The sequence below is a fragment of the Stenotrophomonas sp. RS-48 genome (genome assembly GCF_030053245.1).
GTDB classification, from domain to species: Bacteria; Pseudomonadota; Gammaproteobacteria; order Xanthomonadales; family Xanthomonadaceae; genus Stenotrophomonas; species Stenotrophomonas maltophilia_P.
Window position 1 is genome coordinate 1 of sequence record NZ_JASGBV010000065.1, and the last position, 52,343, is coordinate 52,343.

Annotated in this window: 45 protein-coding genes, 1 tRNA gene and 1 pseudogene; 20 read left to right on the forward strand and 27 right to left on the reverse strand. The window is 66.6% G+C overall.

Annotation, left to right across the window (positions count from 1 at the left end):
• Positions 1-184 precede the first annotated feature (184 nt).
• The 3 genes from QMZ25_RS12490 to QMZ25_RS12500 form a co-directional block, all read right to left on the reverse strand.
• A complete protein-coding gene (locus tag QMZ25_RS12490; RefSeq protein ID WP_128988421.1) occupies positions 185-1,903 on the reverse strand; it encodes a thiamine pyrophosphate-dependent enzyme in 1,719 nt (572 codons plus the stop codon).
• A gap of 109 nt (positions 1,904-2,012) precedes the next feature.
• Positions 2,013-2,864: a hypothetical protein gene (locus tag QMZ25_RS12495; RefSeq protein WP_065181635.1), complete on the reverse strand. Its 852-nt coding sequence runs from the start codon at positions 2,862-2,864 to the stop codon at positions 2,013-2,015.
• Positions 2,865-2,900: 36 nt separating this feature from the next.
• Positions 2,901-3,383, reverse strand: a complete 483-nt coding sequence (locus QMZ25_RS12500; RefSeq protein WP_283219712.1) for a DUF3574 domain-containing protein — start codon at positions 3,381-3,383, stop codon at positions 2,901-2,903.
• Positions 3,384-3,597: 214 nt separating this feature from the next.
• Here QMZ25_RS12500 and QMZ25_RS12505 point away from each other — a divergent pair, with 214 nt between their 5' ends.
• The 5 genes from QMZ25_RS12505 (at position 3,598) to QMZ25_RS12525 (ending at position 11,763) form a co-directional block, all read left to right on the forward strand.
• On the forward strand, positions 3,598-6,030 hold the full coding sequence (locus QMZ25_RS12505) for a TonB-dependent receptor (protein ID WP_283219713.1): 2,433 nt from the start codon (positions 3,598-3,600) through the stop codon (positions 6,028-6,030).
• Positions 6,031-6,188: 158 nt separating this feature from the next.
• Positions 6,189-6,947: a trehalose-phosphatase gene (gene otsB / locus QMZ25_RS12510; protein ID WP_065181638.1), complete on the forward strand. Its 759-nt coding sequence runs from the start codon at positions 6,189-6,191 to the stop codon at positions 6,945-6,947.
• A 40-nt stretch (positions 6,948-6,987) separates the two neighbouring features.
• Positions 6,988-8,769 carry a glycoside hydrolase family 15 protein gene (locus QMZ25_RS12515; protein WP_053517094.1) on the forward strand — a complete coding sequence of 594 codons (1,782 nt, stop codon included), beginning with the start codon at positions 6,988-6,990 and terminating at the stop codon, positions 8,767-8,769.
• On the forward strand, positions 8,766-10,130 hold the full coding sequence (gene otsA, locus QMZ25_RS12520) for an alpha,alpha-trehalose-phosphate synthase (UDP-forming) (protein WP_053517011.1): 1,365 nt from the start codon (positions 8,766-8,768) through the stop codon (positions 10,128-10,130). The genes QMZ25_RS12515 and otsA overlap by 4 nt, the downstream gene beginning before the upstream one ends.
• Before the next feature lie 322 nt (positions 10,131-10,452).
• On the forward strand, positions 10,453-11,763 hold the full coding sequence (locus tag QMZ25_RS12525) for an OmpA family protein (protein ID WP_283219714.1): 1,311 nt from the start codon (positions 10,453-10,455) through the stop codon (positions 11,761-11,763).
• Between the two features lie 25 nt (positions 11,764-11,788).
• Here QMZ25_RS12525 and QMZ25_RS12530 read toward each other — a convergent pair whose 3' ends face one another.
• The 4 genes from QMZ25_RS12530 to rluD are packed head-to-tail and all read right to left on the reverse strand — an operon-like array spanning position 11,789 to position 14,466.
• A complete protein-coding gene (locus QMZ25_RS12530) occupies positions 11,789-12,205 on the reverse strand; it encodes a thiol-disulfide oxidoreductase DCC family protein (protein WP_253120073.1) in 417 nt (138 codons plus the stop codon).
• Entirely contained in the window at positions 12,180-12,704 is a 525-nt protein-coding gene (locus tag QMZ25_RS12535) for a DUF4166 domain-containing protein (protein ID WP_283219715.1), read from the reverse strand. The genes QMZ25_RS12530 and QMZ25_RS12535 overlap by 26 nt, the downstream gene beginning before the upstream one ends.
• Positions 12,705-12,706: 2 nt before the next feature.
• Positions 12,707-13,477: a peptidoglycan editing factor PgeF gene (gene pgeF / locus QMZ25_RS12540; protein WP_065175783.1), complete on the reverse strand. Its 771-nt coding sequence runs from the start codon at positions 13,475-13,477 to the stop codon at positions 12,707-12,709.
• A complete protein-coding gene (gene rluD, locus QMZ25_RS12545; RefSeq protein WP_053517019.1) occupies positions 13,477-14,466 on the reverse strand; it encodes a 23S rRNA pseudouridine(1911/1915/1917) synthase RluD in 990 nt (329 codons plus the stop codon). Before rluD ends, pgeF begins: the two co-directional genes overlap by 1 nt.
• A gap of 113 nt (positions 14,467-14,579) precedes the next feature.
• Between rluD and QMZ25_RS12550 the strand changes: the two genes are divergently transcribed.
• Complete coding sequence (locus QMZ25_RS12550; protein ID WP_053517021.1) at positions 14,580-15,467, forward strand: outer membrane protein assembly factor BamD; 888 nt, start codon at positions 14,580-14,582, stop codon at positions 15,465-15,467.
• A 72-nt stretch (positions 15,468-15,539) separates the two neighbouring features.
• Here the strand turns inward: QMZ25_RS12550 and QMZ25_RS12555 are convergent, their stop codons facing one another.
• From QMZ25_RS12555 to sucC, 3 genes are all read right to left on the reverse strand, one after another.
• The gene (locus tag QMZ25_RS12555; protein WP_065181642.1) at positions 15,540-17,174 is read right to left on the reverse strand and encodes an NAD+ synthase; all 1,635 of its coding nucleotides are present in this window, start codon (positions 17,172-17,174) and stop codon (positions 15,540-15,542) included.
• Between the two features lie 208 nt (positions 17,175-17,382).
• Positions 17,383-18,258, reverse strand: a complete 876-nt coding sequence (sucD, locus tag QMZ25_RS12560; protein WP_005418610.1) for a succinate--CoA ligase subunit alpha — start codon at positions 18,256-18,258, stop codon at positions 17,383-17,385.
• A gap of 24 nt (positions 18,259-18,282) precedes the next feature.
• Positions 18,283-19,452: an ADP-forming succinate--CoA ligase subunit beta gene (gene sucC / locus QMZ25_RS12565; RefSeq protein ID WP_005418614.1), complete on the reverse strand. Its 1,170-nt coding sequence runs from the start codon at positions 19,450-19,452 to the stop codon at positions 18,283-18,285.
• 330 nt (positions 19,453-19,782) lie between these two features.
• Between sucC and QMZ25_RS12570 the strand changes: the two genes are divergently transcribed.
• Together QMZ25_RS12570 and QMZ25_RS12575 are read left to right on the forward strand one after the other, a co-directional pair.
• Entirely contained in the window at positions 19,783-21,402 is a 1,620-nt protein-coding gene (locus QMZ25_RS12570) for an ATP-binding protein (RefSeq protein ID WP_053517024.1), read from the forward strand.
• A gap of 54 nt (positions 21,403-21,456) precedes the next feature.
• Positions 21,457-22,830: a sigma-54 dependent transcriptional regulator gene (locus QMZ25_RS12575; protein ID WP_053517026.1), complete on the forward strand. Its 1,374-nt coding sequence runs from the start codon at positions 21,457-21,459 to the stop codon at positions 22,828-22,830.
• Positions 22,831-22,899: 69 nt separating this feature from the next.
• Here the strand turns inward: QMZ25_RS12575 and pilB are convergent, their stop codons facing one another.
• The 3 genes from pilB to QMZ25_RS12590 all read right to left on the reverse strand — a co-directional run bounded on the left by pilB (position 22,900) and on the right by QMZ25_RS12590 (position 28,285).
• Complete coding sequence (pilB, locus tag QMZ25_RS12580; RefSeq protein ID WP_053517028.1) at positions 22,900-24,627, reverse strand: type IV-A pilus assembly ATPase PilB; 1,728 nt, start codon at positions 24,625-24,627, stop codon at positions 22,900-22,902.
• Positions 24,628-24,638: 11 nt separating this feature from the next.
• Positions 24,639-27,686 carry a fused MFS/spermidine synthase gene (locus QMZ25_RS12585; RefSeq protein WP_283219716.1) on the reverse strand — a complete coding sequence of 1,016 codons (3,048 nt, stop codon included), beginning with the start codon at positions 27,684-27,686 and terminating at the stop codon, positions 24,639-24,641.
• A 158-nt stretch (positions 27,687-27,844) separates the two neighbouring features.
• A complete protein-coding gene (locus QMZ25_RS12590) occupies positions 27,845-28,285 on the reverse strand; it encodes a pilin (RefSeq protein ID WP_111186751.1) in 441 nt (146 codons plus the stop codon).
• A 361-nt stretch (positions 28,286-28,646) separates the two neighbouring features.
• Between QMZ25_RS12590 and QMZ25_RS12595 the strand changes: the two genes are divergently transcribed.
• The 3 genes from QMZ25_RS12595 to coaE are packed head-to-tail and all read left to right on the forward strand — an operon-like array spanning position 28,647 to position 31,398.
• Positions 28,647-29,906, forward strand: coding sequence for a type II secretion system F family protein (locus tag QMZ25_RS12595; protein WP_283219717.1), 1,260 nt, complete (start codon positions 28,647-28,649; stop codon positions 29,904-29,906).
• Positions 29,907-29,912: 6 nt separating this feature from the next.
• Positions 29,913-30,776: an A24 family peptidase gene (locus QMZ25_RS12600; RefSeq protein ID WP_053517036.1), complete on the forward strand. Its 864-nt coding sequence runs from the start codon at positions 29,913-29,915 to the stop codon at positions 30,774-30,776.
• Positions 30,777-30,786: 10 nt separating this feature from the next.
• Complete coding sequence (gene coaE / locus QMZ25_RS12605) at positions 30,787-31,398, forward strand: dephospho-CoA kinase (RefSeq protein ID WP_283219718.1); 612 nt, start codon at positions 30,787-30,789, stop codon at positions 31,396-31,398.
• A 54-nt stretch (positions 31,399-31,452) separates the two neighbouring features.
• Here coaE and QMZ25_RS12610 read toward each other — a convergent pair whose 3' ends face one another.
• From QMZ25_RS12610 to QMZ25_RS12650, 9 genes are all read right to left on the reverse strand, one after another.
• Positions 31,453-31,836: a hypothetical protein gene (locus QMZ25_RS12610; protein ID WP_193396507.1), complete on the reverse strand. Its 384-nt coding sequence runs from the start codon at positions 31,834-31,836 to the stop codon at positions 31,453-31,455.
• Between the two features lie 259 nt (positions 31,837-32,095).
• A complete protein-coding gene (locus QMZ25_RS12615) occupies positions 32,096-33,463 on the reverse strand; it encodes a HAMP domain-containing sensor histidine kinase (protein ID WP_111186754.1) in 1,368 nt (455 codons plus the stop codon).
• Positions 33,426-34,103, reverse strand: coding sequence for a response regulator transcription factor (locus tag QMZ25_RS12620; RefSeq protein WP_053517044.1), 678 nt, complete (start codon positions 34,101-34,103; stop codon positions 33,426-33,428). Before QMZ25_RS12620 ends, QMZ25_RS12615 begins: the two co-directional genes overlap by 38 nt.
• Positions 34,104-34,111: 8 nt before the next feature.
• Entirely contained in the window at positions 34,112-34,585 is a 474-nt protein-coding gene (locus tag QMZ25_RS12625; protein ID WP_065175768.1) for a hypothetical protein, read from the reverse strand.
• Positions 34,586-34,674: 89 nt separating this feature from the next.
• Positions 34,675-35,151 carry a hypothetical protein gene (locus QMZ25_RS12630; protein WP_283219719.1) on the reverse strand — a complete coding sequence of 159 codons (477 nt, stop codon included), beginning with the start codon at positions 35,149-35,151 and terminating at the stop codon, positions 34,675-34,677.
• 253 nt (positions 35,152-35,404) lie between these two features.
• Positions 35,405-36,283 (reverse strand): 30S ribosomal protein S6--L-glutamate ligase, encoded by an 879-nt coding sequence (gene rimK, locus QMZ25_RS12635; protein ID WP_283219720.1) that lies wholly within the window; start codon positions 36,281-36,283, stop codon positions 35,405-35,407.
• A gap of 142 nt (positions 36,284-36,425) precedes the next feature.
• Positions 36,426-36,902, reverse strand: coding sequence for a hypothetical protein (locus QMZ25_RS12640; RefSeq protein ID WP_283219721.1), 477 nt, complete (start codon positions 36,900-36,902; stop codon positions 36,426-36,428).
• Between the two features lie 188 nt (positions 36,903-37,090).
• Positions 37,091-37,164: transfer RNA gene (locus tag QMZ25_RS12645), tRNA-Gly, on the reverse strand.
• 128 nt (positions 37,165-37,292) lie between these two features.
• Positions 37,293-39,128 carry an autotransporter domain-containing protein gene (locus QMZ25_RS12650; protein WP_283219722.1) on the reverse strand — a complete coding sequence of 612 codons (1,836 nt, stop codon included), beginning with the start codon at positions 39,126-39,128 and terminating at the stop codon, positions 37,293-37,295.
• Positions 39,129-39,335: 207 nt separating this feature from the next.
• Between QMZ25_RS12650 and thiS the strand changes: the two genes are divergently transcribed.
• The 4 genes from thiS to QMZ25_RS12670 all read left to right on the forward strand — a co-directional run bounded on the left by thiS (position 39,336) and on the right by QMZ25_RS12670 (position 43,056).
• Entirely contained in the window at positions 39,336-39,536 is a 201-nt protein-coding gene (thiS, locus tag QMZ25_RS12655; RefSeq protein WP_053517056.1) for a sulfur carrier protein ThiS, read from the forward strand.
• Positions 39,537-39,652: 116 nt separating this feature from the next.
• Entirely contained in the window at positions 39,653-40,447 is a 795-nt protein-coding gene (locus tag QMZ25_RS12660; protein WP_053517058.1) for a thiazole synthase, read from the forward strand.
• Positions 40,447-41,181, forward strand: coding sequence for a tRNA (guanosine(46)-N7)-methyltransferase TrmB (gene trmB / locus QMZ25_RS12665; protein WP_053517060.1), 735 nt, complete (start codon positions 40,447-40,449; stop codon positions 41,179-41,181). Before QMZ25_RS12660 ends, trmB begins: the two co-directional genes overlap by 1 nt.
• A 27-nt stretch (positions 41,182-41,208) precedes the next feature.
• Positions 41,209-43,056, forward strand: a complete 1,848-nt coding sequence (locus QMZ25_RS12670; RefSeq protein ID WP_053517063.1) for an SLC13 family permease — start codon at positions 41,209-41,211, stop codon at positions 43,054-43,056.
• Between the two features lie 293 nt (positions 43,057-43,349).
• Here QMZ25_RS12670 and QMZ25_RS12675 read toward each other — a convergent pair whose 3' ends face one another.
• On the reverse strand, positions 43,350-43,685 hold the full coding sequence (locus QMZ25_RS12675) for a Rieske (2Fe-2S) protein (protein WP_053517065.1): 336 nt from the start codon (positions 43,683-43,685) through the stop codon (positions 43,350-43,352).
• A gap of 180 nt (positions 43,686-43,865) precedes the next feature.
• On the opposite strand from QMZ25_RS12675, the gene QMZ25_RS12680 reads away from it, so the two are divergent.
• The 4 genes from QMZ25_RS12680 to QMZ25_RS12695 all read left to right on the forward strand — a co-directional run bounded on the left by QMZ25_RS12680 (position 43,866) and on the right by QMZ25_RS12695 (position 46,999).
• Positions 43,866-44,147 carry a hypothetical protein gene (locus QMZ25_RS12680; RefSeq protein WP_128988456.1) on the forward strand — a complete coding sequence of 94 codons (282 nt, stop codon included), beginning with the start codon at positions 43,866-43,868 and terminating at the stop codon, positions 44,145-44,147.
• A 78-nt stretch (positions 44,148-44,225) separates the two neighbouring features.
• Positions 44,226-44,942, forward strand: coding sequence for a fumarylacetoacetate hydrolase family protein (locus tag QMZ25_RS12685; RefSeq protein ID WP_065181655.1), 717 nt, complete (start codon positions 44,226-44,228; stop codon positions 44,940-44,942).
• Positions 44,943-44,994: 52 nt separating this feature from the next.
• Positions 44,995-45,399: a large-conductance mechanosensitive channel protein MscL gene (mscL, locus tag QMZ25_RS12690; RefSeq protein ID WP_053517072.1), complete on the forward strand. Its 405-nt coding sequence runs from the start codon at positions 44,995-44,997 to the stop codon at positions 45,397-45,399.
• A 178-nt stretch (positions 45,400-45,577) separates the two neighbouring features.
• Positions 45,578-46,999: a M28 family peptidase gene (locus QMZ25_RS12695; protein WP_283219723.1), complete on the forward strand. Its 1,422-nt coding sequence runs from the start codon at positions 45,578-45,580 to the stop codon at positions 46,997-46,999.
• Between the two features lie 118 nt (positions 47,000-47,117).
• On the opposite strand, the gene QMZ25_RS12700 is transcribed toward QMZ25_RS12695, so the two are convergent.
• The 4 genes from QMZ25_RS12700 to QMZ25_RS12715 form a co-directional block, all read right to left on the reverse strand.
• Entirely contained in the window at positions 47,118-48,569 is a 1,452-nt protein-coding gene (locus QMZ25_RS12700; protein WP_262219122.1) for an alanine/glycine:cation symporter family protein, read from the reverse strand.
• A 9-nt stretch (positions 48,570-48,578) separates the two neighbouring features.
• Positions 48,579-49,568, reverse strand: coding sequence for a hypothetical protein (locus QMZ25_RS12705; RefSeq protein ID WP_164150937.1), 990 nt, complete (start codon positions 49,566-49,568; stop codon positions 48,579-48,581).
• Between the two features lie 246 nt (positions 49,569-49,814).
• Positions 49,815-50,651, reverse strand: a complete 837-nt coding sequence (locus tag QMZ25_RS12710) for a TrmH family RNA methyltransferase (protein ID WP_164150935.1) — start codon at positions 50,649-50,651, stop codon at positions 49,815-49,817.
• Positions 50,652-52,160 (reverse strand): alanine/glycine:cation symporter family protein, encoded by a 1,509-nt coding sequence (locus QMZ25_RS12715; protein ID WP_283219724.1) that lies wholly within the window; start codon positions 52,158-52,160, stop codon positions 50,652-50,654.
• 109 nt (positions 52,161-52,269) lie between these two features.
• Here QMZ25_RS12715 and QMZ25_RS19210 point away from each other — a divergent pair.
• Positions 52,270-52,343 (forward strand): annotated as a pseudogene (locus tag QMZ25_RS19210) (NAD(+)--rifampin ADP-ribosyltransferase); the annotation flags it as partial.

A 52,343-nucleotide genomic window follows, 5' to 3' on the forward strand; every position in this document is an offset into this window, starting at 1 on the left:
TGTCGAAGGCGGGGTGGGTCCGGTTGCGGGGGCGTGAGCGCCATGGATGGCGCGACCGAGCCTCCAGGGACGGATTCACGGCGTCCCCCGCAACCGGACCCACCCCGCCATCCCTCAGGAAACCAGCTTCTGCTCTGGCTCTGGCGCGTAGCGGGTGCAGGGCGCAGCCTTGCATCGCCCCCCCTCACTTCTTCAGGAAGTTGTCCACCAGCAGATGCTTCACGTCGTCGAAGCGGCCATTCAACACCGCCTTGGCCGCATACAGGGCCGTACCCGCCACCTGTTTGGCCTCGATCTGCGGCGGCATCACCAGCTCCGCCCGGCTGGTATGCACGTCCAGCAATGCCGGACCGCGCTGGGCGAGGAAGTCCTGTACGGCCTCCTCCAGGTCCTCGCTGCGGGTGACCGTGCGGCCATGGAAACCGATCACCTCGGCCAGACGGCCGAAATCCGGATTCTTCAGATCGGTGTAGTTGTCCAGCAGCCCTTCCACCTTCTGCTCCAGCTCCACGAAGTTCAACGAACCGTTGTTGAACACCACCACCTTGATCGGCAGCTTCTCCTGCACGGCGGTCAGCAGATCGCCCAGCAGCATCGCCAGGCCGCCATCGCCCGACAGCGAGATCACCTGCCGGCCCGGGAACGCCTTCTGCAGGCCCAGCGCCTGCGGCATCGCATTGGCCATCGTCCCGTGCAGGAGACTGGTAAGCGTGCGGCGACGGCCATTGACGCGGATATGCCGCAGCACCCACACCATCGGCGAGCCACCGTCGGCGGTGAACAAGGCATCGTCGCTGGCGTATTTCGACAGCAGCGCGGTCAGGTGCTGCGGATGGATCAGTTCGCCTTCGCCCGGCTGCTCCTCCTGCTCACGCTTGGCCAGCGCCTTGTCGCGACGCTCGATGCACTCGTCGAGGAACGTGCTGTCCTCGCGGGGTGGCAGCATCGGCAGCAGTGCATCCAGCGTCGGTGCGATGTCACCCACCACGCCCAGGTTCACCGGATGGCGGCGACCGAGATGGCTGCCATCGCGATCGACCTGGATGATCGTCGCCTTGTCCGGATAGAACTGCCCCCAGGCAAAATCGGCGCCGAGCAGCAGCAGCGTGTCGCACTCCATCAGGGTGTGGAACCCGGATTCGATGCCGAAGATGCCGGTCATGCCCATGTTGTACGGGTTGTCCGGCTCGACGAAGTCCTTGGCACGCGAGGTGTGCGCGATCGGGGCCTGCAGGCGCCGGGCCAGTTCCAGAAGCTGCGCATGGGCGCCCTGGCAACCGGCACCGGCATAGATGCCGATGCGCTTGCCCTGCCCCAGCAACCCGGCGATGCGCTGCAGCTCGCCATCCGACGGGCGCAGCACCGGCTGGGCGTAGTGCACCGAGAACGGCACATCGTGCTTCACCTCGGCCTGGCTGATGTCGGCCGGCAGGATCACCACCGCCACGCCGCGGCGGCTGATCGCCGCCTGGCAGGCCAGGGCGACCACGCGTCGTGCCTGCGCCGGGCTGTGCACCTGTTCGCAGAACACCGTGCAGCTGCCATAGACCGCCTTGAAATCCACTTCCTGGGGGAATTCCATGCCCAGTTCGCTGGTCACCACCTGGCTGGCGATCAGCACCATCGGTGCGCGGTTGCGGTTGCTTTCAAAGATGCCATTGATGAAATGCAGGCCGCCGGGACCGCAGGAGCCGGCACAGGCCGTCAGCTCGCCGCTCACCAGCGAGTCGGCGCCGGCGGCGAAGGCGGCCACCTCTTCGTGGCGCACATGTACCCATTCGATTTCGCTGCGATGCAGTGCATCGGTGACGTGGTTCAACGTGTCGCCGACGATGCCATAACAGCGGCGGACACCCGCCTGCTGCAGGGTATCGACAACGATCTCGGCAACGCGCTTGCTCATCGGATGCATCCTCGAACGGGGGAACGTCCGAGGCTAGACCCGACGAAGTGATGCCTCCGTGGGCAAGGCATGCATCGCCTCGACAGGCAAAGTACAGAGCGATATCGGGTCAATCGTTGACGTTGATCCAGCCCACCACCGCGCCGCTCTTCGGGTTGCGATACCGCACCTTCAGCCAACCCTCGTGTTCATCCAGCAGTTCCACGCGGTCGCCCTGCAGCAGGTAACGCTGGGTGCTGGGCGCACCGGGCCGGTCGAACAGGAACAGGCGCGCCGGCACCACGGTGGCCTGCTGGCTGCGCAGCGGGCCGTCGGGCGGTGCGCCCAGGCCATCAGCGATCGCGCTCTCCAGCACACGACCGGTGGGATCAAAGGTGCGCCAGACCGCCGACGGGCCCTGCTCGTCGGCCTGCACCCAACGCAGTGCGGCGTTCAGGGTATCGCCCAGCATCAAGACGCGCTCGGCGCGGTACAGATAGAGTTTCGCGCCTGCAAACCGGTACTGGTCCGTGTACCACATCGGGCCGCTGCGGCAGCTGCTGGTCAACGTGCGCGTGGCGGCATCAATGGTGAGCCCCATCAGGCCGCCGCAGTTGTCACGCCCATGGGTTTCGGCCTGCAGCGCGCGGAAACCACCGCTGGCCGGATCGTAGCGATACACCGCCACCGCTTCATTGACCATGCCGACCGACGCCCGCGCAACCAGCTCCGGGCGCCCATCGAAATCAACATCCTCGGCTGACAACCGCGAATTGCCGTCGACGTCCGGGGCACCCGGCAGGCTCAGCCGCTTGCCAGAGGGCAGCAGCTGCACGGCAATGCTGCCGTCCTCCGCCACCTCAGCCTGCACGCGAACGCCAGGTGCCGCCTCGAAGCGCAGCGACGCATCGCTGTCAGCAGCGTGCGCCAGCGGTACCAGCAGGCCCGCCAGCAGGCCAATCACGGTGTCCCTGTGTCTCATCGTCGTTGCCTGCGGCGCCAGGGCGGCGCCTCCCGGTCAGAACGATACGTCAACGGCCTGCCGCGACCACAGCACCGACTGGTGACCGGTCTGCTGCTTCCACACCAGGCGGATGGCTTCGATGTCGGCACGACGCTGCGGGCTGTCTTCGTGCAGCACCACCAGTACCTTGGTGCGCAGGCGGTTCGGTGCAGCGTCACCCCGGAACAGCCACTGGCCGTAGGCATCGAACACGGTCAGGCCATCGGGGAAGCGCGGGGTCACTTCCTTGTCCAGGAACGTCCGCCACTGCGCCTCGCTGATGGTGTCGGCCTGCGGTCGGTTGCCGGCGCCCTGCTCCTCGCCCACCCCGAAGTACAGCTCGCTGCGCACCCAGCCCTGGCCAGCGGACGGGCGTGCGGCATCCCCCTTCAGTTCAGCGGTCGTGGCCGTAGCGTAGGCGCTGGGCGCCTGCGAGGAGAGGCTGGCGCAGCCACTGGCGGCGAGCAGAACGGCGAAGGCAAGGCCAAGGTGTTTCATCGGTACAGCTCCGGGGAAGGGGGACAGTGCGAGCCGGCAGCGTACAGCGCCACCGGCCCGGCGTGCTGATGCCAACAGGGCATCAGCTCATGCCGGACCGGCAGGGGCTTGCATCAGCACCGGTCATCACGCGAAGATAATATATCGCTTCATCCGGATGGATGTAAGTGAAACTATCTCCCCCTTCCCCGTCGTCGTTGTTGCTGGAGCCCCCATGTCCGCCCGCCTGCCCGCGTCGCCGCTCGGCCTCGCCATTGCCCTTGCGCTCTCCCCCATCGCCCCGGCCCTGGCCCAGGACGCCACCAACCTCGACACCGTGATCGTCACCGGCACCCGTGCCGCCGACCGCACGGTGCTCGAATCCACCTCGCCGGTGGATGTGCTTACCGCCGAGGACATCCGCAAGGCCGGCGTGGTCAACGGCGAACTCGGCAGTGCGCTGCAGGCGCTGTTGCCGTCGTTCAACTTCCCGCGCCAGTCCAATTCCGGTGGCGCCGACCACGTCCGCGCCGCGCAGCTGCGCGGCCTGTCGCCGGATCAGGTACTGGTGCTGATCAACGGCAAGCGCCGCCACCACACCGCCCTGGTCAACACCGACAGCAAGATCGGCAAGGGCACCACGCCGGTCGACTTCAATGCCATCCCTGTCAGCGCGATCAAGCGCATCGAAGTGCTTCGCGACGGTGCCGGCGCGCTGTATGGCTCCGACGCCGTGGCAGGTGTCATCAATGTGATCCTCGACAATGGTGGCGACGGCGGCGAGATCGAAGCCAGCTACGGTGCAAATCACACCGATCTGAAGCCGATCGGCCGCACCCTTACCGATGGGCAGGCCGGCAACATCAGCGCCAAAGTGGGCACCTCGCTGGGTGAGGACGGTGGCTTCCTGCGCGTCGGCCTGGAGTACAAGCACCGCAACGGGACCAACCGCGCCGGCTTCGACCAGATTCCACCGTGGGACCAGACCCCGGACAACCTGGCACTGCAGGGCAAGCGCAACTACGTGCTGGGCGATGGTGAGAGCAAGGACATCAACCTGTGGCTCAACACTGAAATCCCGGTCGGCCAGACCTCCACCTTCTATGCGTTCGGCACCTTCAACCAGCGCGATACCGAAGGCGCGAACTATTTCCGCTACCCGGACGGCGAGGCCAACTGGAAGGAGGTCTATCCGAACGGTTACCGGCCGGTCTCCGAAGGCGAGAACCGCGACGTGCAGGCGGTCGCCGGTGTGCGCGGCCAATGGGGTGAGTGGAGCTACGACGGCAGCCTGGACCATGGCCAGAACGATTTCACCTATCGCCTGCGTGATTCGCTCAACGCCTCATTGGGCCCGGCCAGCCCGACACGCTTCAAGACGGCTGATTATGAGTACGCTCAGACCGTCGGCAACCTGGACCTGAGCCGTGTATTCACCCAGAGCGACAGCATCAGCCATACGCTGGGCCTGGGCGCGGAAGCGCGCCATGAGCACTACCAGACCCGCCCCGGCGACCCCGCCAGCTATGCGGCCGGCCCGTTTACCGACCGTCCCACCGGCTCGCAGGCCGGCGGCGGCCTCACGCCGCAGGATGCCGCCACCCTGTCGCGCGATGTGGCCAGCGCCTATGCCAGCCTGTCCAGCCAGTTCGGCGATCACTTCTCCAGCGACCTGGCTGCGCGCTACGAGCACAGCGATGATTTCGGCGGCGAACTGACCGGCAAGCTCGGCCTGCGTTACCAGTTCACCCCGGCCTTCGCCCTGCGTGGCGCGATCTCCAACAACTTCCGCGCCCCGTCGCTGGCACAGATCGGCTACGAGTCGACCTCCACTGGCTACAACGCCGGCGGCCAGCTGGTGCAGGGCCGGCTGCTGTCGGTCAACAATCCGATTGCCCGGGGCCTGGGTGCGCAGGACCTCAAGCCCGAAAAGTCGATCAACACGTCGCTGGGCTTCACCAGCCGCATCGGCGAGCACTTCGACCTGTCGCTGGACTTCTTCCAGATCGACATCGATGACCGCATCGCGCTGTCCGAAAGCATCACCGGCGATGCGCTGACCGATTATGTCGCCGCCAACTACGGCGTCAGTGGCCTGCAGAGCGCCAGCTTCTTCGTCAATGCCGCCGATACACGTACCCGTGGCGCCGAACTGGTCAGCAACTGGCGGCAGGCGCTGGGCAACGGCCAACTGCTGCTGACCGGCACTTACGCCTACACCAAGACCACGCTGAAGAACGTGCTGGCCACCCCTGCACAACTGCAGGCGCTCGATCCGGACTATGTGCTGTTCGGCATCGAAGAGACCAACACGCTGACCGACGCCACCCCGCGCACGCGCGGCAGCGTCTCTGCAGCATGGAGCAATGACCGCTGGTCACTCAGCAGCCGGGTGAACCGTTATGGCAGCGTCACCCGTGTCTTCAACTTCGGTGACGGTTACATTCCGCGCCAGACCTACCAGGCCGAATGGCAGCTGGATGCAGAAGTGGAGTATCGCATCAGCGCCCGATGGAGCGTGGCCATCGGCGGACAGAATCTGACCGACAACTACCCGGATCGATCCAATGAGGACATCCATTACTTCGGCAATCTGCCCTACGACGTGCTTTCGCCGATCGGCAGCAACGGCGCCTACTACTACGGCCGCGTCCGTTACACGTTCTGACCGCGGCTGACGCGTGTCTGCGGTGGTGCGGACCACGGGTCCGCACTGCCCCGCTCCGGTACCGCTCCCTCGTGCCGGCAACCGGCAGACAGCGCCGACGCACTGTCGTCGCCTGCTCTCGACCCCACGTACACGCCCACGCTGGCAGGCTGGGCGTCATGGCTGAACCGCTCCCCCTGCGTCCGCCACCTCCATTGCTGGACGATGCCTGCGCGTTGTTCCTCGATGTCGATGGCACCCTGATTGAATTCGCTGCACGACCGGACGCCGTGCAGCTGCTGCCCGATGTGCGTGAGGCCATCGGTCGTATCAGCGACCGCCTGGAAGGTGCCGTAGCACTGGTCAGTGGCCGTCCTCTGGCACAGCTTGACCAGTTGTTCGCGCCTCTGCAGCTGCCTGCGGCCGGCCTGCACGGCCATGAACTGCGTGGCCAGGACGGACGCGTGCTGCGCGACGAACATGACGATGACACCGCCGAATGGCTGCATGCCCTGCATCAGCAGGCGATGCGTTTTGCCCATGGCCATCCCGGGGTACTGGTAGAAGACAAGGGTGTGGGCCTGGCCCTGCACTGGCGCGAGGCGCCGCACGCTGGAAGCGCGGTGCGGGCGTTCGCTGACCGCCATGTGCGCGGTCGCTCCAGCTACCGCCTGCAACCCGGCGATCACGTGGTCGAGTTCGTGCCCGTCGGCACCGACAAGGGCCGCGCGATCCGGCGGATGATGCAGTACCTGCCGTTCCGGGGCCGCCTGCCCGTGTTCCTCGGCGATGACCTGACGGATGAATTCGGATTCGACGCCGCCAACGGCCAGCATGGCTGGAGCGTGCTGATCGGCGAGCGTGAACCCAGCGCCGCCGTGTTCGCGCTGCCTGACATACGCAGCGTGCACGCCTGGCTGCGCGAGAATGCCTATTGACCCGGCCACCCCCACGGCCGCAACCGAGATGTACCGCGTGATGACCCAACCCGATCTTGATCTGGGCGTGGTCGGCAACGGCAGCTTCGGCGCCCTGGTCGACAAACATGCCCGTGTCGTCTGGAGCTGCCTGCCCACCTTTGACGGCGACCCCACCTTCTGTGCGCTGCTGGGCCCGAACCAGCAGACAGGCGGCGACTTCGCCGTCGAGCTGGAGGACTTCGCCGACAGCGAGCAGGAATATCTCACCAACACCGCCATCCTGCGCACGGTGCTGCGCGACACGCATGGAGGTGCGCTGGAGATCCTCGATTTCGCGCCACGCTGGCGGCAGAACGACCGCTTCTACCGGCCGGTCAGCCTGATCCGCCAGGTGCGGCCATTGGCCGGCAGCCCACGTATCGTCATCCGCGCACGGCCGCTGGCCGACTGGGGCGCACGTGTTCCCGAATCCACGTGGGGCAGCAACCATGTGCGCTGGATCCTGCCCGACCACGTGCTGCGGCTGACCACCGATGTGCCGGTCCGAATGGTCCGTGATGGCCTGCCGTTCGTCCTCAACCACCCTGTGCACCTGATCCTGGGCGTGGATGAATCGCTCAACCGCTCGATCAGCGGCTATGTGCAGGAAGCGTTCCAGCGCACGCGTGACTACTGGCGCGAATGGGTGCGCTATCTGTCGATTCCGCTGGAATGGCAGGACGCGGTGATCCGCAGCGCGATCACTCTCAAGCTGTGCCAGTACGAGGACAGTGGGGCGATCATCGCGGCGATGACCACCTCCATTCCCGAAGCTCCCGGCAGCGTGCGCAACTGGGACTACCGCTACTGCTGGCTGCGCGATGCTGCGTTCGTGGTGCGTTCGCTGAACCGGCTTGGCGCCACCCGTACGATGGAGCAGTTCCTCGGCTACATCTTCAACCTCGCCACCACCGACGGCACGCTGCAGCCGCTGTACGGCATCGGATTCGAGGCCAAGCTGGACGAGGATGAAGTTCCCAGCCTGTCCGGCTACCGCGGGATGGGCCCGGTGCGCCGCGGCAACCTGGCCTGGGTGCAGCGCCAGCACGACGTGTATGGCAGCGTGGTGCTGGCCTCCACCCAGTTGTTCTTCGATCGTCGCCTGCAGGACCCCGGGGATGCCCATACCTTTGCCCGGCTGGAACCGCTGGGCGAACAGGCCTTTGCCCTGCACGACGTCCCCGACGCAGGCCTGTGGGAGTTCCGCGGCCGCACCGAGGTGCACACCTACACCAGCGCGATGTGCTGGGCCGCCTGCGATCGCCTGTGCAAGATCGCCGTGAGGCTCAAGCGCGATGACCGTGCACGCTACTGGCGCGAGCGCGCCGACATCATCCACGCGCGCATCATGCAGCGGTCCTGGAGCGAATCGCTGGGCCACTTCACCGACACCTTCGACGGCCATCGCCTGGACGCGTCGCTGCTGCTGCTGGCCGACATCGGCTTCATCGATGCACTCGACGCACGTTTCATCGCCACCGTCGAGGCCATCGGCCGCGACCTCAAGCATGGCAATTCGCTGTACCGCTACATCGCACCGGACGATTTCGGCGAGCCGGAAACCAGCTTCACCATCTGCACCTTCTGGTACATCGATGCGCTGGCGGCGATCGGGCGCATGGATGAGGCACGCGAGATGTTCGAGACGCTGTTGAAGCAGCGCAACCATCTTGGCCTGCTGTCAGAGGACCTGGCCTTCGACAGCGGCGAAGCGTGGGGCAACTTCCCGCAGACGTATTCGCATGTGGGTCTGATCACGGCAGCGATGCGCCTGTCGCGTTCGTGGCAGGAGGCATCATGAGTCGTCTGGTGGTGGTCTCCAACCGCGTTGCCGTGCCCGGCGAGAACCGCGCCGGGGGCCTTGCGGTGGGCCTGCTGGCTGCGCTCAAGGAGCGCGGCGGCATGTGGTTCGGCTGGAGTGGCAAGACCGTGCGTGATGGCAGCGGCGCGCTGCATGAACAGCAGGACGGCGACATCCGCTTCGTCACCATGGACCTGAACAAGCGCGAGGTGGACGGCTACTACAACGGCTTCGCCAACCGCACGCTGTGGCCGCTGCTGCATTTCCGCCTGGACCTGGTCGACTATGACCGCGGCACGCGCGAGACGTATCACAAGGTCAATGCGATGTTCGCGGACAAGCTCGCGCCGTTGCTGCGCGAGGACGATATCGTCTGGATCCACGACTACCATCTGATCCCGCTGGGTGCCCTGCTGCGCGAGCGCGGCATCGGCTGCCGCATCGGCTTCTTCCTGCACATCCCGATGCCCTCGGCGGACCTGCTGCAGGCCATGCCCGACCACCTGCGGCTGTTCTCCGCGCTGTATGCCTATGACCTGGTGGGATTCCAGACCCAGCGCGATGCCGACCGCTTCCAGACCTACCTGCGGCTGTTCGGCGGCGGTCGCGTGCTCGACAACGGCGAACTGGAGGCCCCGGGGGGGCGCCGCTTCCGCGCTGCCGCCTTCCCGATCGGCATCGACACCGGGCTTATCGCGCGTCAGGCCAGCACCGCAGCGGCCAAGGCCGCCGTGAAGAACCTGCGGGCCAGTCTGCGGGATCGGCAGCTGGCCATCGGCGTGGACCGCCTGGACTATTCCAAGGGGCTGCCCGAACGTTTCCTCGGCTTCGAACGTTACCTGCAGCGCCACCCCGACCAGCGCGGCACCCTGACCTACCTGCAGATCGCGCCGGTCTCGCGCGGTGATGTCACCGAGTACCGGCAACTGCGCAGCCAGCTGGAACAGATCGCCGGGCACATCAACGGTGGCCATGCCGAGCCGGACTGGACGCCGCTTCGCTACGTCAACCAGAACTTCACCCATGCCACCCTCACCGGCTTCTACCGCGCGGCGGCCGTCGGTCTGGTCACCCCGCTGCGCGATGGCATGAACCTGGTCGCCAAGGAGTACGTCGCCTCGCAGGACCCGGAGGATCCGGGCGTGCTGGTGCTGTCCCTTCTGGCCGGCGCCGCCGATGAACTGAAGCAGGCGCTGCTGGTCAACCCGCACGATCTGGACGGCGTGGCCGATGCCATCGCCACGGCCGCCACCATGTCGCTGCGCAAGCGCCAGGAGCGCTGGCACGCCATGATGGAGCACCTGCGCACCTACGACATCAATCATTGGCGGCGCAGCTACCTGGACGCCCTCGAAGGCTGAATCAGGCGCATTCTGTACGCCGAAACTTGACGCTTTTGGCTCGAAAGTAATTGCGCATGCAACCATCCCGCCGCTGTGGCGTGATCTCCACAGCCGCTGTCGCAAGTGGCACTAAGGCAGGCGAACGTCCTGCTGCCCCAAGGCTTCCAGCCAGCTGCGTGGCGTCCTCGCGACGCCATCGCGGAAAACGAAAGAAAATGAACCGGCGATATTTCATTTCGCATTGACGCGACCTCCCCACAGTGGCGCCCCCAGAGCTCCTGCAATCGACAGAAGCCGCACCGTGCACGACTGCGTGCACATCACTCCGGGGATCCACTGCATGCACGCGTACGACCGTTTCATCGAAGAAGCCAGCCACCGCCTGGGACTGGGCCATCGCACCCGTTGGGTGGTTGATGTGATTGCCGGCTGGATAGCCTCCCACCCACGGGGACTGGACGGACTGGAGCAGACCTTCGAGCAGGCGGGCCTGGGGGTTCACTTCCGATCCTGGCGGCGTCCCGGGCAGCCGCCGCTGCCGGTGCTGGCCAGCGACCTGCAGCGTGCGCTGGGTGATCCGGTCATGGACCGGCTGGCCCGGCGCAGCAGACTGTCATCGGGGGCGTTCCGGGTCGTGGCCTGCGATCTGCTGCCGGGGCTGATCGCATTGACGTCCCAGCCCATCGAGCCGGCCCCTTCGGAGCCGCGCCAGCTGCGCAACCGCCCGCAGCGGCAGCGACCGCAGATGGCCGGCACCCTGCTCACCCCGCGGGTGCAGGGCATGGCCCTGCGCAGCCTGCTGTGGATGATGGCCGCCGTGGTCGTGCTCGGCGCTACCGCATGGCTGCAGCTGAAGGCACGCACGCCGCTGTGGACGCCACAGGCGATCGTCCGCGAACACGACGCGCGGCTGTTCCTGCACCAGCGCGGCGCGCAGGTCTCGGTCCATGGCAGCCTGCCCAGCGACGCCCTGCGCCGCCGCCTGTGGAGCGCGTTGATTGCGGTGCATGGCGCAGGGCACGTCAGTGGCCGTATCGAGATCGATCCGCAGGCCCGGTCGCCGCGCTGGTTCGAGCGCCTGATCCGCACCCTGCCCTGCCTGCAGGGCGACGGACTGCGCCTGGAGTTCGCCGGCAACCAGCTGGATATCGACTCCACCGCCCTGAGCGAAGAGCGGCGCCTGGCGATCTCGCGGCAGCTCCGCCAGGATTTCCCCGCCCTGCGGATGAGTGGGCTGTGGGGACCGGGCCGGGCGGCATTGTCGCGGCTGCCGGCCGATGCCGGCGCCGCGCAGCGGATCGCTGCGCTGAACCTGACCCGGCTGGAGTTCCATCCTGGTTCCAGCGAACTGCGCGGCAGCTCCAGCGAAACGCTGCAGGTGGTGGCTGAGGCATTGCGCAGCACTGCGCCGGGCACACGGGTGGAAGTGGCCGCGCACACCGACAGCCAGGGCGCGTCCGAGGCCAACCGGCAGCTCAGCCAGCAGCGTGCGGACGTGGTGGTGACGGCGTTGCAGGCGCATGGCGTGCCGGCACCGATGCTGGTCGCGGTGGGGCACGGCGAAGAGCATCCGGTAGCCGACAACCGCAGCGAGGACGGCCGCGCGCGCAACCAGCGCATCGCCTATCGGCTGCTTGCGGCTCCGCACTGACACCGCGCGCCGACCGACCGGCGCATCAGTCCAGGAAACGGCCGGCCTGCTGCGTCGTCGCCAGCGTGCAGCGGTCGTGACGACCGAACCAGCGGTATCGGTTGCGGGCCAGCCTGCGATAGGCGGCATCCCGCCAGCTGCGCGGCAACAGGCGCAGCACGCCCGCCAGCCGCCATGCGCCTCCCAGCCCGGTCAGCACGCGCAGGATCGCGTCCGTGTCAGTCCAGGCGCCCTGCTCGTCCAGCAGCAGAAAGGAGCGCGGGTCCTGCGGATCCAGCCCATGGCTGCGCAGCAGCAGGCTGCCATGCGTACCCTGCATCGCTGCGAAGCGATAGCGCCCGTGGCGATCCACACGCAGCAGGAAACGCACCCAGCGACTGCACAGCGCACAGACGCCATCGAACACGATCACTGCGTCAGTGCGGGTCGAGCCAGCCTTCATAACGGATCAGGGGTCCAATCCAGGGCAATGTCACATCAACCAGGAAAGTGTAGCGCTCTGCGGCCCAGGCCTCGCGGCAGCGCACGCCGTCGAACCAGCGCGTCGGCAGCGGCAGCAGGCCGAACACGCGGACGCTGCGCACCGACCAGTCGATGCCGCCTTCACGCGCCCGCAGCTCGAATCCGAAGTGCACCGCACCGAGCTGCTCATGCAGACCGCCTTCCTGTGCCCACAGCCGCGACACCATCGGCCAGCGCCCGAAACGTCGCGCCCACTGCTCGCCTTGCCCGCAGACGCTGAACACCACCTCGACCGGCAAGGCGTGCGCCTCCTTCGGCAGCCGCGCCAACGCGGCCAGCATGGGCACCAGCCAATGGCGGCCCCGTGCGATCCGCGCCTGCCCGGTACGGCGGCACGGCAGCGGCGCCGCATGCAACGCTTGCACCGGTGCTGCCAGGGTGGCGAAGGCCGGCCCCAGCACCTGCGCGAACAGCGGCACGGTCAGGGAGCGATCCAGGCCAGCGTTGCCATGCGGCCGGTGCGGCGGTCGCGACGGTGCGAATACAGGTCCGGATCGGCAATGGTGGAGATCGTGCCGCCAGACACCTGGGCCGGGTCCACGCCCACGGACTGCAGGCGCTGGCGGGCCAGTGCGAACAGATCGACCTTCCAGTGCCCCGCGCGGGTGGCCACGAAGGCGGCGGCCGCCGCCGGTTCGTGGCCGACGAAGGCCTGATACACCTCTTCGCCGATCTCATAGTCGGCAGGCCCTGCCGCCGGGCCCAGCCAGACCCGCAGCTGCGACGGCGCGGTGCGCATCGCGGCTACCGTGTGTTCCAGCATGCCATCGGCCAGGCCGCGCCAGCCCGCATGGGCCGCGCCCACTTCGCTGCCGTCGGCGGCGGCAAACACCACCGGAAGGCAGTCCGCGGTCAGGATGGCCAGCACCACCCCCGGCACCGACGTCACCGCGGCATCGGCCACCGGCTCGCTGGCCCCGGCCACTGGCGGGCCATCAAAGCGCAGCACGGTGGTGCCATGCACCTGGCGCAGCCAGTGCGGCGCGGAGGGCAGCGCCAGTCCCTGCTGCAGCAGTTGCCGGTTGTGTTCGACGTTGGCCGGCGCATCTCCATCGGCTGCGTGCCGGTTGCCCAGGTTGAACTGGGCAAAGGGTGCCGGCGAAATGCCCGCGCCGTGCCGGCGTGTGGTCAGCGCCCGCACGCCCGGCGGCGCCGGCCAGTCAGCCTGCAGCAGCGGCAGCGCGGTCGCCATCACCAGCGATCCCGCTCGCGCTCGGTAAAGGCCTCGCTGTCTTCGCGCAGCACCTTCATCAGGTGCAGCATGTCGTCCGGTACCGGCGCCGAATTGCGCACCGGCTCGCCGGTGATGGGATGCACGAACTCCAGCGTCTCGGCGTGCAGGGCCTGGCGCTTGAAGCCACGCAGCGCGGCCACCAGTTCGTCGCTGGCGCCCTTGGGCAGCTTCAGCGCACCGCCATACAGCGGGTCGCCGATGATGGGGTGGCGCAGGTGCGCCATATGCACGCGGATCTGGTGGGTGCGGCCGGTTTCCAGCCGGCATTCCAGCGCGGTGTGCGCCCGGAAGCGCTCGCGCAGGCGGTAATGGGTGATCGCGTCCTTGCCGTCTTCGCGCACCGCCATCTTCAGGCGGTCGCGCGGATGACGGTCGATCGGCGCATCGGCGGTGCCGCCGGCCACCAGAGCGCCCATCACGATGGCCAGATACTGGCGGTGCACATCACGCGCGGCCAGCTGTTCGACCAGGGCCGTCTGCGCCTCCAGGGTGCGGGCGACCACCATCACGCCGCTGGTGTCCTTGTCGAGGCGATGCACGATGCCGGCGCGCGGCAGAACCGCCACCGACGGGTCGCGGTACAGCAGCGCATTGACCAGGGTGCCGCTGTGGTTGCCGGCACCCGGGTGGACCACCAGGCCGACCGGCTTGTTGATCACCAGCAGGTGCTCGTCCTCGAACAGCACGTCCAGCGGGATGTCCTCCGGCTGGGCATCGGTCTGGGTCTCCAGCACCACGTTCAGGGTCACCACCTCGCCACCGCGCAGCGGATCGCGCGGCCGCGCCTGGGCGCCATCGAGCAGGACGTCGCCGGCCTTGATCCATTCGGTCAGGCGTGAACGGGAGTACTCGGGGAACAGTTCGGCCACGACGGCGTCGAAACGCCGGCCGGCGGCGGTGTCGGGGACGATGGCCTGGCGGGCCGATTCGGAGGGTTGTTCAGACATGGCAGGGGGGTATCTTTGAAATTTTGGGGTCCCGGCGGTCGGTTTCAGTCGCAGGACAGGACACTAGGCTATCATCGACCCTTCGTATTCCAGACGCGTCCCGCCTTGACCCCATGATCCGACGCTCCGCCATGCTCTCCGCGCCCGTCCGCCTCACCGCCCTGCTGCTGGTGCTGGTCATCGCCGCCACCGGCTGCCATCGCGGCGCCAAGAAGGGTGATCGCCCCGACGAGGGGACGCCGGTCGAACAGCTGTACGAGAAGAGCCACACGCTGATGAAGGGGGGGAACTGGAGCGGCGCCGAAGCCAGCTTCCGTCGCCTGGTGGCCCAGTATCCCTACGGCCCGTACACCGAACAGGCGATGATCGAAACCGCCTACGCGCAGTACAAGGCCGGCAAGCACGACGATGCGGTGTCGAGCATCGACCGCTTCATCCGGACCTATCCGACCCATCGCAACATCGCCTACCTGTATTACCTGCGCGGCCTGGCCAACTCCAACCGCAATACGGTTTTCCTGCGTCGCGTATGGTCCCTGGACCCCAGCCGCCGCGATCTGTCCACGCCGCACCAGGCGTATTCGGACTTCAACATCGTCGTTGACCGCTACCCGAACAGCCGCTACGCCGCCGACGCCCGCCAGCGGATGATCGAGCTGCGTGACGTATTCGCCCAGCACGAGCTGGACAACGCGCTGTACTACATGCGCCGTGGCGCCTGGGTGTCGGCCGCTGGCCGCGCCAACTACCTGCTGGAAACCTATCCGCAGAGCGCCTTCCAGTACGACGCCGTGGCAGTCCTGGCCGACTCCTACACCCACCTGGGCAACAAGACCCTGGCCGACGATGCCCGGCGCGTGCTGGAGCTGAACCAGCCCGATCACCCGTGGCTGGCAGGCAACTGGCCGAAGTACCCCTGGATGATCCGCAAGCTCAACCCGTTCGCAGGCGAGAAGTCCGCCAGTACCGGCCAGCGCAACGCGCGGCTGGAAAAGAAGTAAGAAAAGGGCCCCGCAAGGGGCCCTTCCTTTTTGTGGGGCCCGCCATGGCCGGGCCCTGCGGAGGCGCGGGCCTCAGCCCTTGTAGCCGTTGCTGATCGGATAGCGGCGTTCGCGGCCGAAGGCGCGACGGGAGACCTTCGGCCCCGGTGCGGCCTGGTGCCGCTTCCACTCGCTGATGCGCACCAGCCGCAGCACGCGGTCGACCACGGCCGCATCGTAACCGGCTGCAACGATCTCGGCGCGCGACTGCTCCTGGTCGACGTAGCGGTACAGGATGCCGTCCAGCACGTCGTAGGCCGGCAGCGAATCCTGGTCCAGCTGGTTCTCGCGCAGTTCGGCCGACGGCGGGCGGCTGATCACGGCCGGCGGAATCACCGGCGCGCCTCCCACGGTATTGCGCCACTTCGACAGACCGAATACTTCGGTCTTGTACAGGTCCTTCAACGGCGCGTAGCCGCCACACATGTCACCGTAGATGGTGGCGTAGCCGACCGCATACTCGCTCTTGTTGCCGGTGGTCAGCAGCAGGCCACCGAACTTGTTGGCCAGCGCCATCAGGATCACGCCGCGGCTGCGCGACTGCAGGTTCTCCTCGGTCACATCCGGGGTTGTGCCCTCGAACAGCGGCGCCAGCGATTCCATCAGGCCCTTGAACGCCGGCTCGATCGACACCGCTTCCAGCTTCACTCCCAACGCTTGGCACTGCTCTGCAGCCAGATCGTTGGACAGGCCTGCGGTATAGCGTGACGGCAGGCGCACGGCAGTCACGTTCTCGGCCCCCATCGCATCCACCGCCAGGGCCAGCACCAGGGCCGAATCGATGCCGCCGGACAGGCCCAGCCACACCTTCGTGAAACCATTCTTGCGGCAGTAATCCTGGATGCCACGGGTCACCGCGCGCCAGGCCAGGGCGTCCATGCTCTCGTCGCCATCGTCCATCCAGACGTGTGGCATGAAGCGACGGCTGGCACCGTCGTACTCCACCACCAGCCACTGGTCGACGAACGCAGCGGCGGCCGGGTGCACCGTACCGTCGCCATCGGCCACCACCGAAGCGCCGTCGAACACCAGTGCGTCCTGGCCACCGACAACATTGAGATACGCGATCGCCGCACCGCTCTCGCGGGTGCGCGCGGCCAGCACGGCATCGCGCTGGGCGTGCTTGCCGCGCTCGTAGGGCGAGGCATTGGGCACCACCACCAGCTGCGCGCCAGCACGCACGGTATCGGCCAGCGGCTCAGCGAACCACAGGTCCTCGCAGATCAGCAGGCCCACCGGAATGCCGTCGACGTCGAACACGCAGCTGCCGCCATCAGGGTCGACGTCGAAGTAGCGGCGCTCGTCGAACACCGCGTAGTTGGGCAGCTCGCGCTTGCGATAGGTCTGTTCGACCCGGCCATCGCGCAGCACGCTGGCGGCGTTGTACACCACCGCGCCCGCCGCCTGCGGCCAGCCGACCACAGCGGTGATACCGCGGCAGGCAGCCGCAATGCGCGCGATCGCCTGCTCGCATTCGTACAGGAACCCCGGACGCAGCAGCAGGTCTTCCGGCGGATAGCCGCTGACCGCCAGCTCGGGGAACATCACCAGCCCGGCGCCATACTCATCGCGCGCCTGGCCGATCATCTCGATGATGCGCTCGGTATTGCCGGCGACATCGCCGACCGGAAAATCGAACTGCGCCATCGCGATGCGGATCGAAGCCATGGAAGGTCCAGCCTGTGGTTGCAATGGCCCATTGTAACGCCGCACCGTGTGCCTGCCGGGCGGACCCTGCGGGTAGCGCCGGGCCATGCCCGGCGGATGACTGCGCGACGCCCAGACGCAGAAAAGCCGCCCGGAGGCGGCTTTTCCAAAGCAAGCCGAGCATGGGCTCGGCTCTACAGATCGTGCCGGCCGGAAGCCGGCAACAACCTTACTTCACCAGCTTGGCGATGGCAGCGCCCAGGTCGCCCGGCGAACGCACGGTGACGACGCCAGCCGCTTCCATGGCGGCGAACTTGCCTTCCGCCGTGCCCTTGCCGCCGGAGGCGATCGCACCGGCATGGCCCATGCGCTTGCCGGCCGGAGCCGAGGCACCGGCGATGAAACCGACGACCGGCTTCTTCACGTGGTTCTTGATGTATTCCGCACCGGCTTCCTCGGCGTCGCCACCGATCTCGCCGACCATGATGATGCCTTCGGTCTGCGGGTCTTCGTTGAACAGCTTCAGGCAGTCAACGAAGTTCAGGCCGTTGATCGGGTCGCCGCCGATGCCGATGCAGGTGGACTGACCCAGGCCGACTTCGGTGGTCTGCTTGACCGCTTCATAGGTCAGGGTGCCCGAACGCGACACGATGCCGATCTTGCCGGGCTTGTGGATGTGGCCCGGCATGATGCCGATCTTGCACTCACCCGGGGTGATGACACCCGGGCAGTTCGGGCCGATCAGCACGGTGTCCGGGTAGGAACGGGTCAGCACGTTCTTGACGCGCAGCATGTCCAGCACCGGGATGCCTTCGGTGATGCAGACGATGACCTTGATGCCGGCAGCTGCGGCTTCCAGGATCGCGTCGGCCGCGAACGGCGGCGGCACGTAGATGACCGAAGCATTGGCGCCGGTGCTCTGCACGGCGTCGGCAACGGTGTTGAAGACCGGCAGGTCGATGTGGGTGGTGCCACCCTTGCCCGGGGTCACGCCGCCAACAACCTGGGTGCCGTACTCGATCATCTGAGTCGCGTGGAAGGTGCCCTGCTGGCCGGTGAAGCCCTGCACGATCACCTTGGTGTTCTTGTTAATCAAAACAGACATGGGAATTTCCTTCGGTGTCGTGGATCAGGCGGCGTTCTTGACCGCTTCAACGACTTTCTTGGCGCCGTCGTTGATGTTGTCAGCCGGGATGATGGCCATGCCGCTGTCACGCAGCAACTGCTTGCCTTCTTCCACGTTGGTGCCTTCCAGGCGCACCACGACCGGCACCTTGACGCCCACTTCCTTCACGGCGGCGATGATGCCCTCGGCGATCATGTCGCAGCGGACGATGCCGCCGAAGATGTTGACGAAGATGCCTTCCACCTTGTCCGAGGACAGGATCAGCTTGAACGCTTCGATGACGCGCTGCTTGTTGGCACCGCCGCCCACGTCCAGGAAGTTCGCCGGCTCGCCGCCGTTGAGCTTGATGACGTCCATGGTCGCCATGGCCAGGCCGGCGCCGTTCACCATGCAGCCGATGTTGCCGTCCATGGTGACGTAGTTGATGTCCAGCTCCGAAGCGGTCACTTCGGTTTCATCTTCCTGGGACTTGTCGCGCATCGCGACCAGTTCCTTGTGGCGGAAGTTGGCGTTGTCGTCGCTGTTGAACTTGCCGTCCAGCGCGTACAGGTTGCCGTCGTCCAGGATCGCCAGCGGGTTGATCTCAACCAGCGCCAGGTCCTTTTCGTTGAAGATGCGGTACAGGTTCACCATGATGTTGGCGAACTGGCCGGCCTGCTTGGCGGTCAGGCCCATCTTGAAGCCGATGTCACGGCCGTGGTAACCCTGCACGCCCTCGACGAAGTCCACATTCAGGGTGTGGATCTTGTCCGGGGTCTCGGCAGCCACCTGCTCGATTTCCATGCCGCCTTCCGAGGAGGCGATGTAGCTGATGGTGCGGGTGCCGCGATCCACCAGGACCGACAGGTACAGTTCCTTGACGATCTCACCGGCGGTGGTCACCAGCACCAGGTTGATCGGCAGCTCGACGCCGGCGGTCTGGTAGGTGGCCATCTTGGTGCCGAGCATCTTGGCCGCTGCGGCCTTCACGTCATCGACGGTCTTGCAGAACTTGACGCCGCCAGCCTTGCCGCGGCCGCCAGCGTGGATCTGCGCCTTGACCATCCAGGGGCCCTGGCCCAGCGACTGGGCGACTTCAACCGCCTCGTCCGGAGTAGCCGCGACCTTGCCGGCCGGGACCGGGATGCCGTATTCGGCAAGCAGTTGTTTTGCCTGGTATTCGTGGAAATTCATGCGTCACCGTGGGAATAGGAACGACCGCACGCAATTCCTCAGGGCCTCCGGGGGAGGCACCGGCACGGACCGCGGCGGGCCCACTATTGTGGCCGAGCCGGCGCCGGGGCGCAAAGAAGTCTGTACGCAGTACCGGATCCGGGCGGATTTCCGCTGTCATTCAGGCAGTTGCGGATCGCCGGCAGCCGCCCGGCCGCCCTCGCCACAGGCCGATTGCGCGACGCGGACCCGCGGCCGGGCATCGCCACGACCGTATACTGGGCATCTGCGTCCGCTCGGGCATGCCCGTCGCACAACCCAGATCCAGGCAGCCAGAAGGGGAGTTCCGGCGTGTCACCCAGTGCTTCATTGATCGACCGCATCGAATCGATTCCGCGGCGCGAGCTGTACTTCTTCGCCCTGTACCGGGTGCTGATCGCAGCCGTCATCGCCGCCCTGCTGTACAGCCCGTTGTCGATGATGGTCGGCGAGGCCCACCACCCGCGGCTGGCCTACACCGTCGGCGCGGCCTACCTGGCGTTGTCGCTGCTGGCCCTGGCGATCGGCCGCAACGAACGCTGGCTGCGGCCGATCGTGGTCACCGGCGTGCTGGTGGACATCATCGCCGCCATCCTGCTGGCCCACGCCCTGCCCGGCGCCAGTGCCGGCATCTCGATGTCGCTGCTGTTCAACATCGCCGCGGCCGCCACCCTGCTGCCGCTGAGCTGGGGTCTTGGGCTGGCCCTGGCGGCGAGCCTGGCAACGGTGGGCGAATACCTGTGGAAGCTGCTGGAGGGCGGCGACCCGACCCGCACCCTGGCCGAGCTGGCGATGTTCACGACCAGTTACCTGGCCCTGGCCTTCATCAGCTACCAGGTCGGCAGCCGCGCCCGCCGCAACCAGCAGCTGGCCAACCAGCGCGGTGACGAGGTGGCCAATCTGTTCCAGATCAACGAACTGATCATCCGCCGCATGCGCACCGGCGTGCTGGTGGTGGATGCCGACAGCCGCATCACTCTGGCCAACGAGGCTGCCTCGATGCTGCTCGGCGACAGCGACGGTGCGGGCGGAACCGGCCGCCTCGATCTGGCCAGCGTCGCACCCGAGCTGGCCCGTCGCCTGCAGCGCTGGCGCAACGGCTGGACCCAGGACGAACTGCCGCTGCAGCTCAATCCGGACCAACCCGAAGTGCAACCGCGCTTCGCGCGCCTGCTGGCCGGCAGCGAACTGGCCCTGGTCTTCCTGGATGATTCCAGCGTGGTGTCGCGGCGCGCCGAGTCGCTCACCCTGTCGGCGATGGGCCGCTTCTCGGCCAGCCTGGCCCATGAGATCCGCAATCCGCTGGCGGCGATCAACTATGCCGTGCAGCTGCTGGAAGAAGGTACCGGCTTCAACGAAAGCGACCGCCGCCTGCTGCAGATCATCCGCCAGCAGTGCCAGCGCACCAACGGCATCGTCGAGAGCGTGCTGGGCCTGGCCCGGCGCGAACGTGCCACGCCGGAGAACGTGGATCTGGTCGCCTTCGTGCGCCGCTTCGTGCTGGAGTACAAGCAGGGCCAGACGCTGGAAACCGACAGCATCGAACCGATCGTCAGCGACACCTCGGTGCCGGCGCAGGTCGACACCCGCCACCTCTACCAGGTGCTGACCGTGCTGGTGCACAACGCCCTGAAGTACGGCCGCATCGGCCAGCAGCCGGCCCGCGTGCGGCTGCGTGTGGCCCGGCACGAACGCAGCGCGGTGATCGACGTGATGGACCGTGGCCCCGGCATTCCCGAAAGCGTGGCGGCGCAGCTGTTCCGGCCGTTCTTCACCACCTCCGAGCACGGCACCGGCCTGGGCTTGTACATTGCCCGCGAATTGTGCAGGGCCAACCAGGCACGGCTGGATTACATCCCGGTGCCAGCCGGCGGCTCGTGTTTCCGCTTGGTCCTGCCAGGTCCGCACACGCTGCTGCCCGATGGTTCCTGATTCTGTGCGTCAAACATTTGTCGCTTTCAGCCCCCTCGTTTATCTTTTCCGCCCATGAACGAAACCCGCAGCGCCCTCGTCGTCGACGACGAACGCGACATCCGCGAACTGCTGGTGCTGACGCTCGGCCGCATGGGGCTGCGCATCAGTACTGCAGCCAACCTCGCCGAAGCGCGCGAGCTGCTGGCCAGCAATCCTTATGACCTGTGCATCACCGACATGCGCCTGCCGGATGGCAACGGCATCGAGCTGGTCAGCGAGATCGCCCAGCACTACCCGCGCACACCGGTGGCGATGATCACCGCCTTCGGCAGCATGGATCTGGCAGTGGAAGCCCTGAAGGCGGGCGCCTTCGACTTCGTCAGCAAGCCGGTGGACATCGCCGTACTGCGCGGACTGGTCAAGCACGCGCTGGAACTGAACAACAGCGAGCGGCCCGTACCGGGCCCCGTCGCCGAACAGGGCGCCCGGCTGCTCGGCAATTCGCCGGCGATGGACGTGTTGCGTGCCACCATCGGCAAAGTGGCGCGCAGCCAGGCCCCGGTCTACATCCTCGGCGAATCCGGCGTCGGCAAGGAACTGGTCGCGCGGACCATCCACACCCAGGGGGCACGTGCTGCCGGGCCGTTCGTGCCGGTCAACTGCGGCGCGATTCCCGGCGAACTGATGGAGAGCGAGTTCTTCGGCCACCGCAAGGGCAGCTTCAGCGGCGCCCACGCCGACAAGCCCGGCCTGTTCCAGGCCGCCCATGGTGGCACCCTGTTCCTGGATGAGGTCGCCGAGCTGCCGCTGCAGATGCAGGTGAAGCTGTTGCGCGCGATCCAGGAGAAGTCGGTGCGCGCGGTGGGTGCGGCCAGCGAGGAACCGGTCGATGTGCGCATCCTGTCGGCCACCCACAAGGATCTGGCCGAGCTGGTCGAGGACGGCCGCTTCCGCCACGACCTGTACTACCGCATCAATGTGATCGAACTGAAGGTGCCGCCGCTGCGCGAGCGCCGCCAGGATCTGCCGGAGCTGGCCGCTGCCGTGCTGGCACGGCTGGCCCGCAGCCACGGCCGCACCACGCCGCTGCTCGCGCCCTCGGCGCTGGAGGCACTGGCGCAGTACGCCTTCCCCGGCAACGTGCGCGAACTGGAGAACATCCTTGAGCGCGCGCTGGCCCTGGCCGAGGAAGACCGCATCGGTGTCGACGATCTGCGCCTGCCGCAACACGCCCCCCGCATGCCCGGCAACGGCACGGCCGCCGAAGCCGTGGTCGATCTGCAGCCGGGCAGTGCCGCCCTGCCCTCGTACATCGAACAGCTCGAACGCAGCGCCATCCAGCGCGCGCTGGAAGAAAACCGCTGGAACAAGACCCGTACCGCCGCGCAGCTGGGCATCACCTTCCGCGCGCTGCGCTACAAGCTGAAGAAGCTGGGCATGGAGTAAGGGCCGCAAGACCCAGCGGTCGGATCCCTTTGCGCAGGAAAGGGCTCCGACCCCGCCAGCACAACCGCGTCAATCCTTGGTAACGCGATTGATCTCGGCCAGGCTGGTCACACCCGCCGCGACCTTCCTCAACGCCGACTGCCGCAGGTCATTGACCCCGATCGCCTGCGCGGCTTCGGCAATCTGCAGCGCATTGCCACCGGCCAGCACGATCGTGGCGATCTCGTCGGTCATCGGCATCACCTGGTAGATACCGGTGCGGCCCTTGTAACCCTCGGTGCATTCATCACAGCCCACCGCCTCATGCAGCTGGATGCCCTCATCCAGCTGGGCCTGGGTGAAGCCCTCGGCCAGCAATGCATGCTCCGGCAGCTGCGCCGGGCGCTTGCAGTTCGGGCACAGCCGTCGCGCCAGACGCTGGGCGATCACCAGGGTCACCGAGCTGGTGATGTTGTACGGCGCGATGCCCATGTTCATCAGGCGCGCGATGGTCTGCGGCGCGTCGTTGGTATGCAGGGTGGACAGCACCATGTGGCCGGTCTGCGCGGCCTTGATGGCGATCTCGGCGGTCTCCAGGTCGCGGATTTCGCCGACCATGATGATGTCCGGATCCTGGCGCAGGAACGAGCGCAACGCAGCGGCGAACGTCATGCCGCGCTTGTTGTTCTGCTGCACCTGGTTGACGCCGGGCAGCCGGATTTCCACCGGGTCTTCCGCCGTGGAGATGTTGCGCGTCTCGTCGTTGAGAATGCCCAGCGCGGTATACAGCGACACCGTCTTGCCCGAACCGGTCGGCCCGGTCACCAGCACCATGCCGTACGGCTTGTGGATCGCATCCAGGAACAGCTTCTGCTGGTCGGGCTCATAGCCGAGCTTGTCGATGCCCAGCTTGGCGGCACTGCCGTCGAGGATACGCAGCACGACCTTCTCGCCGAACAGCGTCGGCAACGTGCTCACACGGAAATCGATCTGCTTGGACTTGGACAGGTTGAGCTTGATGCGGCCATCCTGCGGCACGCGCTTCTCGGCGATGTCCAGCTGCGCCATCACCTTCAGGCGCGCGGCGATGCGCTGGTTCAACTTCACCGGCGCGCGCGCGACCATCTTCAACAGCCCGTCGATGCGCAGGCGCACGCGGTAATCGTCTTCGTACGGCTCGAAATGGATGTCCGACGCGCCCTTGCGGATCGCATCGACCAGCACCTTGTTGACGAACTTCACCACCGGGGTGTCGTCGCCCTTGGCATCGATGCCGGAGTCGCCGCCCGCGCCATCCTCATCGCCCAGGCCCACGTCGAGGTTGGCCATCCCCTCATCGTCACCGCCCAGCGCGTCACCCAGCGTGTCGTGGCTGGCGTGCCACTGTTCCAGAGTGCGGCGGATCTGGTCCTCGTCGACCAGGATCGGCTCCACCACCAGGTTGGTGTGGAACTTGATCTCGTCCAGTGCGTGGGTCGGGTTGCTGGTGCCGACGAACAGCTTGCCGCCACGCTTGAACAGCGGCAGTACGTTGTGCTTACGCAGCAGTTCCTCGCTGACCAGGCTCATCGCGTTCTGGCTGGCATCGAAGGTCGAGACGTCGAACAGCGGCATGCCGAACTCAACCGCATTGGCCGCGGCCAGCTGTGCTGCCCCCACCACCTTGTTCTGCGCGAACCACTGCGGCAGCGGCTGCCGCGCGGCGGCGGCCCGGGTCATGGCGTCGCGGGCGGTGGCCTCGTCCAGCGCACCATCCTGGACCAGACGGCGCGCCAGCCCGGTGATGCCGACAAGGTTGGGGGATGAAACAACGCTCATGGGATTCCTCGTTACTCGTGCCCTGACGGCCGGAATTCAGTTTCAGAAACGGGTTGCCGGCCCATAGCGGCCAGGTAGCTCAGCAAACGCAGGGGTCCGTTTCCTCGCGCATCGGGCGCGAGCGCCTTCCAGTACTGGTCCGTCAGTTGCCGCGACGCCGTGGTATCCCCCAGCTGCCGCGCAGCGTGCTGCATTGCACCGAACAGATAATAGCCGGTGGCCGGGTCGGCCAGCAGCATCGGCGCATGCTCGCTGCCCAACAATCGCCGGCCTTCCGTGAGTACAGCGTGGTGGTCGTCGGTGGCCGCGGCGGCAACCAGGGCAAGGCTGGCGGACACGACGGGATCTGCCGGGGTGCAGTCCATCCAGTCGCGCTGCGCCCAGAGGGCCGCCCGCTGCGCTGCCGGCAGGAACGGGATCGTTTCTCCGGCCAGCACGAACAGCAGCCGGGTGGTTTCCATCGGAGATCCGTCCAGTTCGCAGCGCGCTGCCAGCCCACGCAGCGCCTGCGCACTCATCCAATCGGCATCCGCCGCATCCGTGGGCACCTCGCCCTGCAGGAAAGCTGCCACGGCCCGTGCGGTCGGACGTTTGTCATCCCGGCTGGACGCCGGTTGCGGCAGACCCGCCGCAGCACCCGTCACCTGCCCCGTTGGCGGCGCACTGACGATCCGCCAGGGGGCCGTCATCACCTGCTGGAAATCACGGGTGAACGCCCCCTGGAAACGTGCTACCGGGGCATTCAACTTCAAGGTCGGGAAGTAATCGGAATTGCGCGCGGCCGGATACAGAGGAACGAAGGCGCGCAGCGCTGCGTCATCCATGGACAGGGCGTTCTCCAGATCGGCCACGGAATGCACGCCGATCCGCGCCAGTTCCCCGCGCAGCTGCGGCTGCTGGAACAGGCTGCCCTTCATCGGCGGCAACGTGCCCTTCGGCGTCGCCACCAGGATCAGGTCGCCACGATTGGCCAGGTAAGCGCGCACATCGGAGAACTGTTCCAGCAGCCCCGCCAGTACCGAGCTGACCAGTTCGGGGGTGATCTCATACAGCTGCAGCCACTGCACGAACACGCCACCTTCGTTGAGCTGCTGTGGCACGAACGCATAGAACTCGTCGCTGAACAGCGCCGCCGTTCCACCCACCCAGGGATTGGACGGCTCGGAAATGATCAGATCGTACTTGCGCGGACTGGCGGCGAAATAGGACTTCGCATCGTCGATCACCACGTGCGAGCGCGGATCGTTGAAGGCGCGCTCGACACGCTCGCCGAACAGACGCGCGCCCTCCACCATGGCCGGCTCGATCTCCACCGTTTCCACGCGCCCGACGCGCTGGTCGCCCAACAGCGTGTGCGTGCTGAGCCCGGATCCGAAACCGATCACACCGACGCGCTGGTAATCATCGCGCAGCGCCAACGGCAGAGCCGCCAGCAGGATCATGGTCGATTCGTCGCTGGTGGGTGCCTGTGCCATCGACACGGCCATGCCTGCATCCACTTTGCCGTTGGTGGCGATGGCACGCATGCGGCCGATCGGCTGGGTGCTTTCATAGACCGCCACGGTGGCCGTCTGCCCATCGCGCGAGAACAGCATCGTGGCGGTATCCGCCAGACGGGCCGTGCCATGGCGGTACACCGACGAATTCAGCACCAGCGGATCGAAGCGGACCAGCAAGACGGCCGCCACTACGCCAGCGACACCCAGCGCGCCAGCCTGCCACAGTGGCGAGCGCAGACGGCCCGGAGCCGCAAGCCGAAGGCGCTGCAGCAGCACCAGGCCCAGCACGATGTCGACCACCGCCGCGACCAGCAGCGCGTACTTCAGCCCCAGCAGCGGCATCAGCAGATGGATGGCCGCCAGCACACCGACGATCGCGCCGAGCGTATTGAACGCATAGGCCTGGCCGATCGCGCGCTCGCCCTGCCCGGCGCGCAGCAGCGCCAGGGTCAGCAGCGGCAGCGTCATGCCGGCGAAGAACGCCGCCGGGAACATCACCAGGCCGGCAATGGCGGCACTGGCCAGGTTGTACAGCACGTAACCATCCGCGCTGCGCACGATGACCCGCATCAGCCAGCCGACCCAATCGAAGGCCTGCGCATAGACGAACATCGAGGCCAGCGCCGCCAGCCCCATCCACACCTGCACCCAGCCGGCCACGCGCAGGGGCGACGGCATCCGGTCGGCGCGGCGGCGCAGCCACAGGCCGCCGAAGGCGATGCCGAGGATGAACGCCGCCAGCATCAGCTCGAACGAATGCAGCGTGGTGCCGAGTGCGAGCGACAGCATGCGCACCCAGGTGATTTCGTAGACGAAGGATGACGCGCCGGTCGCCGCTGCGACCAGCAGCACCAGCCGCACCGGCACTGCAGTCTCCGGTCGTACGCCGCCGGCAGCCGGCGCGGCGGAGGCCACTACCGCAGGCGCGCTGCCGTCGCGGGCCAGTGGATAGACAAGGATGGCCACCACGATGTTGAGCAGGCCGGCACTGAGGACGGTGCCCGGCAGCCCTACAGCCGGCAGCAGCGCGTAGGTGGCCACCAGGGCGCCGGCGGCCGCGCCCAGGCTGTTGGAGAAATAGAGCCCGGCCAGCACCTCACCCTGCGATCCGGGCTGCAGGCGCATGTAACCCGCACTCATCAGCGGGAAGGTCGCGCCCAGCAGGATGCATTGCGGCAGCACCAGGGCCGTGGCCAGCGCCCAGCGCAGCGCCGTGGACGAGGTACCCTCCATGCCGGGCATGAGGTGGGTGTACGCCCAGCCGGTGACGCCCTGGAACAGCCCGTCGAAACCGATACCCAGCACCCCGATCACCAGCTCGATGACCGCGTAGGCCAGCAGCGGCCGGCGCAGCAGCGCGCTGCGGCGGCTGACCAGCCACGCCCCCAGCGCCATGCCGCCCATGAACAGGATCAGCACCAGCGATTGCGCGTGCGAGGAATGCCCCAGGAACAGCCCCAGGTACTGCGTCCAGATGGACTGGTAGATCAGCCCGGCGAAGCCGGAGAGCACGAAGATCAGAAGCAGCCATGGGCCATGGCTGAATGAAGGACGGCGCATTGCGAACTCCCCAGTCGCACGGTCGATTTCAACAGAAGAACAAACTTCGCGGACTCAATGCAAGCGTGTGGCCAGGTAGGATCCGGTCAACCCGCAGCGCTGAAACGAAAACGGGGAGCCTGGGCTCCCCGTTTCCGTATGCGAGCAGCGAACGCCAATTACTCGGCGGCTGCGGCCTCACCCTGGCATGAACCCGGGCGGTACTTCGAAGCGATGGAACCTTCGCAGGTCCACTTCGGGATGACGCCATTCGCCACGTTGCTGTCGTCGGCCTTCAGCGTGATGGTATCGCCATTGATGTCGTCAGCAATGTTACGCGCGGTCGCGGTGATGGTCTTGGTGGTCGCATCCCATTCCAGCTTGTCCACATACTGGGTCTGCTGGAAATCCGGCTCCCAGGTGGCCGGCGGCAGGGCATTGTTGCTGGCCACGTATTCCGACACGTCGGTACGCAGCGAAGAAGCCGCAAGGATCACTTCCGAGACCTTGGCCTTCTTGGTGTAGTTCGAGTAAGCCGGCAGCGCGATGGCGGCCAGGATGGCGATGATCGCAACGACGATCATCAGTTCGATCAGGGTGAAGCCCTTCTGGTTCTTCATGGTGGTACGTCCCCAAGTAGTGGTGGTTGATTTTCCGGGTGCGGCAACCGGCCGGCCAGATGACCGGATGAGCAGGCTGCCCGTCCCCGCGGGTGGATCAACGCAGGTTGCGTGCCAATCTCCCATGGCCACGCCCCCCCCGATTTCCCCGCGCCAATGATGGCAGCTATTTCGCGGATGGGAACCCCCCTGCTCCGAATCTGCGATGGACGCGGCAATGTGACGCAGCGCGTCACCTTTCGCCTCGACGCGTCGAAAACCCTGCACGTCGTCACGTCGGCAGGCTCCCCGGACGGGTCTGAACCAGCTACCATCGCCGCTCAGGATGCCCGCCTGGGGATGGCGGGCCTGGGGAGCCAACATGTCTGTGAGTCGCAGTGCGATCAAGAAGGAGCCCGTGGCCCGCGCCACGATGGAACTGCAGCCGTTTGTCTGGGAGGGGACCGACAAGCGGGGCATAAAGATGAAGGGCGAGCAGCTGGCGAAGAACGCCAACCTGCTGCGCGCCGAACTGCGCAAACAGGGCATCAGCCCGGGCCAGGTCAAGCCCAAGCCGAAGCCGCTGTTCGGTGCGGCCGGCAAGCCGGTCTCGCCGAAGGACATCGCGTTCTTCAGCCGGCAGATGGCCACCATGATGAAGTCCGGCGTGCCGATCGTGTCGGCGCTGGAGATCATCGGCAGCGGGCACAAGAACCCGCGCATGAAGAAGATGGTGGACACGATCCGCACCGACATCGAGGGCGGCTCGTCGCTGTACGAGGCCATCAGCAAGCATCCGGTGCAGTTCGATGAGCTCTACCGCAACCTGGTACGGGCCGGCGAAAGCGCCGGCGTGCTGGAGACCGTGCTGGACACCATCGCCTCCTACAAGGAAAACCTGGAGGCGCTGAAGGGCAAGATCAAGAAGGCGCTGTTCTACCCGGCCATGGTGCTGGTGGTGGCGTTCCTGGTCAGCACGATCCTGCTGGTCTGGGTGGTCCCGCAGTTCGAGGAAGTCTTCCAGAGCTTCGGTGCCGACCTGCCGGCATTCACCCAGATGGTGGTGAACCTGTCGCGGTTCATGGTGTCGTGGTGGTGGCTGATCGCCATCGTCGCCATCGGCGCGGTGGTGGCGATCGCCATGACCTACCGGCGATCGGAGAAGATGCAGCACACCGTTGACCGGCTGATCCTGAAGGTGCCGGTGATCGGCCAGATCATGCACAACAGTGCGATCGCCCGCTTCTCCCGCACCACAGCGGTGACCTTCAAGGCCGGCGTGCCGCTGGTGGAGGCCCTGGGCATCGTCGCCGGCGCCACCGGCAACAAGGTCTACGGCGAGGCGGTGCTGCGCATGCGCGACGACGTTTCGGTCGGCTATCCGGTCAACATGGCGATGAAGCAGCTGAACCTGTTCCCGCACATGGTGATCCAGATGACCGGCATCGGCGAGGAGGCCGGCGCCCTTGACACCATGCTGTTCAAGGTCGCCGAATACTACGAGCAGGAGGTCAACAACGCCGTGGATGCCTTGAGCAGCCTGCTGGAACCGATGATTATGGTGTTCATTGGTACCATTGTCGGCGGCCTGGTCATTGCGATGTACCTGCCGATCTTCAAACTGGGCGCCGTCGTCGGATAAAAATACATGGCTTTTCTCGACCAGCACCCCGGCCTCGGCTACCCCGCCGCGGCCGGACTGGGACTGCTGCTGGGCAGTTTCCTCAATGTTGTCATCCTGCGCCTGCCCAAGCGGCTGGAATGGCAGTGGAAGCGCGATGCGCGCGAAGTGCTGGAGGAACCGGACTTCTACGAGCCGCCGCCGCCGGGCATCGTGGTCGAGCCGTCGCACTGCCCGCACTGCAAGCACAAGCTGTCCTGGTACGAGAACATCCCGCTGTTCAGCTGGCTGATCCAGGGGGGCAAATGCCGCCACTGCAAGGCGCCGATCTCGCTGCAGTACCCGCTGGTGGAAGCGATGACCGCCCTGCTGGTGCTGGCCTGCGTGTGGCAGTTCGGCTTCGGCTGGCAGGGCTTCGGCGCCATCGTGCTGACCTGTTTCCTGATCGCGCTGTCCGGCATCGACCTGCGCACCCAGCTGCTGCCCGACCAGCTGACCCTGCCCCTGATGTGGCTGGGCCTGATCGGCAGCATCGACAATCTGTACATGCCCGCCAAGCCGGCCCTGGTCGGCGCGGCCGTGGGCTATCTGTCGCTGTGGACGGTCTGGTGGCTGTTCAAGCAGCTAACCGGCAAGGAGGGCATGGGCCATGGTGACTTCAAGCTGCTGGCGGCGCTCGGCGCCTGGTGCGGCCTGAAGGGCATCCTGCCGATCATCCTGCTGTCCTCGGTGATCGGCGCCATCGTCGGTTCGATCTGGCTCTACAGCCGGGGACGCGATCGCGCCACGCCGATTCCGTTCGGCCCGTACCTGGCCATCGCCGGCTGGTTGTTCTTCATGTGGGGCGAACCGCTGGTGGAGCGCTACCTGGCCCTGAGCGGCCTGCGCTGAGGGGGCCGCCGTGAGCCGCTACGTGGTCGGCCTGACCGGCGGCATCGCGGCCGGCAAGAGCGAAGTGACGCGGCGCTTCGAAGCGCTGGGCATCGTGGTGGCCGACGCCGATCTGGCCGCCCGCGCGGTGGTGGCCACCGGCAGCCCGGCACTGGCCCGCATTGCCGACCGGTTCGGCACGGACATGCTGCTGGCCGATGGCAGCCTGGACCGGGCGCGCCTGCGCACCCATGTCTTCGCTGACCCGGCCGAACGGACGGCACTGGAAGCCATCACCCACCCCGCCATCCGCCTGTTGATGCAGCAGCAGTGCACGCAGGCGCCGAGCCCTTACGCCATTGCTGCGATTCCGCTGCTGACCGAGGTGGGCGGCCGCCAGGCCTATCCATGGCTGGACCGGATACTGCTGGTGGATGCACCCGAAGCCGTACAGCACGCCCGGCTGATGCAGCGCGATGGCATCGACGCCGCCCTGGCCGACCAGATGATCGCCGCCCAGGCCAGCCGCGCGCAGCGCCGGGCACTGGCCGATGACGTGGTGGTCAACGATGGGCAGCCGGACGACCTGCAGGCGCAGGTGGAGGCGCTGCACCAGCGTTATCTGGCGCTGGCCGCGAGCTGACCCGCCGGGCACGTGCCCGGCGTTGCAGAATCGTCGTTGCGGCGTCCCCGGCCATCACTGCAATGTGGCTGTCCCCCTGATTCTCTCGGCCTGCAGCTGCTGCTGCACGTGACACGTCAGTTCCCGCGCGGCCAGAATCAGCCCTTCCATCGCGCCCGGTGGCAGCACGTTCTGCTGGCCGCCCCGCGTGCGCGCGATGTGCGCGGCGTACATCACCCGGGTCAGGGTGCCGAGACCTTCGACGGCGCGCCTGAGATCGGCAGGCTGCACTGCGTCGGCGCTGACGCCGCCGGCGTCGATTGGCGTCTGCTGGGCCGGCATATGGCCGTCGCAGCGGGACAGTACGTCCTCGACGCGCTGGGCGACGTCCGGAGACAACTGGCTGATCGAGTCACCGACCAGTTGATGCAGGTTGGGGTAGCGGATGCGATGCGACATGGCGATGCTCCTGGCAGCCGGCAAAGTGCGCGGACTGGCATCTTGGCCATCTGCACGTCTGGCAATCAGGAGGTAAAAGCGTCAACTGCCCTATGACTACCCGGAACCGTGAGATCGGACACGCAGTGGACGCGGCAGAGCGTGCGCGCGCCGGGTGTCTGGCCGTGCAGAACAGATACGTTCATGCCGTTAGCGACAGCGACGCCCTGGAAGAGGCGTCCCTGTAGGGCCGGGCCCTGCTCGGCAGGCAAAGGATCTGCTACAGCGGCCTGGGCGAGAACGTCAGCGTTGCGATCACGCCGCGCTCGCCCCCGGGGCGCACGCTGACCTGCCAGCCGTACAGGTCGCAGAGGCGGCTGACGATCGACAGGCCGATGCCGCCGCCCTGCGAGTGGCCCGCGTGCGTACCGCGGTAACCGCGCTGGAACAGCTTGGCCGCATCTTCCTCGCTCAGGCCCGGACCACTGTCGGTGACCGAGACCGAGTTGGACCCTACGTGCACGCGCACTTCGCCATCCTGCGAGTACTTCACCGCGTTGCCGATGAGGTTGCCCAGCGCCACCGAAAGCGCGGCCTCGGGCGCATCGATCACCAGGTTGCGCTCGCCCTCCAGTGCCAGTTCAAGGGGCTTGCCACCCAGCTGCGCGCGGTGCGCGTCCAGCAGCTGCTCGGCCACGCGGGCAACATTGCTGGTGCCCTGCCCCCGCTCGTTCCGCGACAGCAGCAGCAAAGCGCCGATCAGATCACTGCACTGCTGCTCGGCACGCTGGATGCGCTGCAGGCGCTGCAGCACCTTTTCATCCAGGCCGGGACGGGTCAGCAGCAGCTCGGTGGCACCGCGGATCACCGCCAGCGGCGTGCGCAGTTCGTGGCTGACGTCCGCATTGAACTCACGGTCGCGCTGCACCACTTCGGTCAATCGCGAGGAGTAGTCGTCCAGCGCCTGGGCCAGCTGGCCCACTTCGTCGTCGGGGAAGCGCGGCGCCAGCGGCTCAGGCTCGCTGGTGCCGCCCCGGTAGGCGCGCAGGCGGGCCGCCAGGTCCGATACCGGCTTCATCACCTTCGAGGCCGACCACCAGCCCAGCACCAGCGACAGCAGGCTGAACACCAGCACCGACAGCACCAGTGCGCGGTTGAGCTGCTTGCCACCGCGCATGCTGTCGGTCATGTCATAGGCGAGGAAGAACCAAGCGTCGGGCGTTTTTCGCACGGCCAGCTTGTAGGAATAGGGCTCTCCGTGTTCATCGCCACTGACGCTGTGGATGCCATCGGCAAAGCCCGCCCATTGCGCGCGCTCTTCGCGCACCCGGTCGAACTTGTCCTTGGAATACGCGTACGCCCGGATCTGCAGCACCGGCGCATCCGGGTTGTGCCCGGGATGCTCGTAATAGCGCCGCGCATACTCGTCGATGTTGCGGTTCATCAGCTCCTCCACCAGCTGGTTCTCCACGCGCAGGCGTGCCCAGTTGGTAGCGAACGCGAACAGTGTTGTCAGGCAGAAGCCCAACAACACGAATGACACGATGATTCGACTGCGCAGGCGGCGCCGATACGGCGTGCGCCGGCGCTCCCCCTTGGTTGCCACGGGATCAGCTTTCCGGGGTGGCGATGCGGTATCCGATGCCATGGCGGGTCTGGATCAGCGGCACTTCGAACGGCTTGTCGACCACGGCACGCAGACCGTGGATATGGACGCGCAGCGAATCCGAGTCGGGCAGCTCCTCGCCCCACACGCGGGTTTCCAGTTCCTGGCGGGTGACCACGGCCGGCGCCGCTTCCATCAGCGCCTGCAGGATTTTCAGTGCGGTCGGGTTGAGCTGCAGCAGCTTGCCCTGGCGGCGCACTTCCAGCGTGTCCAGGTTGTACTCCAGGTCGCCGGTTTCCAGCACGCGGGTCTGCACCCCCTTGCCACGTCGGGACAGCGCGTTCAAACGCACTTCCACTTCCTGCAACGCGAACGGCTTGATCAGGTAGTCGTCCGCACCGGAATCAAAACCCGCCAGCTTGTTGTCCAGCGAGTCACGAGCGGTCAGCATCAGCACCGGGGTCTGCTTGCGCGCTTCGTTGCGAAGCTTGCGGCAGACCTCGATTCCGTCCATTCCCGGCAGGTTGAGATCCAGCACGATCGCGTCGAACTCGTGCACTACGGCCAGATGCAGTCCGGTCACGCCATCGGCGGCGAAGTCCACGGTGTGGCCCCGGTCCTCGAGGTAGTCGCCCAGATTGGCCGCAATGTCGCTGTTGTCTTCGATTACCAGGATTCTCACTGTCACCTCTAGTTGACGAATTTTCCGACGCGCTGGGCCTGGCCCATGTCACGCTGTGCCTTGTCCTTCTGCCGGGCGCGCTCGGCGACAGTCATGCACTGCGTCGTGTGCCGGTTCGAACCCGTGGCTTTCTCACGTTGGCATATTAGACGACTATCTTCACGTGACTGTGTCAAAACCGTGTTCACGACCTGCTGGTCGTTGATGACATCGGTTCGTACCCGTTCAGGCATCAGATCTCGGTTCGGGTACTGCTCCACGGCAGCGCGCAGGCGCACCAGCGCTTCGCGGACCCGGCTACGGTCGGCCATCGTCAGCTCGCTGTAAGTCTCGCCGTCGTTGAGTTCGACTTCGATGCGCTCGAGCTGCTGCTGCAGCGGCTTGCCGGAGGCAAAGACCTCGCCGCCCTGCTTGGATGCGGAAGCGGTGGCGGCCAGGGCCAATCCGGAGAACAGGAGCGCAGGCAAAAGGAGGGACTTCATGGCAAACGGATCCTTGTCTGAGTTGAGAGCCGACTGTATTCGCACCACCTTCACGCCAGCAAGTGCCACGCGTGGGGGCGGCGGACGGCCTACCGGTTGCTGGCAGGGTTGAGATTGTTGAACGTGCGCTGGTCATTGATCAGCGCCTTGCCCTTTTCTTCGATGCGGCGACGTTCGGCGACAGTGAGGCAACGGCCCTTGGGCATGTTGCTGCCGGTGGTGCGCTGGTAGGTGCAGACCTGGCGGCTGTCGTCGTGCGCGCGGGCGAGCAGCTGGTTGACCCGCTCCTGGTCGTTGAACACCTGCGCCTGTACGTGCGGCGGCAGCTCATCGACCCGCTGCCGGTCCCCCATGCGCTGAGTGATGCGGGCCAGCGCCTGCTGGATCTGGCTGCGGTCATCGGCGCTCAGTTCGGCGTACTCCGGCGCCTGCAGCGCCTTCTCGACCTGTTGGACCTGGCCGGCAACTGGAGCCTGGCGATCCATCTGCAGGGCGCTCTTCTCTGTCTTGGCGACAGCAGCGCCCGACACGCACAGCAACAACGCGATCATCGTGATGCGGTACATCGCCTACCTCCCGGTCCATCGGAACGAAGGCCCAACTCTACGAGCGCCCCTGGGTCGCCACAAGTGGCGCGTGGCCTACGGACGCGCATAAAAAAGGCCCAGGCGGTGCACCCGCCTGGGCCTGAAGTCGTATCCCGATACCGATCCTGCTGAGAGGCAGAGCTGCGGTTCGCTGAAGCCTACGCCCGCACCGATTAAAGGCATGTTAAAGCAGCGTCTCGCCGCCCAAGGAGAATCTCAACTTACTGAAAAATCAGGATTTTTTCAGCTTCTCGACGTGCTCGATGATGCGCATGGCCACGTCCACCCCGCAGGCTGCCTCGATGCCTTCCAGGCCCGGGGTCGAGTTGACCTCCAGCACCAGCGGGCCCCGCTGCGAGCGGATCAGGTCGACGCCGCAGACCGACAACCCCAGAGCCTTGGCCGAGCGCACCGCGACCTGCTGTTCGGCGCGGCTGGCCTTGGCCTCCACGGCGGTGCCGCCGGCGTGCAGGTTGGAGCGGAAGTCGCCTTCAGGCGCCTGCCGCTGCATCGAGGCCACCACTTGGTCGCCGACCACGAAACAGCGCAGATCGGCCCCCTTGGCTTCTCCGATGAACTCCTGCATGAGGAAGTTGGCATACAGGCCACGCAGCGCCTCGACGATCCCGCGCGAGGCACTGGCCTTTTCGGTCAGGATCACGCCGCGCCCCTGCGTTCCCTCGTTGAGCTTCACCACATGCGGCGGCGGCCCCAGCATCGACAGCAGATCGACGGTGTCATCGGGGTTGTCGCCGAACACCGTGACCGGCATGTCGATGCCTTTGGCCGCCAGCAGCTGATGCGCGCGCAGCTTGTCGCGCGAGCGCAGGATCGCGTCGGACGGATTGGGCGTACGCGCGCCCATCAGCTCGAACTGGCGCAGGACCGCAGTGCCATAGCGCGTGATCGACGCACCGATGCGCGGAATGACCATGTCCACACCGGTCATCGGCCGCCCTTTGTAGTGCATCGAGAATCCGTCGGCAGCGATGCGCATGTAGCAGCGCAGCGGATCGAGGATGCGCACCGTGTGGCCGCGCGCACGCCCCGCCTCGACCAGCCGGCGGGTGGAATACAGGGAGCTGTTGCGGGACAGGATGGCGAGCTTCATCGCGGCGGGATCGATCGGCAGGCGCGCAGCATAGCGCGGCCGTGTGGCGGGCGGATGATGCCGCGTGGTTGCCGGGACAGGGCGCCACAGTCCAGCCAGCAACAGCCCGACACCGATGCCGTCGGGCTGCGGCTGCCGCGTTCTATCGGCCCATATTGATCCGTGCAACGACCTCCCGCACCCTCTTGGTGTAGGCCGCCAAAAGCTCTCTGGACTGCTCCGGCGTGACCGCCTTGCCGACGTGGCCAGGCTGTGCGGCATAGTCCCGCTGGAAATCGCACATTTCCACGGATACCGCGCTGCTGACGTCGTCCTGCGCAACGGAGGGCGCACCGGTACTGCCATCCGCATTGACGTTGATCATGAACGCGCGGTCGCCCGTGTAGCCGCCGAAGCTGTTCTTCGCGTTGACCATCCCGCAGACAATCGTACCGTCGAACATCGCAAACGCCTGACGGATGACGATCTTTGCCGAGTCAGGATCCTTCAGCGCCCGACGGACCCCCGCCTCCGCTATGGCCCGATCAGCCTCGACCTTCTGTTTTCTTGCATCTTCTTCGGTCGGCGTGCACGCCGCCGCAATACCCATCAACGCAACCGCAAGAATCCGATTCCGCATTCCCCCCCCCTGCCACTGGCTTGAATGTTGCCGCACTTTACCGGCTTATCGCCCCGCCAGACCATCGGCAAGCACGGGAAGCGCCCACGCTTCACCGACTCACAGAGCCGGCAGGCACAGAAAGATGCAAAAGGGGAAACATCCAGGTTCGCGGCCGATCCGGAAAACACACGCATCGTTGCGGAAGATGGAGCGGGCGATGGGAATCGAACCCACGTCAGTAGCTTGGGAAGCTACAGCTCTACCATTGAGCTACGCCCGCGTCGCGTGGTGAAAGTCTATGCGGTCGGGCCGGTGTTGCGCAATGGTGGCCACCGCATGCGCCGGGCATGGCCCGACGCTGCCATGCAGCCTTCCCAGGCCCTTGCGGGGCCTGGGAAGGTGCGTTCGTCAGAAACTGCCGCTGAAGCTGGCAAACAGCGTCGCGTCACGTGCACGCTTCTGCGCGGTGGAGGTGCTCAGGCCGATGTTGCTCTGCAGCCCGAACAGCTCCGTGCGGGCGCCCAGCACCACGGTGGCGTAATCCTTGTCGAACTTCAGGCCCGGCACGCGGTAGCTGCCCAGCTCCGGCAGGGACTGCAGCCAGGCGCTGGCCTGCTTGGTGTCTTCGAACTCGTGGTCGTAGGTGGCCTGCACGTAGGGCTTGAAGGTGCCGCCATCGAAGCGCGCCTGCCAGCCGATGCGACCGACAGTGGAGTCCAGCTCCTGGTTGTTGTAACCCAGCGCAGTGGCCAGCGTGCCGGCGTCGGCGCTCTCGGTATAGCCGTCGATCTTCACCTTCTGCCAGATCACGGCAGCCACCGGACCGTGGCGGAAGCCGCCCTCGGTGCCGAACTCGTACCCCGCATTGATGGCGGCGGTGAGATTGCTGCCATCTGCCGAACCGCCATGCTCACGGGTGGCCGGACCCAGCTGCACCTTGCGGGTCACGTCGTAGTCGAGCCAGCTGTAGCTGACCTGCCCGTTGACCCAGGCACGCTCGCCGTACCAGCCAGCGAACAGGCCCAGCGTGGTGTCGGACTGGGTGTAATCGCCGCGGCTGTTGCCGAAATCGGCATCCATGCGTCCATAGCCACCGAAGCCGCCAAAGACCATGCCGTCACGCGACCAGTCGACACCGAACAGGCCGGCCGGCGCCAGGCCGTCGTAGAGATCGGCGTGGTCATAACGCTGCATGTCGCCGCGCACACCGCCCCACCACGACAGGCCGTCAGCCGGACGACCGCCCAGATGCATGCCGACCTGGTCGGCGCGCGAACGGCCGATGGTCTGCGCCGAATGGCTGAGCACCTGCTGCAGGCGCGGGCCTTCCAGCACGGATACCGCGTACTGGCCCAGCAGTGCATGGCCTGCCGTGGTCGGATGCACGCCGTCGGCGAACAGGTAGGTCTTCGCGGCATCGGGGCTGACGTAGGACGTCGGGTTGCAGCCGATGATGCTCTGCGTCGAATTGGCCGGATCGATGGTGCAGGCCGTGCTGGTGACGTTGGTGAAACCGTACATCGCCGGATTGGCGGCCACTTCACTGAGCACGGTGAAGGTATCCAACGGGATGAATTCGATGCCCGCCTGCTTCAGCCCGCCATACAGGGCGTTGTTGTAGCCGGCCGACAGCGCGGTGGCGGCGGCGGCATTGGGGCCACGGAAGGACGGCGTCAGGCCGACGTTGGGCAGGTTCGGCACCAGCACGTACTGGGCGCCCGCCTGCTTCAGCGCGCCGATCAGGGCGATCTGGTCGGTGACGGCCGCGCCGATGATGGCCTGCGCCTGTGCCGGCGCCGCAGCGGCCGCGAACAGGTCGTTGGCGCCGCCCCAGACGGTGTACAGCGCGTTGGCATCGGCTTTGCCGCCATTTGCGGCCAGGTAGCGGGTGAGTTGCGTCTTCAGCGACGGAATGGGCCCCAGGGCACCAGTGACCTCCACCGACACGCGCGCACCGCCGGCGGCATAGTTGTCGCCGTTCTGGCCGTTGCCGTTGGGCGTACCGTTCAGGCCGTAGTAGTTGGCGACCTGCTGCGACCAGACCCAGCCCGGATTGGTGGTGAACTGGCCGGTGACCTGCTGTGTTGCCGGGGGCAGCAGCGGCCGGAAATAGCCCGCGTCGGTCAGGCTGTCGCCGAAGAACACCGCGTGCGAGTAAGGGGATTCGCCTGCCATGGCCGGAACCGCGGCCAGTGCGATCGCGGCCGCCATCAGGGAGCGGATCGGGCGTTTGCTGAGCAGCATGTAAAGAACTCCTGTGGGGACGTCATTGAGGATCCGGCGTGCGTACGCCGGCGCACGGTGAATGGTTTCACCGCACCGACGATTGCTCACGCTGCGCCGCCGCATGAATTGCCGCGCAGCCCGCCAATCGCAGGCTGCGCCGATGCGGGCGCCGTGCGGAGGAACGGATGGTTTCCGTCCTGACGGGCCATACGCGACAATGCCGCCATGAACATCCAGCTCAACGGCGAACCCCGCACCCTGCACGCTTCGGCAACCCTCCATGACCTGCTCGAGGCCGAGCAGCTGCTGCAGCGCCGGGTGGCGGTCGAGGTCAATGGCGAGATCGTCAGCCGCAGCCGCCATGGCGAGCATCGCCTTGCCGAAGGTGACGTGGTGGAGATCGTGCACGCCCTGGGTGGGGGTTGAGGCACGACGCCCACGCTGCGCGCTCGCCGGGCATGGCCCGGTGCGACCCCGCACCTGCCTGCCAGCAGCATCGAAGTGACGACCCCATCTTCAGGCGGATAAGCGATAATCGCGCCATGAACGTTCATGTCTCCCCCGATTCGCTGGTGATCGCCGGCAAGACCTACGGCTCGCGGCTGCTCACCGGCACCGGCAAGTTCAAGGATCTGGAAGAAACCCGCCTGGCCACCGAGGCCGCTGGCGCCCAGATCGTCACCGTGGCCATCCGCCGCACCAACATCGGGCAGAACCCCGGCGAGCCGAACCTGCTGGACGTGCTGCCGCCGGAGCGCTTCACCATCCTGCCCAACACCGCCGGCTGCTACACCGCCGAAGACGCGGTGCGCACGTGCCGCCTGGCCCGTGAACTGCTGGACGGCCACAACCTGACCAAACTGGAAGTGCTGGGCGACCAGAAGACCCTGTACCCGGACGTGATGCAGACCCTCAAGGCCGCCGAACAGCTGGTCAAGGATGGCTTCGAGGTCATGGTCTACACCTCCGACGACCCGATCCTGGCCAAGCGCCTGGAAGAGATCGGCTGCGCTGCGGTGATGCCGCTGGCCGCGCCGATCGGTTCGGGCCTGGGCATCCAGAACAAGTACAACCTGCTGCAGATCATCGAAGACGCCCGGGTGCCGATCATCGTCGATGCCGGCGTCGGTACGGCATCGGATGCGGCGATCGCGATGGAGCTGGGCTGCGATGGCGTGCTCATGAACACGGCCATTGCCGGCGCGCGCAGCCCGGTGCTGATGGCCAGTGCGATGCGCAAGGCGGTCGAGGCCGGACGTGAAGCGTTCCTGGCCGGGCGCATCCCGCGCAAGCGCTACGCCAGCGCGTCGTCGCCGGTGGATGGGTTGATCGGCTGATGACCAATCCTTTCGACAGCGCTGGGTCCAAGGCCCCGCCCAAGCCGTTCACCGTCAGCGAGGGGCGCCGCGAGGTGCGCAGTTTCGTGCTGCGCCAGGGCCGCTTCACGCCTGCCCAGCAGCGCGCGTTCGACGAACGCTGGCCGCGCTTCGGCCTGGATTACAGCGGCCAGCCGCGCGACCTGGACGCCACCTTCGGTCGCCCGGCGCACAAGGTGCTGGAGATCGGCTTCGGCAACGGCGCTGCACTGCGCTTTGCTGCCCAGCATGACCCGTCGCGCGACTACATCGGCATCGAAGTGCACGCGCCCGGTGTCGGCCGCCTGCTGAACGCCCTGGCCGACGACAACGCCGACCACGTGCGCCTGTACCACCATGACGCGGTGGAAGTACTGCAGAACGAGATCGCCGATGGCGCGCTCGATGAAGTGCGCATCTACTTCCCGGACCCGTGGCACAAGAAGCGCCACAACAAGCGCCGCCTGCTGCAGCCGGCCTTCGCAGAGCTGCTGGTGCGCAAGCTGCGTGCGGGCGGCCGCCTGCACTGCGCCACCGACTGGGAAGACTACGCCGAACAGATGTGGGACGTGCTCGATGCGACCGCCGGCCTGGTCAACCGGGCCGGTCCACGGGGCAGCGTGCCGCGCCCGGAATGGCGGCCGCAGACCCACTTCGAGACCCGCGGCCAGAAGCTCGGCCATGGCGTCTGGGACCTGTTGTACGACCGCACCTGACGATCGCCCGAGGACGCCGCGCCCCACATGGATACCGCGCTGACGCTGACCAACGACATGAAGCTCGTACTCGGGCTGGTCGGCTTCACGATGGCGATGTTCCTGTTCGAGCGGATCCGCGCCGACGTCGTCGCGCTGGTGGTGCTGGTGGTACTGGGTGTGACCGGCCTGATCGCCCCGGAGGAAATCTTCGGCGGCTTCTCCGGCAACGCGGTGATGAGCATCATCGCCACCACCATCCTCGGTGCGGGCCTTGACCGCACCGGCGCACTGAACCGGCTCGCGGCCTGGCTGCTGCGACGCGGACATGGCATCGAGCAGCGCCTGCTGATGATGACCACGGCCATCGCCGGCCTGAACTCGTCCTTCATGCAGAACCCGTCGGTGATGGCGCTGTACCTGCCGGTCGCCTCGCGGTTGGCGGCACGCACCGGGCTGACCATGCAGCGGCTGCTGCTGCCGATCTCGGCGGCGATCGTGATGGGCGGTGCGCTGACCATGGTCGGCAACTCGCCGCTGATCCTGCTGAACGACCTGCTGGCCTCGGCCAACAACAACCTGCCCTCCGGCCTGGCCAGCATCGAGCCGCTGCGCATGTTCGCGCCGCTGCCGATCGGCGTGGCGCTGCTGATCGCCTCGCTGCTGTACTTCCGCTATTACGGCGACCGCAAGCTGATCGAGGAAGAGACCCTGGTCAACGATGGGGTCACCCCGGCCCGTACCGAGAGCTACTTCGCCAAGACCTACGGCATCGAAGGCGATGTGTTCGAACTGGTGGTCACCGCCGAAAGCCCGCTGGTCGGCATGACCCTGGGCGAGGCCGAGAGCCTGCATGACGCGCCGCTGCTGCTGGCGCTGAAGACCGGCAACGATACGCGGCTGGCGCCACCGGCGGAAATGCGCATCTGGGTGGGCAGTGTGCTGGGCGCGATGGGTCCTCGCGAGCAGATCGGCGATTTCGCCCAGAACCAGTTCCTGCGCATGTCCTCGCGGCTGAAGCACCTGGGCGACCTGTTCAATCCCAGCCGCGCCGGCATTTCCGAGGCGGTGGTGCCGCCGACCTCGAACGTGATCGGCAAGAGTGCGGCCGACCTGCGCCTGCGCAAGGAGCGCGGCATCAGCCTGCTGGCGATCAACCGCGACAAACAGGTGATCCGCGAGGACGTGCGCGACGTGCAGCTGCGCGCTGGCGACATGCTGGTCTTCCACAGCATCTGGACCGACCTGGCGCAGGCCGCCAAGAGCCGTGACTTCGTGGTGGTCACCGACTACCCGACCGGCGAACAGCGCCCGCACAAGTTCAAGATCGCCATGGCGATCTTCGCGCTGACGATCCTGATCGCGCTGACCAGCAAGCTTCCGGTAGCGCTGACCCTGATGACCGGCGTGGCCGGCATGTTGCTGACGGGCGTGCTGCGGATGGACGAGGCCTATGCCTCGATCAACTGGAAAACCGTGTTCATGATGGCCGGACTGATCCCGCTCGGCTGGGCGATGGACTCCAGCGGCGCGGCGGCCTGGGTCGCCGGCCATACCATCGACAAGCTCCCCACCGGCATACCGGTGTGGGTGCTGGAGCTGGCCCTGGCGCTGCTGACAACGGTGTTCTCGCTGGTGATCAGCCATGTCGGCGCAACCATCGTGATGGTGCCCATCGCGGTGAATCTGGCGCTGGCGGCGGGTGGCAACCCCACCGCGTTCGCACTGATCGTGGCGCTGTCGGCCTCCAACAATCTGATGACGGCGTCCAATCCGGTCATCTCGATGATCACCGGCCCGGCCAACTACACCCCGCGCGAGATGTGGCGGGTCGGCGGACCGTTGTCGCTGATCTACACCTGTGTGGTGGTGCTGATGATCAACCTGATGTTCTGAGGGTCGGGTTCATCGGCAGGGCTGCGCCCTGCACCCCAGTAGTGCCGGCCGCTGGCCGGCAACCTCAACGGCAAAAGCGTGCATTTCGTGGGATGGCGGGGTGGGTCCGACAGATTTCTGCGATCTGCCAGAACCGCGTCGTGCACCGCTTTGGTAGGTGTCGACCTTGGTCGACACGGTAGATCCACGCCATGCGTGGATGCCTTTGCAGAGTCGAGCCATGCTCGACTGCTCCTGGCTTGATGGGTCAGAGCCGTTCTCCTACGGAAAACGGAGCCGCCCCCTAGCCGGCCTCAGGCCAGGTAGACCTGCCCATCACGCACGTCCACCGGCACCGCGCGCAGGCGGTCGCCCTTGCAGGGGCCGGCGATGCAGTCACCGCTGTCCAACGCGAACGAGGCGCCGTGGGCGGCGCAGACCAGATGCCCCTCGCGGCTCTTCAGGAACTGCCCCGGCGCCCAGTCCAGGCGACGGCCGGCATGCGGGCAGATGTTCAGGAAGGCGCGCACCTGTGCGCCGTCGCGATACAGCAGCAACGACTCGGCATCGCCCTCGACCACTGCTTCGACCTCGGCAAACGCACCATCGGCAATGGCATCAAGGGCGATCAGGGCAACAGCGGCAGTCATGGCGAAGGCTCGGACAGTAAAGAAGCATTGTCGCACGCCTGCTCAGGTGACTGGCTGCAGGATGAACACAAGTCATTGATTCGTAATAAGCACAGGCTATATTTAACGAGTTTTTCACTCAATGACAGTGCGGGCTCCCGATACTCTGGTTTCGCTGATTTCCCAGCCTATCGAGCCGCCATGTTCAATCGCGATTCCGCCTTCAACCAGTTCCGCACCCTGTTCGCGCCGCGCAAGCCGCGTCACCCGCTGGTGCGCGTTGCCGTGGGCCTGCTCGGCCTGGCGATCCTGGCCGCGATGGTGTTCATCGGCGTGTTCGTCGGTGCGGCGATGATCCTGGTCGGCCTGGCGTGGAAGCTGCTGGCCTCGCGCAAGGCGGGTGCAGCCCGACCGGCCGACCCGACCGTGGTCGAGGGCGAGTACCGGGTGGTGCGCAAGCCGGTGCTGCCGGCCTCGCGCTGAGCCCTGCCGGCCGGCGTGCCCGCTGACGGCGGGCGCCATGCGTTCTAGACTGCGGGCATTCCCTTCCTGGATGCCCGCATGTCCGATGTTTCCGATGTGATCCCTGCACCTGCCACGCCGCGTGTTCCGGTGGTGGGCGGTGGCAGCTTCCCCGTGCACCGCGTCTACTGCGTGGGTCGCAACTTTGCCGACCATGCGCGCGAAATGGGAGCCGCGGTGCCGGCGGCCGACGACCGCGGCCGGCCGATGTTCTTCAGCAAGCCTGCCGATGCGCTGGTGGTCGGCCATGACGATGCCATCCCCTATCCGCCCGCGACGGCCAACCTGCATCACGAAGTGGAGCTGGTGGTGGCCATCGGTCGTGATGCCCCGGCCGGCGAGCTTCCCGTGGCCGATGCCGAAGCGCTGGTGTACGGCTATGCCGTCGGCCTGGACCTGACCCGCCGCGATCTGCAGGCGGCCGCCAAGGAGAAGGGCCATCCCTGGGATGCCGCCAAGGGCTTTGATGCCTCCGCACCGATCAGCGAGATCGTGCATGCCGGCGAAGTGGGCGATCTGGCGGCGCTGAACCTGTCGCTGGAAGTCAACGGCGAAGTGCGCCAGCAGGCCCTGCTGGACCAGATGATCTGGAACGTGCCGGAAATCCTGCACGAGTTGTCCAAGCTGTGGCAGCTGCGCGCCGGTGACCTGGTGTTCATGGGCACGCCGTCCGGAGTGGCCGCACTGAAGCCGGGCGACCGTTTCAGCGCGCGCCTGGAAAACGTGGCCGAGCGCCACGGCGTGATCGCCGGCTGACACCACCTGCGCTACTCTGCGCGCTGTCCACATCCCCCACAGGAGAAAACACATGGGAGTGCTCACCGAATTCAAGGAATTCGCGATGCGCGGCAACGTCATCGACCTCGCCGTCGGCGTGGTGATCGGCGCCGCCTTCGGCAAGATCGTCACTGCACTGGTCGAGAAGATCATCATGCCGCCGCTGGGCCTGCTGATCGGCAAGGTGGACTTCTCGCAGCTGGCGTGGACGCTGTCGCCGGCACGCATCGGGCCGGACGGCAAGGAGATTCCGGCGGTGGTGATCGGCTACGGTGATTTCATCAACACCCTGATCCAGTTCGTGATCGTTGCGTTCGCCATTTTCCTGGTGATCAAGGTCATCAACCGTCTGTCGCGCAAGAAGGAAGCCGCTCCCGCCGCCCCGGCCGAGGAAGTGGTGCTGCTGCGCGAGATCCGCGACAGCCTGAAGAAGTAAGGCGTAGCGCCGGGCCGTACCCGGCGAGGCCGCCGCATGTGAAAGTCCCGCTCCGGCGGGGCTTTCGCTTTGCCGGACGTGGCGGAAAACAGCGTTCGCTCCGGACATGACCTCCCGCCCATGCGCGCGTCTGAACGACTGTTAAGCTCCAAGGCTTGGTCCCTTCCCGGAGTTGTCCATGCGTCGCCGCGTCCTTGCCATCGCATCCTCCCTTGCCCTGCTGGCCGCCCCGGCCTTCGCGGCACCGCGCGCCACCACCCTGCCCCCGGCGTCGCTGGCCACGGCCGCGCAGCTGCGCGATCAGGCCCTGGCCGATGACACCGGCTGGAAGGTGGTCGAGTCGCTGACCACCGAAATCGGTCCACGCATCGCCGGCAGCGAAGCCGACGCGCGTGCGGTCGCCTGGGCCGAAGCCAAGTTCAAGGCCCTGGGTTTCGACAAGGTCTGGAAAGAACCGGTGACCTTCCCGAAGTGGGAGCGCCGCAGCGAACACGCCGCCGTGACCGGCAGGAACCCGCAGCCGCTGCAGATCACCGCACTGGGTGGCAGCCCGGGCGGTACCGTTGAAGCAGAGGTCGTGCGCTTCGCCGACCTGGCCGCGCTGCAGGCTGCGCCCGCCGGTTCATTGAAGGGCAAGATCGCCTTCGTCGATTACCAGATGCTGCCGTTCCGCGATGGCCGCGACTACGGCCGTGGTGGCGCGATCCGCAGCAAGGGACCGTCCGAAGCGATCCGCAAGGGCGCCGTCGGCTTCCTGATGCGCTCGGCCGGCACCGATTCGCATCGCGTACCGCACACCGGCATCACCCGATTCGATGACGGCCTGACCCCGGTACCGTCCGCGGCCCTGTCGGTGCCCGATGCCGACCAGCTGGCACGCCTGCTGGCACGTGGCAGCACCACGGTGAAGGTCGCGCTGGACTGCGGCTGGGACGGTACGGCGACCTCCTACAACGTGATCGGCGAGATCACTGGCCGCACCCTGCCCAAGGAAGTCGTGGTGATCGGTGGCCATCTGGATTCGTGGGATCTGGGCACCGGTGCCGTCGATGACGGCGCAGGTGTCGGCATCACCATGGCCGCGGGGTATCTGATCGGCCAGCTCAAGCAGGCCCCCAAGCGCACGATCCGGGTGATCGCGTTCGCCAACGAAGAGCAGGGGCTGTACGGCGGCAAGGCTTACGCCGAAGCACATGCAAAGGACGTGGCGCTGCACCAGCTGGCTGCCGAGAGCGATTTCGGTGCCGGCCGCATCTATGCGTTCAATACCGGCTCGCCAAACCCGGAAGGCTCGCGCGAAGCGACCCGGCAGATCGCCGAGGTGATGAAGCCGCTGGGCATCGAGTACGCAGCCGACAAGGGCGGCCCGGGGCCGGATATCGGCCCGCTGGCGGCCAAGGGTGGCGCCTGGGCGTGGCTGGCACAGGATGGTTCGGACTACTTCCACCTGCACCACACCGCCGACGACACGCTGGACAAGATCGACCCGAAGGCGCTGGCGCAGAATGTGGCGGCATACACCGTATTCGCCTACCTGGCCGCAGAAGCCGACGGCAACTTCGGCAGTGAAGCCAAAGCGACCACACCGCCGAACGAGTGAGGGGGCCACGCCGGGCGATGCCCGGCGGGTGCAGCGGGAAAGGAGGTGCGGACCGAGGTCCGCACCCACCAGAGGGGATCGCACCCACCAGGCTGGGTCACCCCATCTGCCCGGACAGTTACCGTTCCCACGCGCAGGTGTTGCGAACACCAAGCCGGTGCGGATCGAACAGGGGATCCGTCCCCAAGCGACGGTGGTGCTCGTAATCGCGCAGCGCGGCCAGCGCCGGCTTCTGCAGCAGCAGGATGGCGAAGATGTTCAACCAGCTCATCAGGCCCACGCCGATATCCCCCAGCGACCAGGCGACCGTGGCACTGTTCAGCGCCGAGTAGCCGGTGGCCAGCAGGAACAGCAGCTGGAACCCGCCTATCACCCACGGCATCGGGCGGTCCCGGCACAGGTAACTGATGTTGGTCTCGGCCATGTAGTACAGCGCCAGGATGGTGGTGAACGCGAAGGGCAGGATGGCCAACGCCACGAATGAACGGCCGAAGCCCGGCAGTGCCGATTCCACCGCGTGCTGCACGAAACGCGGTCCGGCCTCGACGCCCGGCAGATTGCCCAGCAGCAGACGCGCATCATCCGGAACGCCGTTCACCGCCGGGTCGTAGACGTTGTACAGGCCGGTCGAAAGAATAAGGAAGGCGGTCGCACTGCACACCACCATCGTGTCGATATAGACCGAGAACGACTGCACCAGGCCCTGCTTGACCGGATGGGAGACCTCCGCTGCGGCCGCCGGGTGCGCACCACTGCCCATGCCGGCTTCGTTGGACAGCACGCCGCGGCGCACGCCCCACTGGATCGCCGTGCCGATCATGGCGCCGAACGCTGCATCCATGCCGAAGGCACTGCGCAGCACCAGCGCTGCGACCTCCGGCACTTTGTCCGCGTTGAGCACCATTACCATCGCGGCCACCAGCAGATAGGCGATGGCCATCAGCGGCACCAGCCACTGGGCGACACCGGCGATGCGGCGTACACCGCCAACAAGGATGGCACCCAGTGCAACCAGCAGTGCGCCGGTGGTGAACACGACCGGTACGTCCCAGGCTTCATTCACCGCGCTGGTGATCGCATTGGACTGCGTACCCGCCAGCATCGCGCCGGCCAGCACGGCGACCAGTGCAAACAGCACCGCATACCAGCGCTGGCCCAGTCCCTTCTCGATGTAGTAGGCCGGGCCACCCCGATACTGGCCACCGGCATCGCGATCCTTGTAGATCTGCGCCAGCGTCGATTCGATGAAGGCGCTGGACGCACCCAGGAAAGCGACAACCCACATCCACAGGATCGCACCGGGACCACCGAAGGCGATGGCCATCGCCACACCGGCGATATTGCCAACGCCCACCCGGCTGGACAGCGACAGGGACAACGCCTGGAACGGGGACACCCCTGCATCGGACCGCTCATGGCGGAACACCAGGCGCAGCATGTCAGGCAGCGCGCGCAGCTGGATGAAGCGGGTGCGCACGCTGAAGTACAGGCCGGCGAGCAGGCACAGCACCACCAGGTAAGGGCTCCACACCACGCCGAGAAGGGCATTGACGATCGATTCGACGTTCATCGCGCCCCCTCAGAAGGACATGCCCAGGGCGACCTGGGGGCTGATGAGGCGGGCGGCATTGCGGCCGGCCACCGTGACCTCCACGCCGGCGATCAGGCCAAGCGAGGGACTGAAGTGGTACTGCAACGCGGGGGCGAAAGTCAGCGTACGGCTGGCCGGGCGCCATTCGTCGACGCGCGCGATGGCGCCTTCCGCGCCGGGAGCGAAACCGCTGAGGCGTTGCCGGGTCTCGCGGCTGGCCGCCACTTCCATCACCGCCACCCAGCGGGGGTTGACGCTGTATTCGGCGCCGATCGACAGGCCCAGTACCGAACCACGCGCGATATGGCCCTGGAAGCCCGCGGCGGTACCGTACACGCTGGCACCGGTGAGGGCCGTGCGGGAAGGCGCCGGACCCGCGCTGAGCTGGGCACGCCAGCGCAGCGGCCGCTCGTTGCCCAACCACACCACCTGCTGCACGCCCAGTGCGGCGACGGTACGCTGCACGCCGTCACCCTGCGCGTCGAGCGGATTGCCGGTGATGCGGTCATGGCTGCCCGTGCTGAAGCGCTGCACGAGCGCCACTGAAACCGCGGGCCGGGTGCCATCCGCATTGGCCGCCTGCAGCAGATACTGCAGGCGCGCAGTGGTGTCACCCGCGCGGAAACCCCGGCTGTGCGCGGCACCGGATTCGGCGCGCGACGCGCTCAGGTTGACCTGGCCGGTGATCCGCTCGCCCAATCCATAGGCGATGGGCACCACCACCGTCCAGCCACCACTGCGCTCGCCACTGCGCTGGCGCTGGCCACGGTCATCGAAGTGATCGCGGCTGTCGACACGTACCAGATAGGGTTCGATGTAGCCGCTCCCCTTCGGCATGCCTGCCGGATTCGGGGTGATCAGCGGACCCGTGAAGTTGACACCTTCCAGACTGCGCGCGCTGGCATGTGCATCAACCGACGCAAGCAGGCTTGACAGCGAGAGGAGCGCACCGAGGGCGCAGCGATGACGACCATGCATGTGAAACACCTTGCCTGACAGGAATGGAACTCCAACCTGCGTCGAGCAAGGGGGCGCAACAATGAGGCAAGTTTCAAAATCACGCTTGATCGAAAAAATCAGGCTGTACGCAACACAAGACGACGTTATCTCCCTTAAGTCATCTTGACGCTGCACGACGTCCGCGGTGGTCCCGCCGGTGCATGGCGCAAAAAAAACCCGGCCACGGGGGCCGGGTCCTGGCAGCCGATGGCGGTGACCTGTCCGTCAGCCGTCGCGACGGCTCGCCCACTGCGCCAGCAGCACTGCGGTGGCCGAGGCCACATTGAGGCTCTCCACCGCGCCACTGCCGGGAATGGAGACCTGCAGGTCACAGTCGCCGGCCAGGTCGCGGTCCATGCCCTCGCCTTCGGCACCCATGACGTAGACCAGACGCGCCGGCAGCGACGTGCGGAACACATCGTCACCCCCATCCACGAGTGTGGCCGCCAGACCGAAGCCAGCATCGCGCAGCTGGGCCATCGCCTGCGGGGTCGCAGGCAGCTGCACCAGCGGCACTGCTTCGGCACCGCCTTCGGCCACGCGGGCAGCCGCACCGGACAGCGCCAGCGTGCTGCCGGCCGGCAACAGCAGCGCCTTCGCGCCGAAGTGCGCCGCCGAACGCAGGATCGCGCCGAGGTTGTGCGGATTGCCTACGCCATCCAGCCACAGCGCCAGTGACGGGCCCTCGCCGATCTGCTGCAACCACTGCGCCAGCGGTACGGTCGGCGCACGCAGCACGTCGGCCACCACACCTTCGTGGTGGGTAGTGCCGGCCAGCTTGTTCAGATCGCCCTCCTCGACCACTCGGTAACCCACGCGGTTGGCCACGCACCACTTCAACAGCGGCTGCAGGCGCGGAATCCGGGCCTCCAGCAGATACAGCTTGCGCAGTGCCTGCGGCCGCGCTGCGAACGCGGCCAGCACGGCGTTCAGGCCGTACAGGCGCAGCTCATCGCTGCCTCCGCGTCCACCGCCACCCGTTGCCGGCAGGTCCGTGCGCGGCAACGGTGTGGCGCGCGGCGGACGAGCGGACGGGCGGCGGTTGTTCCAGGGGTTGTTCACTTACACGTTCTCCTGCTTGCGCTGGCGCCAGAAATCGGCGTTCCGGATGCCCAGTGCATCGGGATCGAACGTCGGATCCAGGCCCAGCTTCTTCTGTCGTTCGTAATCGCGCAGCGCCAGCATCGCGGGCTTCTGGATGATGAAGATGGCGATGATGTTCAACCAGGCCATCAAGCCCACGCCGATGTCACCCAGGCCCCAGGCCAGGGTCGCGTTGTGGAACGCACCGAACACCACCATGGCGATGATGCCCAGGCGCAGACACAACACGGTCAGCGGACGGTGCTTGTTGTGGTTCACATAGCTGAGATTGGTCTCGGCCATGTAGTAGTACGCCATGATGGTGGTGAAGGCGAAGAAGAAGATCGCCAGCGAGACGAACGACGCGCCCCAGCCCGGCAGCACGGCTTCAACGCCGGCCTGCGCATAGCCCGCCCCTTCCGGAATGCCGGCCAGGCCCTGGAACACCGGAGGCGCGCCTTCCACCGGCGAGTACACGTTGTAGGTGCCGCTGGCCAGGATCAGGAACGCGGTGGCGGTGCACACCATCATGGTGTCGAAGTAGATCGCGAACGCCTGCACGTAGCCCTGCTTGGCCGGATGCGAGACTTCCGAGGCCGCCGCCGCGTGTGGGCCCGAGCCCTGTCCCGCTTCGTTGGCGTAGATGCCGCGCTTGACGCCCCATTCGATCGCCAGGCCCATCATCGCGCCGAACGCCGCATGGGTGCCGAACGCGCTGTTGAAGATGATGCCGAACATCTCCGGCACCTGGTCGGCATTGAGGATCATGATGACGATGGCCATCAGGATGAAGGCCGCCGCCATGAACGGCACCACGATCTCGGCGAAGGTGGCGATGCGCTTGACGCCGCCGAAGATCACCACGCCCAGCAGCAGCGCGACCACGATGCCGATGCCGAGCTTGAGCGCGGCAACCGATTCCATGCCGAAGGCCTGGCCATCCAGCGGCCCGCACAGCGCACCGCCACGGCAGGCATTGATGATGCTGTCGGCGATGGCATTGGCCTGCACGCCCGGCATCAGGAAGCCGGCGGCGATGATCGTGGCGATGGCGAAGGCCATGGCATACCACTTCAGGCCCATCGCCTTTTCAATGTAGTACGCCGGGCCGCCACGGTAGCGGCCTTCGGCATCCTTGGTCTTGTAGATCTGCGCCAGGGTGCATTCCACATACGAGGTGGATGCACCGAGGAAGCCCATCACCCACATCCAGAAGATCGCACCGGGGCCACCGAAGGCGATGGCCGTGGCCACGCCGGCGATGTTGCCGATACCCATGCGCCCGGCCATGGACATGGCCAGCGCCTGGAACGAAGAAACACCGGCGTCGGACTTTTCGCCCTTGACGGTGAGGCGGCACATTTCCACGAAGCCGCGGATCTGCATGAAGCGGGTGCGGACGCTGAAATAAAGGCCGGCCGCCAGGCACACGAAGATCAGTGCCTTGCTCCAGATGATGCTGTTGACGAAATGTACGGTAGCTTCCACGCGCGCTCTCTCCAGTCGGCGGGGTGAATGGACGTCCCGTCGGCTGGAAGGGACCGGTCGATTCTCCCTGATCGAAGGTCGCTGCGATAGCGCCGGAAGGCATCCGCCGGGCATGGCCGCGGAGATGGCCCGGGGCGAGGGACCGCCGCGTGTGTACGTGGTGGCACCGACCGGGCCGTTCGA

Bases quoted from the DNA above. Each gene is read 5' to 3' on its own strand.
- QMZ25_RS12650 (WP_283219722.1), bottom strand. From the start codon at position 39,128: ATGCTGCTCAGCAAACGCCCGATCCGCTCCCTGATGGCGGCCGCGATC.
- QMZ25_RS12500 (WP_283219712.1), bottom strand. From the start codon at position 3,383: ATGAAACACCTTGGCCTTGCCTTCGCCGTTCTGCTCGCCGCCAGTGGC.
- QMZ25_RS12705 (WP_164150937.1), bottom strand. From the start codon at position 49,568: ATGCATGGTCGTCATCGCTGCGCCCTCGGTGCGCTCCTCTCGCTGTCA.
- QMZ25_RS12685 (WP_065181655.1), top strand. From the start codon at position 44,226: ATGTCCGATGTTTCCGATGTGATCCCTGCACCTGCCACGCCGCGTGTT.
- mscL (WP_053517072.1), top strand. From the start codon at position 44,995: ATGGGAGTGCTCACCGAATTCAAGGAATTCGCGATGCGCGGCAACGTC.
- QMZ25_RS12555 (WP_065181642.1), bottom strand. From the start codon at position 17,174: ATGGCTTCGATCCGCATCGCGATGGCGCAGTTCGATTTTCCGGTCGGC.
- QMZ25_RS12695 (WP_283219723.1), top strand. From the start codon at position 45,578: ATGCGTCGCCGCGTCCTTGCCATCGCATCCTCCCTTGCCCTGCTGGCC.
- QMZ25_RS12505 (WP_283219713.1), top strand. From the start codon at position 3,598: ATGTCCGCCCGCCTGCCCGCGTCGCCGCTCGGCCTCGCCATTGCCCTT.
- otsA (WP_053517011.1), top strand. From the start codon at position 8,766: ATGAGTCGTCTGGTGGTGGTCTCCAACCGCGTTGCCGTGCCCGGCGAG.
- QMZ25_RS12700 (WP_262219122.1), bottom strand. From the start codon at position 48,569: ATGAACGTCGAATCGATCGTCAATGCCCTTCTCGGCGTGGTGTGGAGC.
- pgeF (WP_065175783.1), bottom strand. From the start codon at position 13,477: ATGGCGACCGCGCTGCCGCTGCTGCAGGCTGACTGGCCGGCGCCGCCG.
- QMZ25_RS12600 (WP_053517036.1), top strand. From the start codon at position 29,913: ATGGCTTTTCTCGACCAGCACCCCGGCCTCGGCTACCCCGCCGCGGCC.
- sucC (WP_005418614.1), bottom strand. From the start codon at position 19,452: ATGAATTTCCACGAATACCAGGCAAAACAACTGCTTGCCGAATACGGC.
- pilB (WP_053517028.1), bottom strand. From the start codon at position 24,627: ATGAGCGTTGTTTCATCCCCCAACCTTGTCGGCATCACCGGGCTGGCG.
- otsB (WP_065181638.1), top strand. From the start codon at position 6,189: ATGGCTGAACCGCTCCCCCTGCGTCCGCCACCTCCATTGCTGGACGAT.
- QMZ25_RS12675 (WP_053517065.1), bottom strand. From the start codon at position 43,685: ATGACTGCCGCTGTTGCCCTGATCGCCCTTGATGCCATTGCCGATGGT.
- QMZ25_RS12550 (WP_053517021.1), top strand. From the start codon at position 14,580: ATGATCCGACGCTCCGCCATGCTCTCCGCGCCCGTCCGCCTCACCGCC.
- QMZ25_RS12670 (WP_053517063.1), top strand. From the start codon at position 41,209: ATGGATACCGCGCTGACGCTGACCAACGACATGAAGCTCGTACTCGGG.
- QMZ25_RS12625 (WP_065175768.1), bottom strand. From the start codon at position 34,585: ATGAAGTCCCTCCTTTTGCCTGCGCTCCTGTTCTCCGGATTGGCCCTG.
- rimK (WP_283219720.1), bottom strand. From the start codon at position 36,283: ATGAAGCTCGCCATCCTGTCCCGCAACAGCTCCCTGTATTCCACCCGC.
- QMZ25_RS12495 (WP_065181635.1), bottom strand. From the start codon at position 2,864: ATGAGACACAGGGACACCGTGATTGGCCTGCTGGCGGGCCTGCTGGTA.
- thiS (WP_053517056.1), top strand. From the start codon at position 39,336: ATGAACATCCAGCTCAACGGCGAACCCCGCACCCTGCACGCTTCGGCA.
- QMZ25_RS12515 (WP_053517094.1), top strand. From the start codon at position 6,988: ATGACCCAACCCGATCTTGATCTGGGCGTGGTCGGCAACGGCAGCTTC.
- trmB (WP_053517060.1), top strand. From the start codon at position 40,447: ATGACCAATCCTTTCGACAGCGCTGGGTCCAAGGCCCCGCCCAAGCCG.
- QMZ25_RS12610 (WP_193396507.1), bottom strand. From the start codon at position 31,836: ATGTCGCATCGCATCCGCTACCCCAACCTGCATCAACTGGTCGGTGAC.
- rluD (WP_053517019.1), bottom strand. From the start codon at position 14,466: ATGTCTGAACAACCCTCCGAATCGGCCCGCCAGGCCATCGTCCCCGAC.
- QMZ25_RS12590 (WP_111186751.1), bottom strand. From the start codon at position 28,285: ATGAAGAACCAGAAGGGCTTCACCCTGATCGAACTGATGATCGTCGTT.
- QMZ25_RS12640 (WP_283219721.1), bottom strand. From the start codon at position 36,902: ATGCGGAATCGGATTCTTGCGGTTGCGTTGATGGGTATTGCGGCGGCG.
- QMZ25_RS12630 (WP_283219719.1), bottom strand. From the start codon at position 35,151: ATGTACCGCATCACGATGATCGCGTTGTTGCTGTGCGTGTCGGGCGCT.
- QMZ25_RS12490 (WP_128988421.1), bottom strand. From the start codon at position 1,903: ATGAGCAAGCGCGTTGCCGAGATCGTTGTCGATACCCTGCAGCAGGCG.
- QMZ25_RS12680 (WP_128988456.1), top strand. From the start codon at position 43,866: ATGTTCAATCGCGATTCCGCCTTCAACCAGTTCCGCACCCTGTTCGCG.
- QMZ25_RS12575 (WP_053517026.1), top strand. From the start codon at position 21,457: ATGAACGAAACCCGCAGCGCCCTCGTCGTCGACGACGAACGCGACATC.
- sucD (WP_005418610.1), bottom strand. From the start codon at position 18,258: ATGTCTGTTTTGATTAACAAGAACACCAAGGTGATCGTGCAGGGCTTC.
- QMZ25_RS12530 (WP_253120073.1), bottom strand. From the start codon at position 12,205: ATGAAGGCTGGCTCGACCCGCACTGACGCAGTGATCGTGTTCGATGGC.
- QMZ25_RS12595 (WP_283219717.1), top strand. From the start codon at position 28,647: ATGTCTGTGAGTCGCAGTGCGATCAAGAAGGAGCCCGTGGCCCGCGCC.
- QMZ25_RS12660 (WP_053517058.1), top strand. From the start codon at position 39,653: ATGAACGTTCATGTCTCCCCCGATTCGCTGGTGATCGCCGGCAAGACC.
- QMZ25_RS12615 (WP_111186754.1), bottom strand. From the start codon at position 33,463: ATGGCATCGGATACCGCATCGCCACCCCGGAAAGCTGATCCCGTGGCA.
- QMZ25_RS12585 (WP_283219716.1), bottom strand. From the start codon at position 27,686: ATGCGCCGTCCTTCATTCAGCCATGGCCCATGGCTGCTTCTGATCTTC.
- QMZ25_RS12525 (WP_283219714.1), top strand. From the start codon at position 10,453: ATGCACGCGTACGACCGTTTCATCGAAGAAGCCAGCCACCGCCTGGGA.